The 57,195-nt window shown below is 56.1% G+C and carries 58 protein-coding genes (1 of these 58 only partly in view); 27 read left to right on the top strand and 31 right to left on the bottom strand.

Annotation, left to right across the window (positions count from 1 at the left end):
• Positions 1-389 carry the 5' end (the start) of an efflux RND transporter periplasmic adaptor subunit gene (locus J2X72_RS23905; RefSeq protein ID WP_310076079.1) on the bottom strand. It extends 784 nt beyond the left edge of the window, so only the first 389 of its 1,173 coding nucleotides appear in the window; its start codon is at positions 387-389; its stop codon lies off the left edge, out of view.
• Between the two features lie 556 nt (positions 390-945).
• On the opposite strand from J2X72_RS23905, the gene J2X72_RS23900 reads away from it, so the two are divergent.
• The 3 genes from J2X72_RS23900 to J2X72_RS23890 all read left to right on the top strand — a co-directional run bounded on the left by J2X72_RS23900 (position 946) and on the right by J2X72_RS23890 (position 6,562).
• Entirely contained in the window at positions 946-4,119 is a 3,174-nt protein-coding gene (locus tag J2X72_RS23900) for an efflux RND transporter permease subunit (protein ID WP_310076162.1), read from the top strand.
• The gene (locus J2X72_RS23895) at positions 4,116-5,363 is read left to right on the top strand and encodes an efflux RND transporter periplasmic adaptor subunit (RefSeq protein WP_210005219.1); all 1,248 of its coding nucleotides are present in this window, start codon (positions 4,116-4,118) and stop codon (positions 5,361-5,363) included. Before J2X72_RS23900 ends, J2X72_RS23895 begins: the two co-directional genes overlap by 4 nt.
• Positions 5,364-6,295: 932 nt before the next feature.
• Positions 6,296-6,562, top strand: coding sequence for a hypothetical protein (locus tag J2X72_RS23890; protein WP_210005218.1), 267 nt, complete (start codon positions 6,296-6,298; stop codon positions 6,560-6,562).
• Positions 6,563-7,117: 555 nt separating this feature from the next.
• On the opposite strand, the gene J2X72_RS23885 is transcribed toward J2X72_RS23890, so the two are convergent.
• Positions 7,118-7,348 (bottom strand): hypothetical protein, encoded by a 231-nt coding sequence (locus J2X72_RS23885; RefSeq protein ID WP_210005217.1) that lies wholly within the window; start codon positions 7,346-7,348, stop codon positions 7,118-7,120.
• Positions 7,349-7,846: 498 nt separating this feature from the next.
• Here J2X72_RS23885 and J2X72_RS23880 point away from each other — a divergent pair, with 498 nt between their 5' ends.
• Positions 7,847-8,620 (top strand): alpha/beta fold hydrolase, encoded by a 774-nt coding sequence (locus tag J2X72_RS23880; protein ID WP_210005210.1) that lies wholly within the window; start codon positions 7,847-7,849, stop codon positions 8,618-8,620.
• Between the two features lie 236 nt (positions 8,621-8,856).
• Here the strand turns inward: J2X72_RS23880 and J2X72_RS23875 are convergent, their stop codons facing one another.
• The gene (locus J2X72_RS23875) at positions 8,857-9,183 is read right to left on the bottom strand and encodes a hypothetical protein (RefSeq protein ID WP_210005208.1); all 327 of its coding nucleotides are present in this window, start codon (positions 9,181-9,183) and stop codon (positions 8,857-8,859) included.
• A gap of 851 nt (positions 9,184-10,034) precedes the next feature.
• Complete coding sequence (locus tag J2X72_RS23870) at positions 10,035-10,433, bottom strand: hypothetical protein (protein ID WP_210005206.1); 399 nt, start codon at positions 10,431-10,433, stop codon at positions 10,035-10,037.
• Here J2X72_RS23870 and J2X72_RS23865 point away from each other — a divergent pair.
• The 3 genes from J2X72_RS23865 (at position 10,432) to J2X72_RS23855 (ending at position 12,805) form a co-directional block, all read left to right on the top strand.
• Positions 10,432-10,965 carry a hypothetical protein gene (locus J2X72_RS23865; protein ID WP_210005204.1) on the top strand — a complete coding sequence of 178 codons (534 nt, stop codon included), beginning with the start codon at positions 10,432-10,434 and terminating at the stop codon, positions 10,963-10,965. The two genes, J2X72_RS23870 and J2X72_RS23865, sit on opposite strands and share 2 nt — an antisense overlap.
• A gap of 500 nt (positions 10,966-11,465) precedes the next feature.
• Positions 11,466-11,984 carry a hypothetical protein gene (locus tag J2X72_RS23860; RefSeq protein ID WP_210005202.1) on the top strand — a complete coding sequence of 173 codons (519 nt, stop codon included), beginning with the start codon at positions 11,466-11,468 and terminating at the stop codon, positions 11,982-11,984.
• Positions 11,985-12,043: 59 nt separating this feature from the next.
• Complete coding sequence (locus J2X72_RS23855) at positions 12,044-12,805, top strand: DUF6065 family protein (RefSeq protein WP_310076069.1); 762 nt, start codon at positions 12,044-12,046, stop codon at positions 12,803-12,805.
• An 18-nt stretch (positions 12,806-12,823) separates the two neighbouring features.
• On the opposite strand, the gene J2X72_RS23850 is transcribed toward J2X72_RS23855, so the two are convergent.
• From J2X72_RS23850 to tauA, 8 genes are all read right to left on the bottom strand, one after another.
• Positions 12,824-13,501 (bottom strand): TauD/TfdA family dioxygenase, encoded by a 678-nt coding sequence (locus tag J2X72_RS23850; protein WP_310076066.1) that lies wholly within the window; start codon positions 13,499-13,501, stop codon positions 12,824-12,826.
• A 65-nt stretch (positions 13,502-13,566) separates the two neighbouring features.
• The gene (locus J2X72_RS23845; RefSeq protein WP_310076063.1) at positions 13,567-14,484 is read right to left on the bottom strand and encodes a hypothetical protein; all 918 of its coding nucleotides are present in this window, start codon (positions 14,482-14,484) and stop codon (positions 13,567-13,569) included.
• Between the two features lie 30 nt (positions 14,485-14,514).
• Positions 14,515-15,024: a hypothetical protein gene (locus tag J2X72_RS23840; RefSeq protein ID WP_210005195.1), complete on the bottom strand. Its 510-nt coding sequence runs from the start codon at positions 15,022-15,024 to the stop codon at positions 14,515-14,517.
• 700 nt (positions 15,025-15,724) lie between these two features.
• The gene (locus tag J2X72_RS23835) at positions 15,725-16,180 is read right to left on the bottom strand and encodes a PRC-barrel domain-containing protein (protein WP_310076062.1); all 456 of its coding nucleotides are present in this window, start codon (positions 16,178-16,180) and stop codon (positions 15,725-15,727) included.
• A gap of 103 nt (positions 16,181-16,283) precedes the next feature.
• Positions 16,284-16,820, bottom strand: coding sequence for a DsbA family protein (locus J2X72_RS23830; protein WP_210005192.1), 537 nt, complete (start codon positions 16,818-16,820; stop codon positions 16,284-16,286).
• Positions 16,786-17,331: an HdeD family acid-resistance protein gene (locus tag J2X72_RS23825; RefSeq protein ID WP_210005190.1), complete on the bottom strand. Its 546-nt coding sequence runs from the start codon at positions 17,329-17,331 to the stop codon at positions 16,786-16,788. Before J2X72_RS23825 ends, J2X72_RS23830 begins: the two co-directional genes overlap by 35 nt.
• Before the next feature lie 125 nt (positions 17,332-17,456).
• Positions 17,457-17,663: a hypothetical protein gene (locus J2X72_RS23820; RefSeq protein WP_210005189.1), complete on the bottom strand. Its 207-nt coding sequence runs from the start codon at positions 17,661-17,663 to the stop codon at positions 17,457-17,459.
• A gap of 35 nt (positions 17,664-17,698) precedes the next feature.
• Positions 17,699-18,841 carry a taurine ABC transporter substrate-binding protein gene (tauA, locus tag J2X72_RS23815; RefSeq protein WP_310076057.1) on the bottom strand — a complete coding sequence of 381 codons (1,143 nt, stop codon included), beginning with the start codon at positions 18,839-18,841 and terminating at the stop codon, positions 17,699-17,701.
• 267 nt (positions 18,842-19,108) lie between these two features.
• On the opposite strand from tauA, the gene J2X72_RS23810 reads away from it, so the two are divergent.
• A complete protein-coding gene (locus J2X72_RS23810; protein WP_310076054.1) occupies positions 19,109-19,684 on the top strand; it encodes a hypothetical protein in 576 nt (191 codons plus the stop codon).
• Between the two features lie 193 nt (positions 19,685-19,877).
• Positions 19,878-20,948: an LLM class flavin-dependent oxidoreductase gene (locus tag J2X72_RS23805; protein ID WP_310076051.1), complete on the top strand. Its 1,071-nt coding sequence runs from the start codon at positions 19,878-19,880 to the stop codon at positions 20,946-20,948.
• Between the two features lie 156 nt (positions 20,949-21,104).
• Here J2X72_RS23805 and J2X72_RS23800 read toward each other — a convergent pair whose 3' ends face one another.
• The 6 genes from J2X72_RS23800 to J2X72_RS23775 are packed head-to-tail and all read right to left on the bottom strand — an operon-like array spanning position 21,105 to position 26,994.
• Positions 21,105-21,974 carry an NADPH-dependent oxidoreductase gene (locus J2X72_RS23800; RefSeq protein ID WP_210005188.1) on the bottom strand — a complete coding sequence of 290 codons (870 nt, stop codon included), beginning with the start codon at positions 21,972-21,974 and terminating at the stop codon, positions 21,105-21,107.
• A 35-nt stretch (positions 21,975-22,009) separates the two neighbouring features.
• Positions 22,010-22,798: an ABC transporter permease gene (locus J2X72_RS23795; protein ID WP_310076047.1), complete on the bottom strand. Its 789-nt coding sequence runs from the start codon at positions 22,796-22,798 to the stop codon at positions 22,010-22,012.
• Positions 22,798-23,613 (bottom strand): ABC transporter permease, encoded by an 816-nt coding sequence (locus J2X72_RS23790; protein ID WP_210005186.1) that lies wholly within the window; start codon positions 23,611-23,613, stop codon positions 22,798-22,800. Before J2X72_RS23790 ends, J2X72_RS23795 begins: the two co-directional genes overlap by 1 nt.
• 33 nt (positions 23,614-23,646) lie before the next feature.
• Positions 23,647-24,690, bottom strand: a complete 1,044-nt coding sequence (locus J2X72_RS23785; RefSeq protein ID WP_310076160.1) for an ABC transporter substrate-binding protein — start codon at positions 24,688-24,690, stop codon at positions 23,647-23,649.
• A gap of 34 nt (positions 24,691-24,724) precedes the next feature.
• Complete coding sequence (locus J2X72_RS23780) at positions 24,725-25,615, bottom strand: ABC transporter ATP-binding protein (protein ID WP_210005184.1); 891 nt, start codon at positions 25,613-25,615, stop codon at positions 24,725-24,727.
• Positions 25,616-25,638: 23 nt separating this feature from the next.
• The gene (locus tag J2X72_RS23775) at positions 25,639-26,994 is read right to left on the bottom strand and encodes an LLM class flavin-dependent oxidoreductase (protein WP_210005183.1); all 1,356 of its coding nucleotides are present in this window, start codon (positions 26,992-26,994) and stop codon (positions 25,639-25,641) included.
• A 427-nt stretch (positions 26,995-27,421) separates the two neighbouring features.
• Between J2X72_RS23775 and J2X72_RS23770 the strand changes: the two genes are divergently transcribed.
• The 10 genes from J2X72_RS23770 (at position 27,422) to xylB (ending at position 38,287) form a co-directional block, all read left to right on the top strand.
• On the top strand, positions 27,422-28,462 hold the full coding sequence (locus J2X72_RS23770) for an alcohol dehydrogenase catalytic domain-containing protein (RefSeq protein ID WP_210005180.1): 1,041 nt from the start codon (positions 27,422-27,424) through the stop codon (positions 28,460-28,462).
• A gap of 1 nt (position 28,463) precedes the next feature.
• Positions 28,464-29,813 (top strand): sugar ABC transporter substrate-binding protein, encoded by a 1,350-nt coding sequence (locus J2X72_RS23765; protein ID WP_210005178.1) that lies wholly within the window; start codon positions 28,464-28,466, stop codon positions 29,811-29,813.
• Between the two features lie 78 nt (positions 29,814-29,891).
• Positions 29,892-30,443 carry an SIS domain-containing protein gene (locus J2X72_RS23760; protein WP_210005176.1) on the top strand — a complete coding sequence of 184 codons (552 nt, stop codon included), beginning with the start codon at positions 29,892-29,894 and terminating at the stop codon, positions 30,441-30,443.
• 41 nt (positions 30,444-30,484) lie between these two features.
• Positions 30,485-31,387, top strand: a complete 903-nt coding sequence (locus J2X72_RS23755) for a carbohydrate ABC transporter permease (protein WP_210005175.1) — start codon at positions 30,485-30,487, stop codon at positions 31,385-31,387.
• On the top strand, positions 31,384-32,205 hold the full coding sequence (locus J2X72_RS23750) for a carbohydrate ABC transporter permease (RefSeq protein WP_310076039.1): 822 nt from the start codon (positions 31,384-31,386) through the stop codon (positions 32,203-32,205). The genes J2X72_RS23755 and J2X72_RS23750 overlap by 4 nt, the downstream gene beginning before the upstream one ends.
• A complete protein-coding gene (locus J2X72_RS23745; protein ID WP_310076036.1) occupies positions 32,202-33,113 on the top strand; it encodes a TIM barrel protein in 912 nt (303 codons plus the stop codon). The genes J2X72_RS23750 and J2X72_RS23745 overlap by 4 nt, the downstream gene beginning before the upstream one ends.
• 8 nt (positions 33,114-33,121) lie before the next feature.
• The gene (locus J2X72_RS23740; RefSeq protein WP_210005172.1) at positions 33,122-34,096 is read left to right on the top strand and encodes a sugar-binding transcriptional regulator; all 975 of its coding nucleotides are present in this window, start codon (positions 33,122-33,124) and stop codon (positions 34,094-34,096) included.
• Positions 34,097-34,121: 25 nt separating this feature from the next.
• Positions 34,122-35,729 carry an FGGY-family carbohydrate kinase gene (locus J2X72_RS23735; protein WP_310076033.1) on the top strand — a complete coding sequence of 536 codons (1,608 nt, stop codon included), beginning with the start codon at positions 34,122-34,124 and terminating at the stop codon, positions 35,727-35,729.
• Positions 35,730-36,815 (top strand): ABC transporter ATP-binding protein, encoded by a 1,086-nt coding sequence (locus J2X72_RS23730; RefSeq protein WP_210005167.1) that lies wholly within the window; start codon positions 35,730-35,732, stop codon positions 36,813-36,815.
• On the top strand, positions 36,815-38,287 hold the full coding sequence (xylB, locus tag J2X72_RS23725; protein ID WP_210005165.1) for a xylulokinase: 1,473 nt from the start codon (positions 36,815-36,817) through the stop codon (positions 38,285-38,287). The genes J2X72_RS23730 and xylB overlap by 1 nt, the downstream gene beginning before the upstream one ends.
• 288 nt (positions 38,288-38,575) lie before the next feature.
• Here the strand turns inward: xylB and J2X72_RS23720 are convergent, their stop codons facing one another.
• Positions 38,576-39,235: an RraA family protein gene (locus tag J2X72_RS23720; RefSeq protein ID WP_210005163.1), complete on the bottom strand. Its 660-nt coding sequence runs from the start codon at positions 39,233-39,235 to the stop codon at positions 38,576-38,578.
• A 2-nt stretch (positions 39,236-39,237) separates the two neighbouring features.
• Complete coding sequence (locus tag J2X72_RS23715; RefSeq protein ID WP_210005160.1) at positions 39,238-39,990, bottom strand: FadR/GntR family transcriptional regulator; 753 nt, start codon at positions 39,988-39,990, stop codon at positions 39,238-39,240.
• A 256-nt stretch (positions 39,991-40,246) separates the two neighbouring features.
• Between J2X72_RS23715 and J2X72_RS23710 the strand changes: the two genes are divergently transcribed.
• The 8 genes from J2X72_RS23710 to J2X72_RS23675 all read left to right on the top strand — a co-directional run bounded on the left by J2X72_RS23710 (position 40,247) and on the right by J2X72_RS23675 (position 46,379).
• Positions 40,247-41,059 (top strand): transporter substrate-binding domain-containing protein, encoded by an 813-nt coding sequence (locus tag J2X72_RS23710; RefSeq protein WP_210005158.1) that lies wholly within the window; start codon positions 40,247-40,249, stop codon positions 41,057-41,059.
• 77 nt (positions 41,060-41,136) lie between these two features.
• Positions 41,137-41,856, top strand: a complete 720-nt coding sequence (locus J2X72_RS23705; protein ID WP_210005157.1) for an amino acid ABC transporter permease — start codon at positions 41,137-41,139, stop codon at positions 41,854-41,856.
• Positions 41,850-42,509 carry an amino acid ABC transporter permease gene (locus J2X72_RS23700; protein ID WP_310076158.1) on the top strand — a complete coding sequence of 220 codons (660 nt, stop codon included), beginning with the start codon at positions 41,850-41,852 and terminating at the stop codon, positions 42,507-42,509. The genes J2X72_RS23705 and J2X72_RS23700 overlap by 7 nt, the downstream gene beginning before the upstream one ends.
• Positions 42,490-43,221 (top strand): amino acid ABC transporter ATP-binding protein, encoded by a 732-nt coding sequence (locus J2X72_RS23695; protein WP_210005155.1) that lies wholly within the window; start codon positions 42,490-42,492, stop codon positions 43,219-43,221. Before J2X72_RS23700 ends, J2X72_RS23695 begins: the two co-directional genes overlap by 20 nt.
• A 37-nt stretch (positions 43,222-43,258) precedes the next feature.
• Positions 43,259-44,068, top strand: coding sequence for an aldolase/citrate lyase family protein (locus tag J2X72_RS23690; RefSeq protein ID WP_210005153.1), 810 nt, complete (start codon positions 43,259-43,261; stop codon positions 44,066-44,068).
• 33 nt (positions 44,069-44,101) lie between these two features.
• A complete protein-coding gene (locus J2X72_RS23685; RefSeq protein WP_210005151.1) occupies positions 44,102-44,920 on the top strand; it encodes an SDR family oxidoreductase in 819 nt (272 codons plus the stop codon).
• A 29-nt stretch (positions 44,921-44,949) separates the two neighbouring features.
• The gene (locus J2X72_RS23680) at positions 44,950-45,240 is read left to right on the top strand and encodes a hypothetical protein (protein ID WP_210005149.1); all 291 of its coding nucleotides are present in this window, start codon (positions 44,950-44,952) and stop codon (positions 45,238-45,240) included.
• Positions 45,241-45,533: 293 nt separating this feature from the next.
• Positions 45,534-46,379: a MipA/OmpV family protein gene (locus tag J2X72_RS23675; RefSeq protein WP_310076020.1), complete on the top strand. Its 846-nt coding sequence runs from the start codon at positions 45,534-45,536 to the stop codon at positions 46,377-46,379.
• A gap of 7 nt (positions 46,380-46,386) precedes the next feature.
• On the opposite strand, the gene J2X72_RS23670 is transcribed toward J2X72_RS23675, so the two are convergent.
• The 11 genes from J2X72_RS23670 to J2X72_RS23620 form a co-directional block, all read right to left on the bottom strand.
• Positions 46,387-47,685 (bottom strand): cyclopropane-fatty-acyl-phospholipid synthase family protein, encoded by a 1,299-nt coding sequence (locus tag J2X72_RS23670; RefSeq protein ID WP_310076017.1) that lies wholly within the window; start codon positions 47,683-47,685, stop codon positions 46,387-46,389.
• Positions 47,682-48,107 carry an EamA family transporter gene (locus J2X72_RS23665; RefSeq protein WP_310076014.1) on the bottom strand — a complete coding sequence of 142 codons (426 nt, stop codon included), beginning with the start codon at positions 48,105-48,107 and terminating at the stop codon, positions 47,682-47,684. Before J2X72_RS23665 ends, J2X72_RS23670 begins: the two co-directional genes overlap by 4 nt.
• Entirely contained in the window at positions 48,104-49,282 is a 1,179-nt protein-coding gene (locus J2X72_RS23660; protein WP_310076012.1) for a peptidogalycan biosysnthesis protein, read from the bottom strand. The genes J2X72_RS23665 and J2X72_RS23660 overlap by 4 nt, the downstream gene beginning before the upstream one ends.
• The gene (locus J2X72_RS23655) at positions 49,263-50,081 is read right to left on the bottom strand and encodes an alpha/beta fold hydrolase (RefSeq protein ID WP_310076010.1); all 819 of its coding nucleotides are present in this window, start codon (positions 50,079-50,081) and stop codon (positions 49,263-49,265) included. The genes J2X72_RS23660 and J2X72_RS23655 overlap by 20 nt, the downstream gene beginning before the upstream one ends.
• Complete coding sequence (locus J2X72_RS23650) at positions 50,068-50,943, bottom strand: fatty acid desaturase (RefSeq protein WP_210005139.1); 876 nt, start codon at positions 50,941-50,943, stop codon at positions 50,068-50,070. The genes J2X72_RS23655 and J2X72_RS23650 overlap by 14 nt, the downstream gene beginning before the upstream one ends.
• Positions 50,940-51,293, bottom strand: coding sequence for an EamA family transporter (locus tag J2X72_RS23645; RefSeq protein WP_112532670.1), 354 nt, complete (start codon positions 51,291-51,293; stop codon positions 50,940-50,942). The genes J2X72_RS23650 and J2X72_RS23645 overlap by 4 nt, the downstream gene beginning before the upstream one ends.
• On the bottom strand, positions 51,290-52,240 hold the full coding sequence (locus J2X72_RS23640; RefSeq protein ID WP_310076004.1) for an arginase family protein: 951 nt from the start codon (positions 52,238-52,240) through the stop codon (positions 51,290-51,292). Before J2X72_RS23640 ends, J2X72_RS23645 begins: the two co-directional genes overlap by 4 nt.
• 4 nt (positions 52,241-52,244) lie before the next feature.
• Entirely contained in the window at positions 52,245-53,666 is a 1,422-nt protein-coding gene (locus J2X72_RS23635) for an aminotransferase class III-fold pyridoxal phosphate-dependent enzyme (protein WP_310076001.1), read from the bottom strand.
• A gap of 19 nt (positions 53,667-53,685) precedes the next feature.
• Entirely contained in the window at positions 53,686-54,366 is a 681-nt protein-coding gene (locus tag J2X72_RS23630) for an MtnX-like HAD-IB family phosphatase (RefSeq protein ID WP_310075998.1), read from the bottom strand.
• 101 nt (positions 54,367-54,467) lie between these two features.
• On the bottom strand, positions 54,468-55,844 hold the full coding sequence (locus tag J2X72_RS23625; RefSeq protein ID WP_210005131.1) for an ATP-binding protein: 1,377 nt from the start codon (positions 55,842-55,844) through the stop codon (positions 54,468-54,470).
• Complete coding sequence (locus J2X72_RS23620) at positions 55,841-56,497, bottom strand: response regulator (protein WP_210005130.1); 657 nt, start codon at positions 56,495-56,497, stop codon at positions 55,841-55,843. Before J2X72_RS23620 ends, J2X72_RS23625 begins: the two co-directional genes overlap by 4 nt.
• Positions 56,498-57,195 lie beyond the last annotated feature (698 nt).

The following is a 57,195-nucleotide window of genomic DNA, read 5'->3' as shown; positions in this document are numbered from 1 at the left end:
ATAATCTCGTCATTGTTGAGATTGGTCTGGTCCTGCACCATTTTTGCCGAAGCTTGATCAAGGGCGGCCTGAAACGGGCGGGGGTCTATCACGGCCAAAAGATCGCCTTTCTTGACCTTCTGCCCCTCCGTGAAGAGAACCTGCTGCAACTCGCCGTCAACCTTGGCCTTCATGGTGACGGTGTTGAAAGCCTGAACTGTGCCCAGACCACTCAGATAGACGGGTACATCACTTTGCATCGCTGCTGATGCTTCAACCGGTACAGGGGCTGGGGCGGCCTGACCTTTGGCGACCGTTTTCTCGTTACCGGCGAGCCAGAAGACTCCGGCAGCGCCCAGCACGATTGCGCCAAAGACTATGCTGACGTTATATCGAAGTGAACTTTGCATTCTGTGCTCCAAGTCGACGTGCATGGTATTGACGCGCTAATTGTTCGAGGAAATATGGCAATAGGCTTCGGTGGCCGTCCTCATCATCCTGGGCCCTTCGGTAGGTGGGGTACGTGCCAGGCTCTGCACGAGTTTTTTGATCGATCTTTGACAAGTATTGCCACGCTTAGGGCGGGTTGCCGGCACCAATTTTGCCGAAAAACAGCCCAAAGCTTACGCCTTTCCGTTCCGTCGATAATAACAGTCAATCTGGATTGCGGACACCCAAACCAAAGTATGAGTCTATCAGACAAGCGCATTATTCCCGCCCACACCTGTATGATGGAGCATCTTTCCTTGCCTCGCTAACCTAAAACATAGTGCCAATGCGCCAAAGAGTCTTAGCGATGTCTACCGGAGCTTTATTCGTCGACAGACTCAGCATTCTTGTTGCATTTGCCAGTTGCCGTCTTGACTACGTCTCTTGCGGACAGAACCGCTCGGGCCGGACAAATTGCCGATGGGCGGAACTCTTCCGCCCTCATTCTTCCTGCACAACAGTGGTTTCGTACAAGATATGGGTATAGTTCGGTTCGCGCTGCGGTTTCCGCATACATTGTACGTTTTAGCCGCCTTGATACTTTTTCTGGGCGGCGTCGCAAGTTACGAGATGCGAACGGATATCTTTCCGGAAATCAACATTCCGGTTGTATCGGTAATCTGGAGCTATGGTGGTCTCAGCACACCTGAGATGGAGCAGCGTGTTACCACCTATAGTCAGTATGCAATCAGCTCCAACGTCAATGGCATCAAGAATATCGAAGCGCAGACGCTAGGCGGGCTGTCGATACAGAAGATATACTTTCAGCAGGACGTGAATCTCGATCTCGCAATTGCACAGATTGTGTCGGCGACAAACGCCATCCGCGCGCTTTTGCCAGCAGGAATCCAGGCGCCGCTCGTGGTGCAGTTCAATGCCTCCAGCGTGCCGGTCCTGCAGATCAGCCTGAGTTCCGATACACTTAATGAGCAGCAGCTGTACGACTATGGCATCTATCGCATTCGCCAGCAGTTGGCGCCAATCCCCGGCATCACATTGCCAACCCCCGCTGGCGGGAAATACCGGCAAATCATGGTCGACCTGGACCCGTCAAAGCTGCTTGCCAAGGGTCTCACCCCACTCGACGTCGTCAACGCAGTCAACACGCAGAATTTGACCCTACCTTCAGGCACTGCCAAGATCGGCGATACCCAATATGTCGTGCGCACGAACGCGACGCCGGCGACGATCGATGAACTCAACGACATTCCGGTCAAAGTGGTCAATGGGGCTACGGTTTTCGTAAAAGATGTTGGTCAGGTTCATGATGGCTGGCTCGTTCAGCAAAACGTCGTTCGTCAGGACGGGCGTCGTTCGGTCCTTCTCAGTGTCATCAAGAATGGCAATGCTTCAACTTTGGAAGTGGTCAATGCTGTGCGGCGAGCATTGGTTACGGCACGCGCGTCCGCGCCTCCCGGTATGGAAATCAAAGAGATTTTCGATCAGTCGGTATTCGTCAAGCAATCCATCGCGGGCGTGCTTCGCGAAGGCGCCATCGCGGCAGCCCTCACTGCGCTGATGATCCTGCTGTTTCTGGGATCGTGGCGATCGACGTTGGTCGTCATGATAACCATACCGCTTGCGATCCTGTCATCCGTCGTTGCGCTGTATTTCCTTGGAGAGACGCTCAACACCATGACGCTTGGCGGCCTCGCACTGGCCGTGGGCATCCTTGTCGACGATTCTACGGTGACGATAGAGAATACACACCGGTTGCTCACTGAAGAAGGACAATCGCTGGCGCAGGCGACGCTGCACGGAGCGGCAGGCATTGCTGTGCCGACGCTGGTGTCGACCTTGGCCATCAGCTGTGTGTTCACGTCCGTGGTTTTCCTTGAGGGACCGGCCAAATATTTGTTCACGCCGCTTGGCATGGCAGTCGTGTTCGCCATGCTGGCCTCCTATGCCCTTTCGAGGACCCTCACCCCGATCACAATTGGCCTGTTGCTCAAGGGCGAGCGGCATGGCACGTCGAAAAATTGGTTCTCCCGCTTTCATACCAGGTTCGAGCACGGGTTCGAGGCGATGCGTTTCCGCTATGTCGGGCTGTTGACGTTGCTGCTTACACGTCGGTTGATCATGCCCGTCGTCGCCGTCCTGGTTCTTGCCCTTGGAACCACATTGCTCATCTTCGTCGGTCGGGACTTCTATCCTGCGATCGATGGAGGCCAAATCCAACTTCATGTCCGTGCGCCCGCCGGAACACGGATTGAGACGACAGAGCGCATATTCCAGCAAGTCGAGGACAAGATTCGCGAGATCGTTCCCGACAGCGACCGCCAGCTTGTCGTCGACAATATCGGGCTCCCCGCCCGAGCATATAACCTGGCATTCACCGACGGCTCGACGATCGGCGTCAACGATGGCGTTATCCTTGTTGCCCTCAAGCCGGGCCACGCACCTACGGCTGACTACGTGCGTAAATTGCGATCAGCCTTGCCGGAAGCGTTTCCCGATGTTCTGTTTTATTTTCAGTCGGCCGACATCGTCACACAGATTCTCAATTTTGGTCTCCCCGCACAAATCGATGTGCGCACCGTCGGATACGATCGTCCCACAAACCTGAGGGTGGCAACGGAGATCCAGCGGCGTATCGCAGCCATTCCGGGCGTCGTGGACGCCCACCTCCAACAGGAAGTTAACGCGCCTGCGTTCGACACTACGATCGATCGCACGCGCGCAGCGCAACTCGGCCTCAATGCAGACACCATCGCCACGAACATCAATGTTAGCCTGAGTTCCTCGGAACAGGTCTCGCCCAATTTCTGGACTGACCCAACCACCGGTATTCCGTACTATCTGGCTGTTCAGACACCTGAACCAAAAATCAGTTCACTTAACGACCTCGGCAATACTCCTGTGTCCTCAACCATATCCACGGCCGGCGCTCAGATACCAGGACTGCTGAGCAATGTCGCAACATTCAAGCGGAGCAGCATCGCAACCAACAGTAACCAGGCGAATATCCAGCCTCTCTATGAAGTCTTCGCAAGCGTTCAGGGCCGAGATCTCGGGAACGTTTCCAACCAGATCAACGCGATAGTGACGGATATGCAAAAGCAGCTTTCTCCCGGCAACTCCATTCAAGTCGCCGGCCAGATCGAGAGTATGAACGAGGCTTTCTGGGATCTTGGTATCGGTCTCCTGTTCGCGGCGGTGTTCGTTTACATGTTGATGGTCGTAAACTACCAGAATTTCGGTGATCCGTTCGTCGTCATCCTGGCGTTGCCAGCAACCTTGTGCGGCATCCTCGTCATGCTCTTTGTCACGGGAACAACCCTTAACGTGCCCTCTCTTATGGGAGCGATCATGGCCGTAGGCGTCGCGTCCGCTAATTCGATCTTGCTGGTCACGTTCGCCAGAGAGCAGCAATTAACGGGCAAGCCAGCGTTCCAGGCAGCGATCGACGCCGGTCATACGCGCATCAGGCCCGTACTAATGACTGCAGCAGCGATGATTGTCGGCATGATCCCAATGGCCATAGGGGGCGCCGGCGAGGAACAGAATGCCGCTTTGGCTCGCGCTGTCATCGGCGGCCTGCTGTTCGCGACTCCTACGACACTCCTCTTCGTCCCGTACCTGTTTGCGATGCTTCGCGGAGGACAGGACGGCAAGGCGGCCCACGGCGTATTCAACGAGGAACCAGCATGAAACCCTTAGAACCGTCAGATCGGCGCATCGAGCATATCTATAATCCACAACCGCAAGTGTCGCGCAGGTGGGGAGGCTGGCTTATTGGGCTTGGCACGCTGCTCGGGCTTGTCGCGTTACTCTGTTTTGGTGCGTGGGGATATCATTCACGGGCCGAGGAGGTTATGGCCACCGCCGTTCAGCTCCGCGATTTCGTGCCATCTGTGCACGTCGCCGAGATAAAGCCGAGTACAGACACTGTAACCGTTAGTCTCCCGGCAACCACCGCAGCCTTCGACGACGTCGAAATCTTTGCACGAGCCAGTGGCTATGTCGAACAACGTGAAGTTGATATCGGAGATCATGTAAAGAAAGGCCAATTGCTCGCCAAGATTGCCGTGCCGGAACTCGATGACCAAATCCTGGAAGCCCAAGCTACCTTGGGGCAACTCCAGGCCGCTTTGAAACAGGCGCAGGCTAATTTTGACCTCGCACAGGTCACGTGGGATCGCGATAAACCGCTGGTCGCCAAAGGCTGGATTACGCAGCAGCAGGGTACCATTGATGTGCAGACTTTAAAAGCGCAACAGGCGACGGTGGGTGTCGCTCAGGCAAATGTGAAGGCTCAGCAAGATCAACTTGAGGTGCTGAGTCAGCAACAACTCTATCAGCAGGTTGTCGCGCCCTTTGATGGCATCATTACCCAGCGTAACATTGACAAGGGTAGCCTTGTGCAGGCCGACACGACCAGCGGCACCTTCATGTTCGCCATCATGCAGGGAGACGTGATCCGTACGCAAGTCTTCGTGCCACAGGACGAAGCATTCGGGGTTGGCCCCGGTGACAAGGCCAGTATCGAGGTTCCCGAGACCCCGGGCCGTATTTTTTCCGGGACGGTAACGCGGATAGCCGATTCATTGCAGCCGGGGACCCGCACTTTGCTGGCTGAAATCGACGTGCCCAATCCAGACGGTCTCCTCACGCCAGGAATCTACTGCACCGTCCAGCTCCAGATTCCGCGCAAGACGCCAAGCCTGTCGGTGCCCGCTGACGCCCTCATCTTCAACGCAAACGGATTGCAGGTGGCCGTCGTTGAGGATGGCATTGTTCACATAAGAAAAGTATCTGTGGCAAGAGATCTGGGAACGACCATCGAAGTTACGGATGGCCTCAGGCAAGGTGACCAGGTCATTCGTAACCCGCCAGTGCAACTGGTGGAAGGTAGTAAAGTCCGCGTAAACACCGAAACCGTCGCACCAGCTTGATCGGGAGTCCGCCCGCTCGACGATAATTGCGACAAAGAATGAAGATGCTCAAGGAAAGCGGTTTGGCCCGACCTCAGCTCAAATCTGACGCTGCCTCGTCCAGTGCTTCCACACACTCTGATCATTTGTAATCATGACGGCTGCCGTCTTGCTTTTCACTCCGCCGCTCCTGCAGCTGAAGTTTCGGCAGGCTTTGACACAGATCGATTGACGGTTGTTGCGAGTGTTCATGACAAAGGGGTGCAAGTGTATGAGTGCGAAGAAGATCGAGCAGGAAACACATTGGCAGTTTCGCGAGCCACTGCGACGCTCATTCACGATGGGTCACCGTTGGCCGGCATTTTAGTCAGTCGATCATGGGAATACCGATGAAGCAGTGTCATCGGCAAAGTCGAAGCCGGGTCGCCGGGCGCGACGACGGTGGTATCTCCTGGGCTTACGTGTCAAGTCATGCAACGAGGTGGCGACAGCTTTTCTGGCGACACGAACGGGGCCGATATTCGCGTCGTTGTGGAACTGAGGGAGCATTTCATGTCGAACCCTGCTCTGCAAACTATGTTTGTCTCACGGGTCAATGTTGAGCCGACGATCTCTCTCACAGTACGATCACAGTAATTTTACGATGAAATGCGCCATACATAAGTTGGCGATGAATTTTCTTTTTAACGTTACGTGTATTTATATCGCAATACTTTAATCACGATAACTGGTTACATTTGTCAAAAAAGTTTTTTGATAGACTCATTGTGGCAAAATATGTATCATTAATATTATTTTTTGTTAATTTGATTATTTGATTATACTCTATATTATGGACTTGGAAACCGAGAACCGCCGGCGGTGGGGTTATATATCCAGCGTGACGCGACGGAACTGGACGGTCCGATAAAAGGAGGGCGCCAAGTTGCCCTCAATACTTAGGAGACGCCAAAATGCGCTCTTTTATCTTCAGAACTGCAATCGCCGCCCTCTTGATCTCCACGCCGTTCGCTGGCGCTTATGCCTCTTCGGGCGGTTCGCACGGCTCCCACGACTCGGGCGGATCGCGGGCCTCCCATGAGGGGAGATCCGTTGGCAATGCTCGCGAGAATGTCAACCGTATAGGGCTCCATGACGAGTCGTATGAGGGCGACACCACCAGCCCGTCCTACCTCTTCGGAAGCCGCATGGATACGCATTCTATGTTTCACCTGAATTAAGTGAAGTATCGCACCAGATAGGTGCGAAATCGCCCCCGGTATGCCCGGGGGCGATTTCAATTCCATCGCAATGCCCCGCTGCCGGGTTCCCCGCCATGTCGGTTAGCAACGAGCCGCCTTCCCTGCGCCCGGATCATGCTGGCTGGAAAAAAATTTCGGGATATGGGAGGCGGCCCAACAAGAAAGGGGCAGCAGGCCGGTTTCAGCGTTGCTGCCCACGGGTCTCAAGGCTGCTATCGACAGGCTCAAAGGAGGTGGCGTGCGGGGAGTCGATCATGCTAAGAGGCTTGATGTGGCTCTCCCCGACAAGGTGCCAAAAACGTTAAAGTTGATCAACGCAAATAATACAGCTCTGGCAATGTCGATGTCGCCAATATCGACGCCCTTGAAGCCGTTCTGCCCGAACTTTTTATAGCGGACGTGGATAAGGCCTGGGAACTCCTTTGCGGCAATCTGGTCCGGCAAGCCCCGCTATGAAGCCGAAACGGTGGTCAAGAATGTGGAAGTTGGCCGCTCAGTGGCAGGTTGACGAGGTGGCGGACGCGCGGGCTCGTATTAACCAAGCCCGTTCCAGACCTGATCCTCCCAAATATTGTTCTCCCACTGCGGGAAGACCTTACGATTATCGGTTCGATAGTACTTGCTGCCGTGTCCAGACGCCTTGTCCATGTGCCGTGTTCGATCAGAGGTGAACGAGCCAGAGATCCCATGACCGGGCACGAAACCTGCGGAAAGCGCCGCGGAGATGACGACGGCAGCTATTGTGTGGGTAAAAAGGTTTTTCATAGTTGCTATGTTACATCGGCCTTTCGAGAATGAAATTATTCTTCGGATGCACATGATTATACATTGGTATAATCATGCTCTGACTGGTATCGGACGCCTCCAATGATGTGGGAAGTTGGGCGGTAAAGCTGTGGGCTATGAGACAAAAGACCGTCCGGGAGGGGCTCGGACGGTCTTTTGCGGGCGCTTGATGGCCGCACTTCAACGGGCGGAAAACGTTGAAGTATGGTAGCCGGGGAACTACCAGCCCCGTCAGGGTTTGTGACAGGTGCAGTTTGAAGACTAACTTCAGCCTGCCCGAGACGTAAGTATACGTTGGCATATTTTGCTTAAACGAAAGATCGATGAAACCTCCAGTGGCGGAAAAGGGTAGCGGGTTTCGCTATGGAGCTGCTCCCCGCCAACAATGTATCGACTATACCCATGTATAATCGATAATGATCTTCTCACACGATAATTACCGAGACGTTCAGATTGACAACCCTGGAGTGCCATTACATGACTATGAACAGGCGGGTATTTTCGGCGGCCCTCGCCGCTGGCGCGGCATCATTGATCTCCTCCCGTAGCCCGGCCGCGGAGACATCACCGGTGTTAGCTCGCAACGTCGTCCTCGTCCATGGTTTGTTTGCAGATGGATCATGTTGGACGGAGGTGATTGCTCGCCTTCAGGCCGCCGGGCTCAACGCCACGGCCGTTCAGAATCCCTTGACGACGTTACCTGAAGCCGTGGCAGCGGCCGAGCGGGTGCTGGCACTCCAGGATGGCCCGACGGTCCTGGTGGGACACTCGTTTGCCGGAATGATCGTCACAGAGGCAGGTGCGCATCCTAACGTTTCAGCACTCGTCTATGTTGCCGCGAGGGCACCGGACGCTGGCGAGGATTATCCTGCGCTCGCAAAGAACTTCCCGACACCCCCAGCTACAGCCGGCATCGTTTTCAATGGTGATGAAGGGCGCTTGACCGAGGCTGCGTTCCTGCACGATTTTGCCGGCGACCTGCCTGAAGCAAGATCCCGCGTGCTTTATGCAGTGCAGCAGCCATTCCAGAAAGCTCTCCTGACTGGCCGGACTACTCAAGCGGCGTGGCGGTCCAAGCCGAGCTTCTACGCTGTCTCAACGGAAGATCGCACGATAAATCCGGACTTGGAGCGTTTCATGGCTAAACGCATGGGAGCCAAGACGATTGAAGTGAAGGCGAGCCATTTGTCGTTGATCTCAAAACCCGACGAGATTGCGAAACTGATCCTTGAAGCAACTGGACGCAGCTGACACCAAAGCGTGAGTGGATAGGGACGATGATCACGTTGGTGCTCAATGCAGTCCTCGTCCACTCTCGTGCCGACGGCGGTGTCGCACGAGCCAAAGATTGGATCGTGCTTTGAATGAACTGGCAAGCAAGCTTGCTTATGGCCCAACCTGGACCGGTAAGAAAACGTTGACGCCCGGTGCAATTCGCTCCACGTCTCACATTCATTGGATGTTCGAGATTGCAGCGACGGCCATCGTCACTGCTCTTGGTGGCTAATTTCGCGCCGCACGTCGAGTAGTGCTATATCGCAAAGTTTTGCATCACCAGCCCTGTCAGCCGCGCGCGCACGTGCGAGTGCAGCCAAAGCTCGTTCGCCGTTCGCTCCTTCACCGGCTTGATCCTCCGCACGTGCGATTGACTCGGGTGTGGGCTCGTGATGTAGACCGGCAGATTGGCTCTCAGGGAGCGTAGGGCCAGCGCCGGCCGTCGCTTCCAGTACAGCGTCGACCTGCATCTGAACGGCTTCGATCTTTTCGGTGCAGGGACCTGCGTGTGCGGCGGCAGCAAGCCCCAACGCGAACATTGCCTGGACACCACAAAAGATTGCAAAGACGCCTGTCCATCCTCGGGATATGGGTTTCGCCCCGTATGAAGCGTGTTGGGCTTCAGGGGCACATGCCTCAACAGCATTCTGTACTTTTATGAGACCGATCAAAATCTTGATCCTCCGACTAGTTGAATAGAGAAAAGCGCTGACGGAATCGGACATGGTGCAAAGTAGCGCGACCGGGCTGGATGCTCCATCATACCAACGTACGGCTGAATAATGCGGTCGTTTGATTGAGTTATACGTTCGACTAACATTGATTTGTTGGTCGTGCCGGAAGTAAAATACTTGCTTAGCAATAGCGGTCAACGATCAAGATGGAAAGCTGATCCCTTCTCGCGGAAATAACGACTGATCGGAACAATCGAAAAAAGCCAAATACAATTTTTTGCGATGAATATGAGCCACAGCCGGGGGGTAAAGTGAGCGACGTACCAGCAATTATAGAGAATGAAGCCCGATATCCTTCACTGCGTCCTAGGCGGACCGTTCGGTCATCTTAGGAATTCTTGCAGCTCGCTGGAGCCGTGGGCCGGCCGAGGCCCAGACATTGCTTGGGTCGCCGACCGGGGTTCTCGCCGGCGTGGGCCCAAAAAAGCAGGCGGGGGGAATAAAGGATGACATCGAATGGCGGAATAGAACACAACTATGGATAAAGTTGGGCATCTTTATTGCCGGCGTCGGCGCAGGCGTGGCTGCAGCGCTAATCATTGCGCAAGTGGGGTCCGGCCTGTGAGCGAAACCTGCCTCGCGTTTGGCGCTTCTTTGTAGATGGATTTCCTGCGTGGTTTCGCGCCTTGTTCGGAATTTCCGCGTCCGAAACTTTGCTAAATCTCCCCCAAACGGGCGATGGGTAATCCCATGAGCAAAGGCGAAGGGACGAAGGATGTGGAGAAGAAGACGGCCAGTGCGACATTCTCAATCGGCACGAATTCACTACTTGCCCGACCGCTGGCGTCCCTTAGCTGAAAGCTGTGCCGGTTGATGCGAAGCTGAACCTTCGGGAAATGCTTGTTGATGTCGCCCAGGATGTTTTGCCCCATGAACCGTGCATTGGCCAATACTCGACCACTTAGTCGTCTTTGCAGAGCAAGCTCATTCCAAATTCGTTCAGGGCTGGAAAATGCAATTTGATATGAACGTGCTTGTTGGCATATACCCGGGCAGGTTGAGGCCGAGTTGTAACTAATCGATGTAACACCAACACCAACACCAAGAACGCGCATGAGCCGAATATCGCAAATCAGCTATGATGATGCGTCCCCTGAAATACGGGCAGAGCACGACGAAGAGCTTAGACTTCGTGGACGAATGACCAACATGAAGCGGGTCTTGCTTCATTCGCCCGTTGCGCATCGCGTTTATGCCGAGTGGTTCACCCTTCGCGATCTATTGCGTCCGACCCTGTCTGACAGAACAATCTGGCTGTTCTCGCTGGCTATATCGGAGGCAAGTGACGCCCTTATACCAACGACATTTTTTCGACGCGCGTTGATCCAGTCTGGAATTGAGCCGGACAAATTTGAACCGGACGCGGAAGAGCGCGTTCTCATGGAGTTCGGCAGGGCCATTGTTGCCAATTCGAATGCAGTTCCTGATGAAATCTGGGGGAGGCTCACGGCCCGTTACGATGAAGCGACGCTCGTAAACCTGGTAGCCTTTGCCGGCATTATGGTGGCCACCGGAGTTTTCACAAATGTCGTCGAAGTCGACCTTGACCCGGAACTGGATACCTACAGGAAAATTGACGGAATCTAGGCTATTTTATGTCAGGTCGCGGATCTAATCTGGATCCCGGTTGGATGGCGTTGGGTGGCGCTTGGGGCCCTTGGCACGCGAGGCCTCGATCAACTGGGCGGCGGCGAGGAAGCTTTCGAGCTCACACCGGTAGCCGTGCGCCATACCTTGGTGCTAGACGATAGCCTGCAAAAAGTTGCTCCGACGAACGAGCGCACTCAATCGATTGCAGGTCCTCAAATTGATTTGCGGATCGCAAGAGAATATGGTGGTGGCGTTGGTTGGACCAGGAAGCTTTGATAAGTTTTCCGTGTTCGGACTCAGGTGGGCTTGAGCCGATCTCCCATAAGATCCTTCGCTGACCTCTTTGACCATAACCGTCGCGACTAAAGGAAAGTCGATCTCTGAGTTCCCGGTGTCCCTCAACCACCTGCATCGGTGTCTGTAGCAGGTCAAGGGACCGATTAGGCCATCATAACCTGAATAGTTGCTGTAAATCGAACGACGAGAGGAGAACCGCCATGCGTGGAGAAAAAAGGCCCATGGGCCTGCTTCCCGATCACCAGAAAACCTTGCCGGATGAAACATTGAGAAAGCTGGAGGAATTGGCCTCGGCAGATTTTAGCGTCGAGCGCGCGTCTTTCCTGTCGCGAAACCCTCATGAGAAAGAACATATCGAACTGCTTGAGAGGGAATTAAAGCGCTTCTTGTCGCTACCGTTGTTGGTGCCTAAGTCTAAATTTCCCTTTGCGCCCGTCATCCGCGTCGATGAATTTTGGCACGAAGTAATTCTCAATACTCCCCGCTACCGCCGGTTATGCGACAATATTTATGGCGCCTATCTGGACCACACGCCCAACCAGGAAGAACTAAATCAGACGGAGGTTTCGAACAGAGCGACGGAAAGGGCCGAACTGACCAATGCAACGCTGTTCAAATATTATGGCCCGTTGGATCAAGCCGTTTGGGGAAGTGAACTCATGAGACCGTGCTACCCTCCACCACCCGCAATTCCTCAAGACCTTGAGCCAAATCGCTGACGCAAAGCTAAACAATATCATTATCGTTCGGGGCTGTTGTATCCGGAGTTTGGGCTTTGATGAAAACCGATCAGGTAGACCACGACACGGAATTGACTGCCTATCAGGTGGTGGCCAATGCGCCTACGATCCGGCCGGCAACCACCCGCCGGTCCTGGATGACCGGGACCTATGAGCACTTTGCGTACCTTTGCTTACCAGTCGTGGCAGCCAATGTTTCTGGATGGGAACTATTGTGCCCCGTGGAGTTTTCGGCTTCGTGGGACGGTGGAACAGGTCGCGACTCTTTGCGTATCGATATGCAATCGCCCAATCCATGGGCTCCCCTTAGCCACTTTGGACACGGTATTCTCACATTTGATACCGGCTATGTCTTTCGAACTTCGCCAGGTCACAATCTGTGGGTAAAGGGGCCGATCAACGAAGCGAAGGACGGCCTTTCCCCGCTCGAAGGGCTTATAGAGACAGATTGGCTCCCTTACACGTTTACGATGAACTATCGATTTACGCGTCCAGGTCACATGGTGCGCTTTGAGAAGGACGAGCCATTCTGTCTGATCCATCCTATGCCCAGCAACTATCTCAACCGCGTGGAGCCGGCACTTCGTCTGCTCAATCAGAACGAGGAACTCGACGTCCAACATCACGATTGGGCCAGAGCGCGGAAGAGTTGGAACGTCGAGCGTCTCGTACCGGGAACACCGGCCGCCTCAGCAAGATGGAGAAGAGATTATTTGCGAGGGCAAACGGCCACCGGAGAAAAAGCGCCTCGGCACGAGGGCGCATTGCCGCTTAGACCGTTTGAAGACAAAAGGCCTTGATCAACGAGAGCAGCTCAATCAGGCAGGAACGATCCTGTCTTGGTCGTTTCGCCCCGCACGTAACCAGACACGCTTTAAATGTCGCTGGCTGTCAGCTTTCAGGATGCCTCTAGCGTGAAGTACCCTCCAATTGTCGATGAAAATAGATTGGTTCGGTTCCAGCCGGATTCTTGATGGGACTAGTTTCGCCAGAGCAGCGTCAAAGACCGCAATTGCCTCTTTCTGGGCGTCAGTCATGTCCGGTAGCAGCCAGGGAGCATAGTTGATGCGCCAATTCCGCTCTCCGTCGCCTCTCAGCACGGCACAGTACCCACTTGGCCTGCCTGGCGTCGAATGGTCAAAATAAGGAATGTTCACCGAGCCAAGTTGACCTCGAACTTCTGGACCAAGGGACCGCAGTGCAGGGATCGCATCCATTAGAAGAGATTCGCCGTCATCCTCGTCTTGCCGAATGCAGAACCATGCCACAACATCTGCTGCCGGACCATCGGTATGGAAGGGAATGGAGTACGGACTGCTGACATGCCGACGGCTTCCGTCGACCAACGCAACATCATCGATCGACAAGATTTGACCTACTTCCCTACAAGCGCGGAGAAAGTCTTCCAGAGATTCAAACGAAGCCTGTACCATGCCGATCCTATCCAGATCCGCAACCGCGACATTCGCAACGCCGTCCGGCATTGTAACGTTCATAGAAACGACCTCTATTATTGGGCGACGCGCGGATTGGAGATTTTGGCCCTCCCCGGATATTATGGTCAGGGTCTCGAAATTCTGACGATCGGGCCTACCGCATGATACTGGTTTGGTCCCTCGGATGCGTGGTGGGAAAGGTGACCTGCGTACCAAATCACATTATCCTGCGAGACTACGTTCTCCCCGTTGTTGAACCTTAATTCACCGCTTGCACCAAACGGCCATGGTCCAACCTCACTACCGTGATAGCGGCGTATTGCGGCGTTGATATTGGAGAAGGCATCACGTGGGCCATCATCGCTGCTTGGTTGGATAAACGCTCCGAGGTGCGTTTGCTCGTCCCACACAAACCAAGATGGGTGTACATCCGGGTTTCTTCGACTATCGAATTCATTTGAGTAACGAAACCACCCTGGTCCGTAGCCCAAATCGGGAAAGCTCGACAAATGCAGGAAGGCTTGATCGATAGGCGATCCATCCATGTCGAAATCAAGCTGCCAGTAGGCGTGATGAACATGATTGACCTGGCACTGCAGACCCCGACTAAAAAGGCGCGGCTGCATCTCGCCATCACGCGTGAGATACCATGCCTGCACGATATCATAGGAGCCGATAAAAGCTCGGCCTGACACCTCAAGCCACTCACGGCCTCCCCAATTGAACGTGCGCTGGCAAATCTTTTGACCGTTGTGGCATGCGTTGTCGGTGACAAGATTTGACCATGTAATCCGGTCCGCATATGGCCCGCACTTATCACCATCGTATTTGACTCGGATAACCGGCATATTCGCGCGATAAAGGATAGTTCTACCGTCGAAGCGGACATCCCTCAGACCGACGCCAGCATTGTCAGCGACTTCCCAACGAAATTGCCAAGGACCCCAGTTTACCTGGCCGGATTGCGCGACCGCAGATGCAGTTAAAAGCCCAAACCAAATGACTGTGACGAGTGCACGAACCGCTCTACCCCAGTCTGACATGCTCCCCTCCCCACTGACTCTTATTTGAAACTAACCGCCGGCGACGCGCCCCGCTTCCAAAACGCGATTGTCCGTTAGGTCGACCAAGGCAAACATTTCTGCCAAACCCGTGCCGGGAGCCATGAAGCTGACGTAAAGCACCCGATGGCCCGCGCCTGGCTGGCCTTCGTCCGGTTCGGTCAACAATGCACGTCCCTCGAGTTTACTTGCCGCTTCGCGCAACTGTGGTTCTCCGCGGGCTAATGCAACTGCCCGCTCGATCTCGTCTGGGCTTTCCGGAGGCTGATATCCTTCGACGTCGGAGACCTCGATGACCTCTCCCTCGCGCAACAATGCGCGTACAGCCACATTGCGCGAATAGCTGTAGAAAGTCGCGTTCGCGAGCCGTCTTTCGGCAGGGCGATCATCGGTTCTCTTATCTTCTTCGACAAGACTAGCCTCAATAAATGCAAACCGATCACCCAGAGCGCGGCGCACCGCCGGAGCGCTGGCCGCCAGCTCGCCAAGCCGCATCGTGGCGGCTGGGGTAAGTAAGGTCACAACTTCGTCAGTCGGAAGAATTTCTATATTGGTTGCACCGCTCACAGTGGGCGGCCAACCTTGTTCAGGACCAGTGAATTCCAAAAGACGCGTTCCCGTTGGCGGCTTTGGTAACTCCTGCGAGTGAGCAACATCAACCGCTCCGGCCAACGCCCCAATCAGTATTGTCCAAATCAACGTCTGTCGGTTCATGTCTGACCCACCGAGTTGCATGAATACTGCGCTTGTCAGGATCAAGTTTGAGGAGACCCTGTCAAATCCCCAATGCCAAAAAAATGCATGCAATCTTAAGTAAGTACTACGATTTAATACTTCATTATCAGCCTGTGGCGATTATTAGTCAAGGTCTTTGCCTTGCCCATTCGGTGTAATCACGCACCATACCGTCCAGTTATTTTTGATCTTCTCCATCTTTTTGAGACGTGGCGACCTATCGATAATGGGAGCAAGCGCGCGGTCCAGTAAATCCGTCGGGCAAAGTCAGGACGGCTGCATCAAGCCGATTCATGAGTGGCCGGACGTGTTCTGCACCGACGCCCGATAGCCATCCTAAATAGATCAGTCAAGGGCGGGTTTCACGTTCTGCGACCCCGCTTTCAATGGACGCGCTGTTCTACGCGATTCATCAATCGACAGCGCCATCGGTCGAAATGTTTCGAGGTTGATGGGGCTGTTGACCGATGGCGGTGCGTCAGCAATGCTATTTGTTGAATTTAAACTCGGGCAGCTTTTGCAGTGCCTCTTTGGAGGCTCCCGCAAGAGTGATCTTGCGCCCGTCTTCACTGACGTTCAGGCTCTCATAGGGGATAGCGACCAAATAGCCGCCGAGCCCCAGGAAGCCACCAACCTGCAGAATTGCAAAGAGGCTCCGATCCTTTGTGATGACGAGATCGTCGAGGGTACCAATTTTCTCGTCCTTATCGTTCTGGATTGCTGTTCCGACCAGTTCCGAAGTTTGAAAACCCTGGGCCACCTCTTTAACATTGACTTCGATAAGCGCAACCGCGGCCTGCGCCAAGGTCTGGGGTGCTGCGGACGCAAACAGCACGGCGATTGACAGCATGGCAATTGACAGACCGCGGCGGCTTACGGGATGTGGGGACGGCCGCGGTAGTACTGGGCAGTTTGGATACGGGGCAATGTCGAGGAACAGCATGGCAAATCTCCTTGTGGCAAAGCACCGGTTTGCGATGCGTATTGACATATTGGTCTCGGTCCCGCCCCCTCGCCTTGACGATCGTCACTTCCCGGGACGTCGATCAAGCGGCCGCAGCAAGGAATGCCTGATCGATCGCCGACGACAGCGTTGCCACGCCATAGGGGCTGTCGTGGCGTATGCCATTCACGAAGAACGTCGGCGTTCCGTTAACACCGCTTCTCACACCGCCAATGAAATCTCCTCGGATCTTCGCCGCAAACCTATCCGATGCGAGCGCGTCACGCAGCTCTATCGGCGAAAGCTTGAGGCTCGCGGCAAGCGAAATGAGAAGCGGTATGCTCAATCGGTGTTGATTGGCAAAGATGGCTTGGTGCATTTGCCAGAAGACTCCGTGGGTGCCGGCGAATTCCGCCGCCTCCGCCGCCGCGCCAGCATGCGGATGGACCTCGACCATGGGGAAATGCCGGTAGACAAGGCAAAGCTGGCTCCCAAAGTGCACCAGGATCTGCGCGAGGATTGGCTGCGCCGCAGCACAATGCGGACACTCGTAATCGCCATATTCGACGATCGTAACTATTGCCTTGTCGTCACCCAGCATGTGGTCAAGCGACGTTACGGGTACTCTTAGCTTTGCCATGTTTCTTCTCCAACGAAGGAAGCGCTTCAAGCGCATCAAGGATACCGTCTGCGCCTGGATTGATCGCGATCGGCGAACACATTGCGCCGAAGATGAGCAGCCAGCGTCCGTGGCTGGTTCTGAGACCAAGGGCGGCGCCGAGCATCAAACCGCCGGAGATGAGCGCCCAAGCCGCAACCATGAGGACGAAGGCCAATACCGTAATGCCTGGAAGGAGCGCCGCTGCGACGCCAATCGCGATCCCGAACAGGCCATTGAGCAGTAGCAAGCCCCAGCGTTCGCCCCTGCGGGCGCCTCGCACTGACAGCACGATACTGAAGATACCATCGACGAAGCTATACGCGGCAAAGACGATTACAAACGCGAGCATTGTCGCAACGGGTACAACGAAGGCGGCGATGCCAAATAGGATCGCCAATACACCCCGCAGCGCAACGATCCACCAATTGTCTGCAAGCATCGCATTTCGTGCGCACTCGAGGTCTGGATTGTAGGACTGGAACCAGGTCATGGGCCACCTCGTCGGTCTGTACGCTTTTTGCTAACTGCACTGCCCACTGTAGTGGCGAGTGGAAGCTATAGCCTTGACGATTGTCAACGACGGCAAGATCGCGGCGTTTCAAGCACAGCACGTCATCAGATGCCGACCCGTTCCTGAAGTTCTGGATTGAGCTCGGCACGAAGGGTTGTAATGATGCGCCCTTCCTCTTCCTGGGTGAGACCACACAGCAGAAGCGATTGGTCAGCAAGCGCAAGACCGGCCGCAAGATTTTCGGGGAAGACGACTTTCGCGCCGGCCTTAACAAGAGCCGCGATATCCCGTTCATCGGCCGAACTGGCCACGCAGGGAATTGCCGTCTGCTGCTCGCTCGCAAAATTCAGGATTCTTTCGACGGCGGAGTGCCATCAAACGTGATGATGACCAGCCTGGCCTTTGCAAGCCCTGCGGCGGACAAGATCCGACGATGGGCGGCATCGCCGTGGACGATGGTATGGCCTTGGCGTTGGGCTTCTTTGAAACGCCCGAGATCGGCCTCTATGGCGATGTGCGGTACATATTTGCTGTAGTCTGTCAGTACCCCGTCGATCTTTCCCTGTTCCTTCAAAAATTCCGACGTTGCTGCGATCGCCTTAACCGTATCGCCGCCAAGAAATTTGCTCGAAGCCTGTTCGTTCAGCGTCGGAAAGACATAGCCCTTCAACAGTGCCGGGACCTCTTCCACTTTCGCGCCGGTCAACCGACTTATCGTTTCCGCCTGCACTGAGGATGCGGACCAAGCATCCGGCTCGTCCAGATAGTCGGCATAGGCCTTTCCCGTCACCTTTACAAAGTCACGGACCGCATCGGGATGGGCCTCGGCAAACTGCGTCCGCACGATCCAGGCATCGAATGTTGGGGGCCCCCATGCGGCTACCCTGGCGGAATCGGCGATGATCTTGCCGCTCGTCCGAATTTGCCCAAGAGCCGGATCCCAGACGTAAGCGGCGTCAATGTCGCCACGTTCCCAGGCCGCAGCGATTTCTGGCGGCCGCAGGTTCAGGATCTCAACGGTTTTCGGATCAACCTTTTCATGTTTCAAAGCCGCAAGCAGACTGTAGTGGGTTGTCGAGACAAACGGCACAGCAACCTTCTTGCCGGCAAGGTCAGCAATGGTGGTTACATTTGCACCGTTGCGCGCAACAAGGGCCTCAGACTCTCCAATCAATCCCACGACGAAAATGGTTTGTATCGGCAGTTCACGGCTGGCTGCAGCCGCCAAGGGGCTCGAGCCAACGTAGCCGATATCAACCGAGCCCGAAGCAACCGCGGCAATAACATCGGCGCCGGAGTCAAATTTGCGCCAGTCGATCTTTGAACCGGTTGCCGTTTCATAGGTCCCGTCAGCTTGTGGAATTTTGGAAGGTTCGACGACCGTTTGATAGCCAATGGTGATCTTGAGATCGTCCGCCCGCGCCAGACCGAAGCTCCCGAAGGCCACAGCAACAGTCGATGCAAGGAGGAGATGGCGCCGATTTAACATTGTTTTGCCCCTTGTTGAATTACAGTATCAACACTTTCGCTATCTCGACCGGAGTGAGTTACAAACGCCCAAATTTGCAGTTCAGATCAAAAAAAAATTCTTCAGCGGAGATCGGTTCGATGGTTCGTTTCTGCCTGGTTCGGAGACCTTGGTTCTGAAATACGTTTCCCTTTACACTATCGATCCAGTAGACTTAAATTGAGGGCAAGGGTTCTCAGTAAGCTCGGCACGAAAATCAGTCGGTTTCTAAACCACGGAGGACGTGACATGACAGGTGATCACTTAATTTCAGCGCTTTCGACACGCCCACAGGCTGGCTCGCGAACAAGTGCAGTTGTTCAAGATCTCATTCAATCCGTCGATGAGTTGTTCGGTTTCAATTCCGGTTTCTTCGAACTCGCCGATCTAAGTGCCAGTCTCCGCGCCGCATCGTTCCGAGTGGAACTTGCAGGCTCCGCGAAATCCGCGATCGACAGTATCGAACAGTCAAAACTTCTGATTATTGGCGTGTCGGTGAAGGTGCCAACCGGCTACCCGGCGCTTTTGCGGTATCTGTTTGAGATGGCCGATCCGACGGCTCTTCGCGGAAAGTCGACCCTGCTGGTTGAAACCCACTGCAATGCATACACGGCACAAAGCACTGAACTCGACATAGACATGCTCATGCGGTCGTTTGGGCTGAATGTGTTGTCGACTATGCGGATATCTTCGAGAGACTTGTTGCAGGGCGTAGTGCCGGGCGATGGCAAGTTCCAAGCAGTGGTCGATGCCATATATGACGCCGGATTCAACTGTGATGGTATCGTAGGAAGCCAAGTTGAGCGCGGTGTGCATTTCAGTTGATAGACTTCGCTGTTTTTGCAGTCTGTGGCTCGTTTACACTTGCAATGATATTGCCAACTTCATCGTCGGCGTTGCTAGACTACCCCACCCTCGCTTTCCAACCGGAGTATCCGGCTGCAGAAATGTGCGACGGCGTGGCCAAGGAAGACGTATTCATAAACCTTGATTAGATATTGAGAGGCAGGCCCGTTGCATGAACAGCAATTCGGACTTTCTGTGGTACATTCCAAACGACGTGAAAGCTGGTCACCGTGGAGATTTAGCCGTTGATGACCACAACAGCCTAACGACATTGACCATCCAGGCGAAGGCGCTCGAGGACTCCGGCTGGAAGGGTGCGCTTATCGGAACCGGTTGGGGGCGACCTGATACGTTTACGGTGGCTGCGGCGCTCGCAGCACGGACCACTACGTTTGAGCCGCTCATCGCCATCCGGCCCGGCTATTGGCGGCCGGCGAACTTTGCTTCCGCAGCGGCCACTTTAGACCAGTTGACAGGTGGACGTGTCAGGGTCAACATCGTGTCGGGCTTGGACAATCTCCCGGCATATGGTGACAGCGAAGGTTCTCAGGTAGACCGCTATGCCCGCACCAAGGAGTTTATGCGGCTGGTAAGAAGACTCTGGACCGAGGAAAATGTTTCGTACAAAGGCGAACATTTCGAGGTAACGGAATCCACGGCGGCACCCCGCATTGAGGTACGGGGCAATAGGCAGCACCCCAAATTTTACTTCGGCGGCGCTTCCCCGGCGGCGGAACGGGTCGCCGCTACCGAAGCTGACGTTCAGCTCTTCTGGGGTGAGCCGCTTGACGGCGTCCGAGAGCGGATCGATCGGCTCAGGGTTTTGAGTCAGGAATTGGACCGTGACCTGCCACCGCTGCAATTTGGGTTGCGGATAACCACCCTGATCCGTGACACCGAGGACGAAGCCTGGAATGACGCCGAAGCAAAAGTTGCAGAGATGGCCAAGACCAAAGGTGCCGGTTGGAACGATCATCGGCAAGCAATCGCCGTTGGCCAAAAACGTCTGCTCGATTTAAGCGCACGGGGCGATGTACTCGATGACAATCTCTATACTGCTCCTGGAAAATATGGCGGTGGCGGTGCAGGGACGACATGGCTGGTCGGTTCCGCCGTAACCGTAGCTCGATCTCTACGCAAATATGAGGAACTGGGCATCTCGCACTTCGTGCTCTCCGATACACCGTACTTATCTGAGATCAAGAGGCAGGGTGAACAATTGTTACCTCTGCTGCGCGACTAAATCGGCAATCACAGCTCCCGGCCGAAAACACCCTTTAGAGTAGTCGGCCGCTCGAGCACGTCCAGCTTGGGTCGCCCAGGTTAAAATCCCGTCCCGCGGCGCTCTTGCTTCGACGCATTTTGTCAATTATCCGAACACCTCAAACGTCAGACAGTCCTATTTAATCTGAAAACCAAGGAATTTGACTGCACTGGATATTAGATCGCGGTTTTTCAGCGCTTCTTTCGTGCCGATGCGTCGGCTCATCTGTTCAGTCCAATCAATTGCCGGCAAAAGCTGTATTTTCTGAAAGGCTCGCAGTATCTGGTTATAGCCGCTGAAATCCTCATTGTCTGAATTGGCTACGTATTGTTCACGGTGAAAGACCGTTGATCGTGGCAAACGAGGTTTGACATCCGTTTTGATCCCCGGGTCCGGATACCCGACAGTCAAGCCGAATACCGGAAAGACCTCCTTCGGAAGTGCCAACTCTTTTGCAATCGCCTCCGGGTTGTTTCGCAGAGCGCCAATATAGCAGGTTCCAAGTCCTAGCGACTCGAACGCTGTGACAGCGTTTTGCGCGGCAAGCGCGGCATCGATGACGCCAAGAAGGAAACTCTCCAAATAATCCAATCCCTCGCCCGGCGACCCCTGCGCATTGCTTATGCCTCTTAAGCGGGATAGATCAGCCAACCAGACCAGCAGCAAAGGAGCCTGATCGATTTGCTTTTGATTTCCCGCGACGGCGTTGATCCGCGCCTTTCGGTCCTTGGCTTCAACCGCCAACACGCTCCAAGCCTGAAGATTAGACGAAGTCGGCGCAGATTGCGCCGCGGATATCGCAAGCTCCACTGCCGTGGCCGGAACCGATTGCGGGAGGTAAAACCGTACGCTCCGATGTGCAAGGAGTGTTTCAATGGCTGTTGTCACCGGGAGCGGTTCGGACAAATCATGTTGCGTCCCGTATCGGTGCTGCAGCAGCGTGCTGATCCGATCAATGCCTGGTTGTCGTGACGTGTCGAGGCGGTCGCTTGCGCGTGTGGACATCGATCTAGTTTCCTGTTTGCGGCCAAGCCGGACGTTCAATGCGGACTGACCCGCCAGCGAAGAAAATGGGCTTCCGCAGCTGCAGCAAGCCTGTTTAGCGTGAAGCCGACCAGACCGAGAATGATTACTCCTACCATGACCAGCGCCATGTCGAAACGTTCGCGGCCTGCGATAATCAATCCACCCACGCCTCTGCCCACAGCTAGAAAATATTCCGCTCCGACAGTCGCAAGCCAGGAATAGATCAGTCCGAGATGAACCCCAGTCGCAATCGAAGGTAAGGCCGCGGGAAGAAAAATGCGGGTGATGCGTTGCAGGGGCGTGAATTTCAACGCCTGCCCGACTTCAATGAGGTCACGCGGCGTATTGCGCATGCCCTCATAGGTGTTGAGCACAACCGGGATGAAAGCAGCAATGGCAACGAAAACGATTTTTGCCTGCTCGCCGAAACCGAACCAAATCGATATCAGCGGAATCCAGGCCAATAATGATATCTGTTTCAGGCTATTGAAAGTCGGCGTGATCAGTGCATCTGCTGGACGCGACAATGCCAGCAGCGTCGCGAAGACAATACCGATTGTTGAGCCAATGATAAAGCCCGCCACGTTGCGAAACAGGCTGACGCCAAGCTCGCCGATGAGATCATTGTCGATCAACTCACGCTTGGCGGTCAAAAATACGTCTTCCAGGGACGGCAAAAAACGCGCGTCTACCAGACCGGTACGGCTCGACACTTCCCAGACAACCAGCAGTAGCACGGGAATGGTCAGACCGCGCCGAATCTTGACCGCTCGCCTTGTTTGGAGGCTTACGATGAATGACATCAACTCCCCTCCTCCTGCTTCCAGCGCTGCAGTGACGTTTCCGAGATATCGAGAGCTTTATCCATTGTGAACCCGATAATACCGATGGCAATCATCGCCACCATGACGACGTCGAGCCAGAACATCTGTCTGCCCCAGACGAGCAGGTAGCCAAGACCCTCCGAGGAGGCGAGCAACTCAACCCCGACAAGAGCGGTCCAGGAATGAGTGAGGCCATAGCGGATCCCGGTAAAAATCGACGGTGCCGCACCGGGCAGCACGATTATACGCAAGGTCTGCCAACGGCTGAACTGCAGCGCATGGCCGACTTCAACGAAATTAGCGGGAACTGAACGGATGCCGGCCGCCGTGTTCATCGCCATTGGTACAAGTGCTCCCTTGGCGATGACAATAATCTTCAACGTTTCGCCAATGCCAAAGATCAACATGAGCAAGGGAATCCAGCCAAGCGTTGGGATCTGCGCAAAGGCAAGAAAGAGCGGTCTTACATAGTCGTCGACCCGTTGTGATAGGCCCATTCCCATGCCGAGCGCCAAACCCGCAACTGCACCGAACAGGAAGCCGATCACCACGCGACGCAGACTGACGCCCGCATGATAGAAGATTTCGCCGGAGGTGGTCATCTCCACAGCGGTGGAGTAGACATAGGCAGGGGACGGCAATATCTGCTCCGGCAACCAACCCCGGTCCGATGCGATCCCCCAGGCTAGAAGCAGGCCAATGGGCAGGATCAAGGCGATGGCGACACGGCGCAGTCCGCTGCGGCGTTTCGCAGGCGCATGTTCACTGGAGACAATGCTGGATACGATGCTCATGCGATGGGACGCCAGACTCGCGCAGTGCCCGGACTACGAGCCAAACGGCTTGCCGTTTGCCCCATAGGCTTGCCAGAAATTCTGGAGCCCCAGCTTCTGCAGCGAAGCATTGAGATATTTCGGCTCGAACCAGCCATCGGTGCTGATCTCGCGACGGATCAGACCGAACTCCTTGGCTTTGACGCCCTGCTCCTGATACTGCGAGACGAGCAGATCATCAATGAGAGGCGAATTGCGGTAGGCCAATTTGTCGTTCTTGAAGTATTCTTCAAGAATTGGGATCGATGTGCCGGATTTGTGCCACAGATCGAATAGTGCTGCCCGATTCTGCTCGTCGGACGACCACTGTGCTGCCTTCACGAATGCATCCACAACCCGCTGGGTAATCTCCGGATGTTTTTCGATGAAGTCCTCACGGGCCACGATACCGGCATTGCGGCCAAAGCGCGGGTCGTCTCCCTTCGTGGTATAGATCACCTTGGCATTGCCCTTATCGGCAAGATTGATCAGCGCCGTATCGCCAAATGCCGCATCGATATCCTGGCTCGTGAGAGCGGCGACCGTCCCTGCGCTATCGAGATTGATGACTTGAAGATCTTTCTCAGTCAGGCCATTGGCCTCCAGGATCTTGATTGCCGCCAGATGTCCATTGGTGCCGCGTTGATAGGCAACTTTCTTTCCCTTCAGATCCGCGACCGACTTGATCCCGGAATCCTTGGCGACCGCCAGATACAGAGGTTTGCGTGCACCGCTTGCCAGAAGGTATTTGGTCTTCAAGCCATTTGCGCGGCCAATCAGAGATGGCAAATCACCCTGATAGGCGAAGTCGAGCTGGTCATTGGCAAAGGCCTCGTTGACGGCTGGACCTGCACCCTTGAAGAAAAACCATTCGATCTTGATATTCGGATCGCCAGCAAATTCTTTCTCAAGATATTCACCCGCTCTCGCTGTTGCCGCGGAAGTGCCTTCAGAATAAGGACGGCTGTCGAGGCCGATGGCGGCATAGCCCACGTTGATCGTCAGCGGTTCCTCGGCAATAGCCGGAAGCGTAAACGCGGAAAAGGCGAATGCGGCCATGACGGCGCGCCGGGTGAAATTGGATGGGTTCATGTCAAATCTCCGTCGATGAGTAGAGGGGTCGGCCAGCGGATTTAGCGCGCAAGGCGGCATGGACCGGGTTTGCCTTGAAAGCGGGACGTTCCTTTGCGCTTAGCCGTTCAATCGAGTTTTTCGGCTGATCGTCGCCAGTCGTGCTGTTAAGAATATCGAGTACGTGATTGCGAATATTGGCTAGTTGCGCGGAAGTTCGCTCGCGCGGATGCGGCAGATCCACAGCGACGATTTCCCGGATTCGGCCAGGACGCGGCGACATGATCACGACTCGGTCACCAAGATACACAGCTTCATCCACGTCGTGCGTGACGAGCACCATGGTAATCTGCTCCCTTGCCCAGATGTCCTGTAGTTCCCCTTGAAGGCGAGCTTTGGTGATGGCGTCCAAAGCGCCGAAGGGTTCGTCGAGAAAGAGCACATCCGGCCGGTTGACCAGACCCCGTGCGATCCCGGCGCGTTGCGCCATGCCACCGGACAACTGGTGCGGATAGGCATTTTCAAAGCCGGTCAAGCCAACCAGCGCGATCTGTTTTGCAACGAGCTCGCGTTTTTCCGCCCTCGAACAGCGTGCGTTTTCGAGACCGAGCGCGACGTTGCGCTCGACTGTCAACCATGGAAACAAGCGGGGCTCCTGAAACACGATACCGCGATCAAGACTGGGACCAGTGACTCGTGCTCCATCGTGTTCAATAGAGCCGTCGTGGTGCAAGTCGAGACCGGCACCGAGGCGCAGCAATGTCGACTTGCCACAACCACTGGCCCCGACAATGGTGACAAACTCCCCCGCTGCAATATCGAGGCTCACATTATCGAGCGCCGTGATCGTATTTCCATTGACCTGGAAACGCCGGCTGACATTGTTGATTTTCACATGCGCAACGCTCGGCATGACTGCTCCTTCTTGGATTAAGTTTATTCGGCAGCGACAGCTGGTTGAGCAGGATGACGCGGCTCATGCAAACCCAGATGGCTGCGCAGTGTACGCCCCTCATATTCGGTGCGGAAAAGGCCGCGACGTTGAAGTTCCGGCACGATGTGTTTAACGAAATCGGTAAGGCCGAGTGGCAAATGCGGCGGCATCACGTTGAAGCCGTCGGCAGCACCCGTGGTGAACCAATCTTGCATCTGATCGACGATTTGGGTCGGAGTGCCCACGATTTGCCAGTGCCCCCGCGCGCCGGCGACACGCAAATAAAGCTGGCGGATTGTCAGGCTTTCGCGACGCGCTAGATCGACCAACAGTTTTTGGCGGCTTTTACTGCCATTGGTTTCGGTGACATCAGGCAAAGGTCCGTCCAGCGGGTATTCCGACAGATCGACATCGCCGCCTATGCCATTTAGCAAGGACAGTCCGACGATGGGATGGATGAGTTCCTGTATCTGCTCAAATTTTTCCTGAGCTTCCGATTCGGTCTCGCCCACAACCGGGAAAATACCAGGCATGATTTTAAGGTCATCCGGTGAACGACCAAAACGCGCCAGTCGCCCCTTGACATCGCTGTAGAACGCTCGTGCATCCTCCACAGTCTGATGCGCCGTAAAGACGACTTCTGCGGTGCGCGCCGCCAGATCCTTGCCCGGCTCCGACGAGCCAGCTTGGACGACAACAGGATAGCCCTGTGGAGACCGCGCGACGTTTAGTGGTCCACGCACCTTAAAGTGCTTGCCGCGATGATTGAGAAGATGCTGTTTGGCCGGATCATAGTAGATACCACTTTCCTTATCGCGCAAAAATGCATCTTCCTCCCATGTATTCCAAAGCCCCCGAACAACATCGGCAAATTCTTCGGCGCGTTCGTAACGCTCCGCGTGCGCGACGTGGTGATCGCGGTTGAAGTTGTGCGCCTCGTCTTCACTGGCCGACGTTACGAGATTCCAGCCGGCGCGCCCTCCGCTTATGTGATCGAGCGACGCAAACTTGCGGGCTATGTGATAAGGCTCATTGTAGGTCGTCGATGCCGTAGCAACAAAGCCCACGCGCTCGGTCAGGGCAGAAAGAGACGAAAGAAGGGTCAGCGGTTCGAACTGCGCCACGTAACGGATCGCGGTGCGGCTCAGCGCATCAGTATCGGTTCCGCGGGTGCCGACGCCATCAGCCATAAAAATCAAATCGAATTTCGCCGCTTCGACAATGCGCGCGAGTTCGGCATAGTGGGCGAAATTCGATCCGGCGTCGGCTTGTGCTTGCGGGTGTCGCCAAGCGGCGATGTGATGTCCCGTCGGATAAAGGAATGCCCCCAGTTTCAACTGACCCGCTTGCTTGCTCATAGTCGGTTTCCCAATGAACTTTCATTTTGAAAAACCTAAGCGTCATTTTTTAATCTCGACAGAAATGGTATTCTTTAAATTCTATCGATTTAGGTTTTCTTGTTTAAGCCGAGCCGAGCCTACTTAGGAACTTGAACCGTGGTTGCAATTTGAAATCGGCAGGCAACGAGACGACCGCTCAGATGGCTCGACCCCTCAGCGCGAGCAAACCCGATATTTTCCACAATTTGCCACTCCGGATTCAAACCAACCTGCAATCTGCTTGCCGTCGACAGGTGGCAGAAGTGGGGTCGAGCTCCGGCGGAGCCCATCGTCATGATGGAATAGCTGAACCCAATGCCGACTTCCATCGATGTATACACTTGAAAATTCTATTTTACATTTGTATGGTATTCGAGACCCCTTATCGATTCCGACGGAAAACTTCATGAGCCGTGCCCTTTTCATCCGTGGAGCCCATGACGCCTATGTAGCGCCATTCAATCTGCGCGAAGGACGTCCGGGGGAAGTGCTCATTGACGTCGCCTCGGTCGGCCTCTGCGGTTCGGATCTGCATTATTACAAGGATGGCGGCATTGGTTCTGCGGTCGTCAAGGAGCCGTTCGTGCCGGGTCATGAGTTCGGCGGTTATCTGTGCGAAGACTTGGACGAACTTGCGCTTGCGCGCGGGGCGCTCGTTGCCGTGGATCCAAACAAAGCCTGCGGGCGCTGCGAGTACTGCGAACGGGGTCATCCCAATCTTTGCCCGAATGTTGAATTCATTGGTGCGCCACCATTCGACGGGGCGATGACCGAGCGTATCTGGGTTCCGGTATCGCAGATCGTGGCGCTGCCGGAGGATTTCACGCCGCTTCAGGCGGTGATGCTGGAACCGTTGGGCGTCGCCATTCACGCGGTTGATCTTGCCAAACCGCGGCTGCTCGAGCAGGTGGCGCTTATCGGCAGCGGTCCCATCGGATTATTGATCCTCCAGGTCCTGAAGGCCGCCGGGGCAGGTGAGATTCTGGTCATCGACCCGCTTGAGCACCGCCGAGAAATGGCTGCCAGGCTTGGTGCAGCGCGCACGGGGACATCGGTGGATGATATCCGTGAGTGGACCGGTCGCGTAGGTGCGCCACTGGTCATCGAGGCCACCAATTCTCCGTTTGGTTTCCGCGATGCCGTTCTCGCCGCGAAGATCGGCGGTCGCATTGTCTTGGTCGGCATCCCGGACGGCGATATCTACACGCTGCCGGCCGCTGAAGCGCGTCGCCGTGGTCTTAAAATCAAATTCGCGCGCCGGATGGGGGAGGTCTATCCGCGTGCAATCGAACTCGTCGCTGGAGGAAAGGTCGATGTCGCGTCACTTGTGACGCATGAGGTCGGCCTGGACGAGGCGCCCGACACATTCCGCAACCACGCGGATAATGCGCCGGGTTACATCAAGAGCTTGATCTATCCGAATGGAGTAACAAAACTGGGAGGATGACGTGAGGAAACTTTTATATGCATCGCTAAGCGCTGTGGCGCTTCTGGCTGGCGCAGTATCGCTGCCGTCGGCGGCTCTCGCCGATTGGCTGGAAACGGCCGCGCAGCCCTTCAAGGGCAAAGAGATTAATGTGATTTTCCTGGATCGTCCGGGCTATCGCGCGATAATCAAGCTGCTGCCGGAGTTCGAGAAGAAAACCGGTATCAAGGTCAATTACGAGATCGTGCCCTACGAGAACACCCGCGAGAAGCAGGTGCTCAATTTCACCTCGAATGGCGACCTGACGATCGCGCTGGTCGATCTCGTCTGGATCGGCGAGTTCGCCGAAAACGGCTGGATTACGCCGATTGACGAATTCACGGCCGATAAATCCATCACCGATCCCAATTTGAAACTCGAGGGCTTCTTCCCGCTCCTGATCGATGCGTTCGGCTCGTGGGGCGGCAAGACCTACGGTCTACCGTTCGACAATTACTCGGGGCTTCTGTTCTATAACTCCTGCCAGTTGAAGGAAGCGGGCTTCGAGAAGCCACCGGCAACGTGGGACGAGCTCATGAAGGATTACGCACCCAAGCTGACGGACGCGTCAAAGAATCATTACGCCTTCGCCCTGCAGTCTCTGCGTGGAGAGACACAATCGGCTGACAGTTTCATGCGCGTGCTCTGGCCCTTCGGCGGCTCGCTGCTGAACAAGGAATTCAAGTCAAACCTGCTTAGTCCCGAGAGCCAGAAGGGTCTGACATTCCGCCAGGATCTGATGAAATACATGCCCCCGGGGATCGTCAGTTTCGACCACGCCGAGGCGGTCAATGCTCTGGCGCAAGGCCAGGTCTCGATGATCACCGAGTGGTCAGCATTCTACGGCACCTTGACCGATCCGGCGACTTCGAAGTTGGGTGATTGTCTGGCAGTTGCTCCGGAGCCGGCTGGTCCGGCCGGACGCCTGCCGGCTCTTGGCGGCTTTTCACTGGCTGTTGCCGAGCAGGCCCCGGACGATCTCAAGAAGGCTTCCTGGCTCTTCATCCAGTGGGCAACGTCCGAAGAGATCGCCCGTCCCTATGTCGAAGCCGGGGGTGTTTCCGGCCGTACGTCCATCTACGAGCAGCCCGACATCAAGGCGAAGTACAAGTTCGTCGAACCGATGGTTGCCTCCTGGCAAAAGGGCGTGCCTGAATTCCGTCCGCGGTTCCCAGCCTGGCCAGCGATTTCTGAAGTTGTAGCCGAATGGGGATCCAAGATGATGCTGGGCGAGGTCACAACTGAAGCCGGCGCCAAGGAAATTGGAACGCGTATGGAGGATATCCTGGCCAAAGAAGGTTATTATGATGGCAAGAAGGAATTGCTGCAGTAAGCAAGCCTTCAAAAGTGGCGGCGGGTGGATTCACCTGCCGTTCTTTTCACATAGCATATCTTGTACCGGGAGAGTGCCGTGCCCAAACTCTACAACCATGCGCTGCAGGAACTGGCTGGTGTTTTCGACCGCATCGATGAGCAGGCGGTCGATGCTGCAGTTGCCGTGATCGCTGATGCAGGAAGAATCGCGCTCTATGGTGTTGGGCGTGAAGGGCTGCAGATCAAAGGCTTTGCCATGCGGCTCCATCATCTGGGGTTGCAGGTAGCAGTTGTCGGGGATATGACGACGCCACCCTTGGGTGACGGCGATCTGCTGATCGTCTCCGCTGGACCAGGGAGCTTCTCAACCGTTCTTGGTCTGATGGGCGTGGCCGCCGCCGCGAGTGCCAAGACGCTCGTCGTCACCGCGCAGCCTGATGGCGACGCGGCCAGACGCGCGGATCATGTCCTTACCATACCCGCACAGACCATGGCCGACGATCGGGGCCCGCTCGTTTCTGTGCTGCCGATGGGATCGCTGTTTGAGGGCGCGCAATATATTCTCTTCGAGGTGATGGTCCTGAAACTCCGGGAGCGACTCGGAATTTCCACTGAAGCCATGCGGGCCAACCACACCAATCTCGAGTAATTGCGCATCGAGCGAACGTTCGAGCAGGGGAGGTAGATTTCGTGGCCCAGACACAGGCAAAACTCAATCCGGGATATGGCCGCTGGACGCCGTTCTGGTTTCTGGCGCCGGCGGTATTTGCCCTGCTCGTCATCGGCATTTACCCGACGATTTCGGCCCTCATAACATCGTTCAGGCGCTTTAACATCACCCGCCCGCGCGACGGATTTCCCTTCGTCGGGCTGGATAATTACGTCAACGTGCTTTCCGACCAGACATTCTGGCAGTCGCTCGGTCTGACGGCGCGTTTCTTCCTGACCGTTCTACCATTCGAGCTCTTCTTCGGCCTCTGCATCGCGCTGCTTTTGCATCGGCCGGGCCTTGGCATGTTGCGAGCTCTCGCACGCGTGTCGCTGGTGGTGCCGCTGGCCACAACCTATGCTGTCGTCGGCTTGATCGGACGGTTGGTCTTCAACCGCGATTTCGGCATTGCAAATCAGTTTCTCAACGCAATCGGCGTTGGCGGGCTCGACTGGTTAGGTTCGACAACCGGAGCATTCATTGCGATTGCCGTCATGGACATCTGGCAGTGGACCCCTTTCTGCGCGCTGATCTTCCTCGCCGGCCTGTCCATGGTGCCGGTGGAGATAGAGGAAGCGGCTCGGCTCGAAACCAGTTCCAAGACCGCGATGCTGCGCCATGTACAGCTGCCATATCTGCTGCCGGGCCTGACCGCGATGCTGATCCTGCGGTCGGCCGATATCCTCAAATTGTTCGACATGGTCTTTGTGATGACCCGGGGCGGGCCGGGCTCGGCGACGGATCTTGTGTCCATCTACATTCAGCGCGTGGGATTCCGCATCTTCGACATGGGCACAGCTTCGGCGCAAGCCATCCTCCTTCTGATAGTGACGATCGTGCTCAGCCGGCTTTATATCAAGCTCATCTACAAGGAGATCGAATGATGTCCATGACGCTTCGCCGCATCCTGCACGGTCTGGGCCTGCTCGTCGTCCTGTGTTTCACGCTGTTTCCGTTTTACTGGATGGTTTCATCCAGCTTCAAGGACCAGACCGACCTGCTGGCGTCACCGCCGGTATGGTTTTTCACGCCGACACTGTCCAACTACACTGATATTTTTGCCGACGAGAAAGTGTTCGGCGCAATCATCAATTCATTGATCGTCGCAACGCTGACGACCGCGCTGTCGGTCGTTCTTGGCGCACCGGCAGCCTATGCGCTGGCGCGTTTCAACTTTCGCGGCAAATCCGATCTCTGGTTCTGGTTCATCTCAAACCGGATGATCAGTCCTATCGTTCTGGCTCTGCCCGTCTATGTACTTGCGCTGCAATTGAAGCTGCTTGACACACACATCGTATTGGTCCTGATCTACCTGACGTTCAATCTGCCGATTGTCGTCTGGATATGTACCGATCAATTTCGTTCAATACCCATCGAACTGGAACAGGCAGCGCGTCTCGATGGAGCGGATCAATTCACGATCTTCCGGAAGATATACGTTCCACTCGGGCTTCCGGGGATAGCCGTCTCCGCGATTTTCAGCTTCATCTTTTCTTGGAACGAGCTTCTCTACGCGCTGGTGCTCACACGCAGAAACGTGCAGACGGCTCCGGTGATAGCGACGAGCTTCATGTCCGGTTATGAGTTGCCCTGGGGCAAGATCATGGCGACGGGGACTGTGATCGTGCTGCCCGTGACGATCTTCGCGCTCCTCGTTTCCAAGCACATGGTCCGCGGGCTCACGATGGGTGCAACGAAATGACGAAAGCCAAATCCATACCCCTCGGGATCAATCTCTCGTTTTGCGTGAAACGTTGGGTGACGCCGGATCTTTGGGCGCCGATCGTGCGCGAACAGCTTGGCCTGGATCTGGTGCAATTTTCGTTCGATCTCGTAGATCCGGCGTGGCCAGAAGATATTCTCAGAGACTGCGCCAGAGATATCCGGCGAGCAGCCGGCGACCACGGGATCAGCATCCACAGCGCCTTTATCGGGCTCGCACATTACACGTTCAACCAGCTGCTCCACCCCGATACGCGTGTTCGCGATGTGGCGGAAGAATGGATGAAGAAGGCTTATCGCTTTGCCGCCAGTGCAGGGATCGAAAGAGTTGGCGGGCCTCTGGGTGCTGCTGCCTCGAAGGTTGACGGCGCTGAAGCGAACAGCATTCCGGAGCGCGATTATCGTGATCTGATCCTGCGAATGCGACGCCTTTCTGAGGCGGCGAAGGAATACGGCATCGTGGAGCTCTACGTGGAGCCGACGCCCATGCGCCGAGAATGGCCGTGGACCGTGGAGCAAGCCGGGCGCATGGCGGCAGACGTTGCAGATACGGCAGTTCCGTGGAAATACTGTATCGACTGGGGGCATGCCACATTTCAGCCGCTGTACGGCAAGGATCATGCAACAATGGGCGAATGGTTTCGGCCGCTAGCGCCCCATATAGGCATGATCCATCTGCAGCAGACGGATTTCCAATTCGATCGGCATTGGGATTTCACAGAGACGGGAGCGGTCATTCCAAAGGAGGCGGCGCGCCAGCAACGGGAGTTCGGCCTTGGCGACAGGCCGATTTTCCTTGAAGTATTCTACCCGTTCGAACGGGATGACGCCTCGATCCTTCAGGCGCTCAGCCATACGACTACGATCCTCAAACCGGCCTTTGCCTGAGAACACCATTGAACGAATTCAGTCCAGACGAAGTACTCTCAAACCCCGCCGCCGATACCGAGCAAATTCGCGCACGGGTTGCCTGGTACTACTATGTCGGTGGTCTGACCCAGCAGGAGATCGCCGACAAGCTGTCGATCACACGGCTTCGCGTCAACAAGATCGTCGTTCAGGCGCGAAATGACGGACTGGTCAGTGTCGATATCAAGATGCCGCTTACCCATTGCGTGGCGTTGGAAGAGAAGCTGAAGGGACGCTTTGGCTTAATCGACTGCTCGGTTGTGCCCTCGGTATCTCAAGTAGAAGACCTGCACCGCGTTTTGGGCCACGCTACCGCTGCCATGCTCGATCCGCTCCTTGTCGATGGCGAGGGTTTTGGCATCGGCTGGGGGCAAACGCTTTCGGCCGCGCGCAGACATCTGACGCCGCGCCGTCTGACCAATGCCTGGGTTGCTGCGCTGATGGGTGGCCTGACACGTGGGTCCGGCACGAACACTTTTGAGGTATCAACGGAATTTGCCCGAATTCTTGGGGCCGAATGTTATTACGTCGCAGCACCCATCTACTGTCCCTCGAGCGAGAGCCGCACCACATTGCTGACCCACTACGGCTTGGCAGAAGCGATGCAACGTGGCCGCAATACCGCTGTGGCGCTCATCGCCTGTGGTGACCTCTCCGACCATTCGCTTCTGGTAAGGACACAGATCGTGACCGAGAATCTGCCGACGCTCAGAGAGGCCGGTGCCGTCGGCGACATCCTCGGTGTATTCCTCGATCAAAACGGAGAACCTGTCGATCATCCCTTGAACCAGCGTGTGATGGCGATGCGTCCCTCGGACCTCAAGCTCATTCCGTCATCGATCCTTGCGTCCGGCGGCATGCACAAGGCGCTTATCATCAACGCGGTGTTGCGAGCGGGCTATGTCAATCGCCTCGTCACGGACGAAGACGTGGCGGAAGCGATCTTGAGGAACGCCGCATGAAAATGGCGACAATGGTGAGTGAACAATGAAGCATCTGCTTGCAATCGACGTAGGGACGCTGTCCGCGCGGGCTGGCCTTTTCGATGGCGAGGGCCAACTCATGGCTGTTGCATCCGCTTCATTCAAACTGTTGACGCCGGCAGAACATCATGCGGTGTACCGTATGGACGATATTTGGAACGCCGTTTGTCTTGCGGCGATGGAATGCCTGTCGCAGCGGCCTGAACTTACATCCTCAGTCGCCGGTCTGGCTTTCGACGCCACCTCGTCCGTCTATATCGAAGCGGAAGGCGAGCCGCCTCTCGATGGAGGCGGCGATGTGATCTGCTGGATGGATCACCGGGGCGAAGTTGAAGCGGCGGAAGTCGATGCAACTGGCCATCGCTTTCTCGATCATGTCGGCGGCTCGCTTTCGCCGGAAACCAATCTGCCAAAGCTGCTTTGGTTGAAGCGGCATAGACCGGCGGCGTGGGCGCGGATAAAAGGCGCGCGCGACCTCTGTGACGAGCTCGCGCGCCGCGCGACAGGAGAGGACCGTCATTCCGTATGCGGGCTCGCTTGCAAATGGCCCTATCTGCCAGACGAAGCTGATCCATGGTGTCAGGATCTGCTCGACGGATTGGGTATCGGTGGTCTGACAAAGCTCGGGAAACTCGGCGTCACACCAGGCAAGGTCGGAGAAGTGCACGGCAATGTATCAGCCTCAGCTGCCGCGGCCATGGGCGTGCCACAAGGCATACCGGTGGCTGTGGGTCTTATAGACGCAGAGGCCGGGGCGCTGGGTGTTCTTGGTCGAGATTACTTGAAGCGCATGAACAATCTGCTGCCGATGGTTGCCGGTACATCGACCTGCTACATGCCATTTGCGCCAGACCCGCGCCATGTTCCAGGTGTGTGGGGCCCGTTCAAGGACGCGGTATTTCCCGGTTACTGGATGCACGAAGCGGGCCAAAGTCTTTCCGGCACGGCGCTCGACGCGGTGCTTGAGCATCATCCCGCAAGTCCCGGACAGCCGAGCAGCACGCTTCACCTCGAAACTGCCAACCGGATCCTGCAAATCCTTGAACAGGAAGGAGCCGCCTTTGCGGCGGCGCGCCACATTGTTCCGGACTGGCTCGGCAACCGCGCTCCGCTGGGTGACGGACGCGTCCGGGCGCTGGTGACAGGCATCGGGCCCGAAACGGGGGAGCGCTCCTTTCTGGAAGCCTATTACGCCACGGCACGTGCGCTTGCTTTGCAGACGCGGCACATCATCGAACACTTAAACAGCCATGGCCAATATGCGATCGACAGTTTGGCTTTGGCGGGCGGTCAGCTGAACAATCCACTGCTTGTCCGGCTCTATCGGGATGCGACCGGAGCGAAACTTGTCATTAGCGACATCAGGGAACCGGTGCTACTTGGAACCGCCATGGTAGCTGCTGTCGCTGCGGGGCTTCATCCAGATTTGTTCGCCAGTCTCGAAGCCATGGCACCCCGGCAAAAAACGCTCGACACCGATCCTCGGTGGTGGCGGGCACATGACGCTGCCTATCGCATCTATCTGAAGCTTTTCGCCATAAGAAACGAGGTTGAAACCGCGGGTCGCGCGCTTGCGACCCTTGTGCCTGTCAAAGAATCCGGAGTTTGCTGAATGTCTTTTCTTCGTCTCGACAATGTGGTCAAGCGCTATGGTGAACATTCGGCCGTCCAGGGTGTGAGTTTCTCGGCAGAGAAGGGCGAATTCGTTGTCTTTGTCGGGCCTTCCGGGTGCGGAAAATCAACGCTCCTGCGAATGATTGCCGGTCTAGAGGAGATCAGCGATGGCGATGTCCTCATCGACGAAAAGATTGTTACCCATGTGGAGCCGGCACGCCGCGAAGTGGCGATGGTGTTTCAGTCATATGCACTTTATCCGCATATGAGCGTGTTCGAAAATCTTGCCTTCGGGCTCCGAATGGTCAAGACGACGGAGGACAAGATCAAGCAGCGCGTTGCTGAAGCGGCGCGGATATTGCAAATCGAAATGCTGCTTGAGCGCAAGCCTCGCCAGCTTTCAGGTGGTCAGCGCCAGCGCGTGGCAATCGGCCGGGCAATCGTGCGCAATCCGAAGCTTTTTCTGTTCGACGAACCGCTTTCCAACCTCGATGCAGAGCTGCGCACCCAGATGCGTGTCGAGATTGCCAAGCTTCACCGCGCTCTCGGCGTTACCATGGTTTATGTCACGCATGACCAGATCGAGGCGATGACGCTTGCGGACCGGATCGTGGTCCTGCGGGCGGGGCTCGTCGAGCAGGTCGGAACACCGACTGAACTTTATGACAATCCGGCAAATATTTTTGTCGCGGGATTTATCGGCTCCCCAAAAATGAACTTTATCCCGGCCGTCGTTACGGAAGTGGCGGAGCGCCAGCTGACTGTCTCCTGCCCCGCCTTTGCCGGCGGTACGCTGACTGTCGCCACGAAGCGCCAGCATCAGGTGAAGACTGGCGACACAGTGACGGTGGGCATGAGGCCCGAGCATCTTGAGCTGCAATCGGCCAGACCGGTGCTGACTTTGAAAGCGGATTTCGCCGAGTACCTTGGCGGTGCGAGCCAGATATACGCTCAGCCCGAGGGTGCGCCGATGATAACGATCGTCGTTCCAGGCCGTCCCGCAATCGCAAGGAACGACACTTTGCCGATTGGAATTGCGCAAGAGCATATTTACCTGTTCGACAGTCAGGGCCTCGGAATCTGATGGCAACTTTTCTCGGCATTGACGTCGGCACCTCCTCCGTCAAGGCGATTCTGGTCGATGAGGATCAAAGGCTGATCGCCGAGGGATCAGCGCCCCTAGAGGTCTTGCGGCGTCGGCCAATGTGGTCGGAGCAGAACCCTGAAGACTGGTGGAATGCTGCCCATACGGCCGTGGGCCATATCCGAGAAACAGCCCTGTCCGATTTCCTGGAGCTGCAATCTATCGGTCTGTCCGGGCAGCAGCACAGCTCGACGTTACTGGACCGCCACGGCTCAGTTCTGCGCCCCGCGATTCTTTGGAACGATGGGCGCTGCGGGCGTGAATGCGCTGAACTCCTCGAGCGGATCCCCGATTTCTTCGCCCGTGCCTCGAACACGACCATGCCGGGCTTCACGGCACCCAAGCTGCTCTGGGTTGCGCGGCACGAGCCTGAACTTTTTGCAAAGGTCGCAAAGGTTCTGTTGCCCAAAGACTACCTCCGATACCGTCTCTCGGGGGAGTACGTATCGGACAAGTCCGACTCGGCGGGTACTCTTTGGCTCGATATTGGACGGCGCGTATGGGATGACGTTCTGCTGCAGGGCGGTGGCATGCGGCGATCGCAGATGCCCGACCTTGTCGAAGGGTCCGAACTCTCGACCCACCTTTCCGCCGAGGTGGCAGCTTTGTGGGGCCTCACCGGACGCAAGATTCCGATTGCCGGTGGCGGCGGAGACAATGCATCGTCAGCGGTGGGTATCGGTGCCGTCAGCTCGAGTGACGGGTTTTTATCGCTCGGCACCTCGGGCGTGCTGTTCGTATCGACCGACCGGCCGGTTGCCCTGCCGGAGCGCACACTGCATGGGTTTTGCCATGCGCTGCCGGAGCGTTGGCATGGGATGGTCGTGACACTCTCGGCTGCGTCGGCATTGTCCTGGCTGGGCGCCTTAACGGGTCATGGTCGCGATGTCGCCGGTCTGATCGAAAAGGCAAAAATCTTTGCCTCGGATCCTGCACGTCGCGAGGCCGCACCCGTCTTTCTGCCCTATCTCGCGGGAGAGAGGACGCCTCACAACGACCCGAACGCAACGGCGAAATTCGACGGTTTGCGAACGGAGCACGAGGTCGGTGCACTGGCCTATGCCGTTCTGGAGGGGGTTGGCTTCGCGATGGCGGATGGACTCGAGGTATTGAAGGCGGCAAACGCCGCGCCGCGATCCTGCATGCTGGTTGGCGGCGGGTCTCGTAGCAGCTACTGGAACAGCCTACTTGCAGATGTCCTCGGTCTGCCGCTCGATTTGCCTGAGGGCGCCGAGATTGGAGCGGCGTTGGGCGCAGCACGCCTGGCAATGCTGGCGGTTGGTGCCGGGACGATGGAGGTGGTCTGCCGGAAACCCGCTGTTCGCGTCCGGTTCGAACCCGATCAGCACGAGGCGGCTGTCCTCCAGGTTCGTCGACAACGTTACCTCCACATGTATTCACCTGCGGCATAGAGATCCAACAAAGCGGATGCCCGGTTCTAAGTCCGATCGTGAAATGGACAACGATGGACAGATCAACCTTGGTTAGCGTGTCGGCGACGCCATTTTTTATGTGCCTCGTGCCCAATCCCTCGAGCGCAGGTGGACCATTCCGAACACCGCTTTGACGCCTCACGTCTCATGGTACCCTTCTGCGCTATCGTGCTGCTCTAGGAAAAACCCTGTGTTTCGCGTACCGGTGTCCGTTGAAGAATTGCGAAGCCCGGACAGCACATCAGACTAGTCCGGGCGTAAACAAGATCAAGCTGGCCATACTGATTGCAGCTTTTCCCCCGCAAGAATCCGGTCGCGGGCGGCCGCTTCGTTTTTTCCAAGTTCATCGGCGGAATCGGCAACGTCGCGGAGCCGTTCCTTGGGTATTGCAACAACACCATCGATATCGCCAAAAATGATATCGCCGGGGCGCACCGTCACTTTGCCAATCTTAATCGGTACCTGGGATTTCTTCGGTTCCTTCTTTCCTGTCACACCGACAGGACTTGCCGAGGTTCCAAACAGCGGATAGCCCAGCGCGCGAACCTGAGCCAGGTCGCGAACCGTGCCGTTTACGATCGTAGCAGCGGCGCCACGTGTCTTCGCCCCCGTACTCATCAGTTCGCCAGAGCACGACCCATCGGCGCAGGAGGCGTCACACACCAGAATTCCGCCCTCGGGCGTGTTGTCTATCGCATTGTGGTAAACATCCTGGGGTTCACCCTTGCGATCGGAAGGTTCGAACAAAACCGTGACGGCCGGACCGCACACCACATCGCCGGGATCAAGCGCACCGAGAAGGGAGACCCCCTCCAGGTAGCCCCATAGGCCAAGATGCTCCATGCTATCGTGGACATCGCCGGAGTACCATTTCTTAAGGCGCTCTATCGAGCGCCAATCCGTGTCCGAATAGTTGAAATCAGGCATTCTCATTTTTCCTTACGGTTGGCATTTTCGATCGCGACCCGCAGATAGGCTGCGCTGTTGTCAATCTGAGCGCGCATCAGTGATTTTGCGCCGGCCTCATCACGGTTGCGGATCATTTCGAAGATGTCCGCGTGCTCTGCATAGGCGGCCGCGAGTGATTTGCTCGGTACGCGGCTGGTGACGCGGATGACCTCGGTGATGAGCCCGTACAGATTGTCGTAAAAGACTGAGAGGATCGCATTGCCGGTCGAGTGAACAAGCGCCAAGTGGAATGCCGCGTCAGCCTGCGTGAAGCCCGCGAAATCTTCGTTGTCGCGCGCAAGACGCATGGCTTCGAGCGCCGCCTCGACCTCGGAATTCACCGGCTGTTCCTTGGCGGTGAGCAGGCCCACGACCTCTGTTTCTATCATGCGGCGTACGACCATCAGCTGGATGAGATATTCTGAATCACTGGCGAAGAGCTGACGGACCGTGACCGCGAGCGTCCCGAGAAATTCGCCCACATCGTCGCGGACGACGATCGTCCGCTCGCCATGGCGACGCCGCACGAGCCCCTTCGTCTCAAGGATTTGCATCGCTTCCCGCACAGATCGAGTGGATACGCCGAAGTCCCGAGCGATCTCACTCTCTGATTGCAGCCGCGCGCCTATGGGCAAGGCGCCCGAAATGATCTGGTCCTCGAGCGCGCTCGCGACGGAAGAGTGAAGCCTGCTCCGCGCCCGCATTTCAGGCGGTGCCTGTTCGTTCGATTTCATTTTCGCCTCCGCATTCGATCCGATGGGCATCGCGTCCGCGCCTGAGTTTGATCTCGAGATGACAACCATGCAGCAAAATAATCCGCTAACCTGCTTGACTCATACTTATGTCATAAGTCATATGTCAAGAGTTGATTGAAAAGGCATCCTACGTGCTTTCGTTCGGCCAGACCGTCTGGGAGGTTCGGTTAATTTGCAAAGCATCGAGCGGAACAAGCCGCCGGAAGCGCGATTCGAAAACTAGGGAGGGAAGAGAATGCTCAGAAGTTTGTTACATGTGGCAGGCGGCGTTATTGCCCTGGCGACCGTTCTAGTTACGCCAGTGACAGGTGCAAGTGCTCAGACCACGGCGGATATCGTCAAGAAAGGCAGCGTCACCATCGGCGTTCTGACTGGCATTCCGCCCTATGATACCGTCGATGCCAATGGCAACACTGATGGCTTCATCGTTGACCTTGCCAAGGAGGCTGCTTCCGCCCTCGGCGTGAAATTTGAAATCGTGCCGGTGAACAATGCTTCCCGTGCCGCAGCGCTTGAATCGGGCCGCGTAGATTTCCTCATTGCGCAGATGACCGCCACGCCGGAGCGTGCAAAGACGTTCCTCATGACCAACCCCTACGGCGCATATGAGATGCGCTTTGTAGCGGCCAAGGATATGAAGCTCACTTCGCTTGACGACCTTAAAGGCAAGCGGGTTTCAGTGCCAAAGGGTAGTACGCAGGACGTCGCCGTCAGCGGCTATGGGATCGAGGGGCTGGAAGTCGTGCGTTTCGACGATGACGCGCTCGCCATGCAAGCGTTGATATCAGGACAAGTCGATGCGACGGCTGCCGTCGCAGCGGTTGCCAATGACATCATCACCAAGCGCAATCTCAGCAATCTCGAGGTGAAGAAAGACGTTCCGCTCTTCACCCTCTATTGGTCAATGGCCACACGCAAGGATGCGACTGAACTCCACCAGTGGCTGAACAACTTCATCTACTACATCGAAGTGACCGGTAAACTCGACCAACTGCACCGGAAGTGGATCGGCATTCCTGTACCTGGTGGCAAACTTCCGACGTTCTAACCAAACCTCGAGTTGTGGATGCCCTGTCCCGAGCCATTTCGTCATGATCCCCGGCTCGGGCACAGCAGGAGACCATCATGGCATACGAGATGAATTTCGCGCCCGTTCTGGCGCGAACGCCAGAATTGATCAATGGCACCATCGACACTGTAATATTGTCGAGCCAGTCTATCGGCATCGGGCTGACGATCGGACTTGCAGCCGCGTTGCTACGCGTGGATGGACCGAAGTGGGGCGCCGTTGCCAGCGCGACCTATGTTGAAGCCTTCCGCAATACGCCGTTGCTCGTGCAGTTGTTCCTTCTGTTCTTCGGTTTGCCCTATATGGGAATTCGACTGACCGCGAACGAGGCGGCAATCTTCGCAATTTCCCTTAACCTTGGAGCCTATTCCGCCGAAATCTTTCGTGCCGGCCTGCTTGCCATTCCGAAGACGCAGGTCGAGGCCGGGTTGGCCCTTGGTCTTTCGCGGCTGCAGGTCATGCGCTACGTCGTGATTATCCCGGCCTTGCGCATCATTTACCCTTCGCTTACGGGGCAGCTGACCCTGACCTTGCTCGGCACCTCCATCGCCTCGGCGATCTCTGCGACGGAACTGACGCTCGCCGGCGCCAAGATCGAATCCCAGACCTTTCGCAGCCTCGAAACCTTCCTGGTCCTGGCTGCGATCTACATCACCATGACCTTTGCCTTCCGACTTCTCTACTGGCTGATCGGGCTGTGGCTGTTCCGGCGACGCATCCCCAAAACCGGAACCGCCGCCGCAACCCTCACCCTGCCCCGCGAGGTTAAATCATGATCCAGTCCTTCGGTTGGCAAAGCGTCCAGTTCCTTTTCCATGGTCTTGTGTGGACTGTGGGGCTCTCCCTATGCACCTTCGTTGGCGGCGGCATATTCGGGCTTGTCTTCGCCGTGTCCCGTGCGCTCGGCCCGAAATGGCTGCGGACGCTGGTGGCCGCTTACATCCAGCTTGTCCAGGCAACGCCCCTGCTGATCGTCGTCTTCCTCGCTTATTACGGCTTGAGCTTCCTTGGCTTCTATTTCCCGCCTTTGGCGGCAGCGGCGATCTCCCTTACGATCTACGCCACCGCGTTCCTGGCCGATATTTGGCGCGGTTGTATTGAGGCCATCCCGCGCACGCAGTGGGAAGCAGCCGATGCGCTCGCGCTCGGACGGGTCCAGCGCCTGCGCTACGTAATTCTGCCGCAAGCGTTTCAGATCGCGCTCGGACCCACGGTCGGCTTCATGGTGCAGATTGTGAAGAACACCTCCGTGACTGCCCTCATAGGTTTCGTCGAACTGACCCGGGCTGGCCAGCTCCTCAACAACATGACGTTCCAGCCCTTCCACGTCTTCCTGACGGTCGCCGCGATGTACTTCGTCGTTTGCTATCCCCTGTCGTGGTGGAGCGAGAAACTCAAGGAAAGAAAACATGCCGGCACTGCGCATTGAGAACCTCAAGAAATCCTACGGCACCGTTCCCGTCCTGAAAGGCATAAACCTCGCCGTGGAGAACGGCGATGTCGTCGCGGTCATTGGCCGCTCCGGCTCCGGCAAGAGCACGATGCTACGGTGCATCAACGGACTCGAGCCATTCCAGGAAGGAACCATCGAAGTCGTGGGGCACAAGGTCGACCAGTCACGCGCCAATCTGCGCGAACTGCGCAAGGAGGTCGGCATGGTGTTCCAGAGCTATAACCTCTTCCCGCATCTTTCTGTCGCCGAAAATATCACGCTTGCGCCACGTGTCGTCAAAGGTCTTCCGCTTGAGGAAGGTTCAGCGCTGGTGCGCGAGGTCCTGACCCGTGTTGGATTGGCCGAGAAGGCGCACGCCTATCCAGACGAGCTATCCGGCGGCCAGCAACAGCGCGTTGCCATTGCTCGGTCCTTGGCAATGAAGCCCAAGGTCATGCTGTTCGACGAGGTTACGTCGGCGCTCGATCCCGAACTGACAGGCGAAGTTTTGAAAACGATCGCTCAGCTCGCTGAGGCCGGCATGACCATGGTTCTGGTGACCCATGAGATGGGGTTCGCCCGCCGCGTCGCCACACGCACCGTCTTTATGCACCAGGGCACGGTTTGGGAAGAAGGCAAGTCGGAAGAAATCTTCACCAATCCAAAAACACCTGAGCTGAAAAACTTCATCGCGCCCGATCTCAAATGATCGGCCAACCACCCTTACCACCAAGGAGATTGAGAAATTGCCGGGACCAGAGAATACCAGACTAGCTAACAAGTTGAAGAACGGTGAACCGACATTCGGCGCCACCTTCTACACCGGATCGACGGCGGCCATCGAGGCCGCCGGGAATTGGGGGCTCGACTTCGCTTTCATTGACGCCGAGCACACGCCGGTCAACGTCGATGCCCACATGGAAAAGCTGGTGCTTGTCGCGCTGCTTGCCGGAATCGCGCCGCTCGTGCGCGTGCGCGGAACCAATGAATGGGATATTCGCAAGTCGCTCGAATTCGGAGCGACCGGCGTGATCGTTCCGCAAGTCGGAACCGCCGAGCAGGCCCGCGCGATCGTGCGGGCGGCTAAGTTCCCGCCTTATGGCCGCCGCGGTGGTGACGCCAGTTGCCGCGCCGCAGGCTTCGCCGGACCAGGCTTCCAGTGGTCAGCCTACATGGAGCATGAGAACGCAACTCGCCTCGTTATTCCCATGGCCGAGAGCTACGAATTCTTCGACAATATCGATGATATCCTGGATGTCGAAGGTATCGACGTCATCAACTTCGGACCGGCGGACTATTCCATCTCGCGGCGCATCTCGATCGACTATTCGATGTCGCATCCGGAAATCGAGGAGAAACTCGCCGAGCTCATCGAGAAATGCCATGCACGCGGCATCAAGGTAATGGCGCCCTGCATTCCGCCTGTTGCCGAGAACGTCGCCGCGCTCAAGAAAAAGGGCGTCGACATGATCATAATGGGCAACGACGTCTTGTTCCTCAATGAGGGGCTTCGCCGAGCGCGCGAAGCAATCGATACCTCCGCGAAGCAGGCTTGATTCCCGAACCTTTTGAGACAACAGGAAAACACAATGAGTGATGCATTCGATATCAGTGGCCGCGTGGCGGTCGTCACCGGCGGCCTCGGTCAGCTTGGCACCCAATTCTCCAAGTCGCTTGCAGAATCCGGCGCAAAGGTCGCGATTTTCAGCAGACGGCCGTTCAACGCGCAAAAGCTTGCCGAAAAGTTCCCGGGCCTCACGGACCGCATTCGCGTCTACGAAGCCAGCGTAACCGACAAGGCAGCCCTTGAGAAAGCGACAGAACAGCTGATCGACGATTGGGGTGTGCCGCACATCCTCGTCAACAATGCCGGGATCGACTCCAAGCCCGATGGCTCGGCAGAACAGAACGCTCCGTTCGAGGTCTATCCGCAGAAGTACTGGGATGAGATCATCGACACCAACCTTACAGGCGTCATGCTGACGAGCCAGGTCGTCGGCAGCAAGATGGCCGAGGCGGGGCGCGGTTCGATCATCAATGTCGGCTCGATCTACGGAATCGTCTCGCCGAACCAGGCACTCTACGCATACCGCCAGGAGCGTGACGGCATCCCGTTTGTCAAGGCCATCTCCTACGCCGCATCGAAGTCGGGACTGGTGAATCTGACACGTTATCTCGGCACCTACTGGGGGACCAAGAAAGTCCGCGTCAACCTCATCTCGTTCGGCGGCGTGAAGACCGCGAGCTTCGATAAGGAATTCGTCGAAGCTTTTCTCGAACGCGTGCCCATGCGCCGGCAGGCCGAAATCAACGAGTACAATGGAGTAATCCGCTTCCTCGCCTCCGATGCTTCCTCCTACATGACCGGCTCAAATGTTGTAGTTGATGGCGGTTTTACTGCCTGGTAGTCGCCGCAGGAACGACACGGGAAAATCGCATGGAAGCATTTATAGGGATTGACGTCGGGACGGGCAGCGCCCGTGCCGGCGTCTTCGATACCCTATGGGTGCTGCTTGGAACAGGCGTTACGGCGAAACGCTTCGCCCGCGTCCGGACGACGCCCCACAGCTCGATCGGGTCTGGCACAGAGTGTATCGCGGTGCAGAAGGCAACACAAATGGCCGGTATCGACCCGCAGCATCATCGGCATCGGCTTCGATCCACCTGCTCGCTCGTCGTTGCCGGTAAGCACGGGAAGCATCTGCCCCGGCGCGACACCGGAAAGTGACGTGATTCTGGCGAGCCGATGACTCAACGCCATTATCGGCGGCGTTCTTAGCTATCATGATTGCGAGTGTAGGCCCCTGCCCTGGCCGCAATGATTCTATCTTTTTCCATATATCTGGATGCACAGAGCAATATACGTTGCCAAGCTGATCCTAGCTGTGGAGGATCGGAGACGCTTTTGCCGGGCATGTTCATTAATTCAAGGGTGCTTCTTGACGCGTTCGTCTGTGGGTGTCACTAAAGGCTCGTCGGATGCAAATTCGTGGGGCGCAGCATGTCGGATGGGAAGGTACAATGACGCTACCTGTCGATCGAGCGCACGCCAGGCGGCTGGCAAGGACGCTGCCGTTTGCTCTGTTAGCAATACTCTCGTCAGCAACCGCCTCCGTAGCTGCGGATAGGCCGGAGGCCACAACTGTCGAGGAGAACCCGGGCTGGATTGTAACCTTGGGTGCCGGGACCGAGTACGGGCCGACGTTTGAGGGGGCGGGAGATAATGACTTTAGCTTTGTACCGAATTTCGATCTCCGCCGCGCCAACGAACCTGCTGGTTTGAGCGCTCCAGATGACAGCATCGATTTCTCCTTGATAGAGCTTGGCGGGGTTGAGCTCGGACCTGCCGCCAGTATCAGAGGCCACCGGTCAAACTCCGACGTGCCTGGTGTGCACGAAATCGACTGGAGCGTCGACGTAGGTGCCTTTGGACAATATTGGCTTATCGACAACCGGCTGCGCGTACGAGCCGAAGCCCGGCAGGGCGTTCAGAGCGACGATGGCTTTGTCGCGGATTTTGCGGTCGATTGGTTCCAGCCGTTCGGCGACAAGTTTCTGCTCTCGGCAGGCCCCCGCGCCTCGTTCGCCGATGCGACGTACATGGAAAACAGTTTCGGCGTAAGTAGTGCCGAAGCGCTGGATAACGGTAGCCTGAGCGCATTCTCGCCGGACGCAGGGTTCAAATCCGTTGGCTTTGTTGTTGGTGCGACCTATCAGATCAATCCCAAAACGAGCCTGCTGGTCTACGATAAATTCGACAGGCTGGTTGGCGATGCTGCCGACAGCCCGATTGTTACCGACATTGGATCGCCTAACCAGAATACGATCGGCATTGTTCTGAGCCGTTCCTTCCATATCGGATTTTGATTCCGTGTCACGGGGCCGGGAAAAGCGCTTGAAGATTCCTCGCTGCATTTAGCTCGTCGTCACCAATGTAGTTCCTCGTCATGGGAACAGCTGTGTTGCGCTTGGCTATCTGAATCTGGAATACGACAAGATCCTCGTACCGGAATGCCGTCTCGGCCGCAGCCAGATAAAACTCCCACATCCGGCAGAACCGTTCGTCATAAAGCGCTTTCGCCGCCTCGCGCTTCGCCATGAAACGCTCGCGCCAGATTTTGAGCGTGGAGGCATAGTGGAGCCTCAGTACCTCCACGTCGGTGACGATCAATCCGGCCTTTTCGATGTGCGGAACAATTTCGGAGAGCGTGGGAATATACCCGCCCGGGAAAATATACTTGTTCAGCCAGGGTGTCGTGAAGCCTGGCGTGGACGAACAGCCGATCGTGTGGAGAGCCATGACGCCATGGTCATCAAGCAGTCTTGCGCATGTTTTGAAGAATGTCGCGTATGACGCCGCGCCGACGTGTTCGAACATGCCGACCGAAACAATTCTGTCGAACCGGCCCTTCAGGTCGCGATAATCCTGCAGCTCGAATGAAACACGACCGTCCATCTGGTCTAGCGATGATCGAGCATATGCAAGCTGTTCTTCGGACAGGGTCACTCCCACTACTTCACCGTTCGTCACGCTTGCAGCGATATGCCGCGCAAGACCGCCCCAACCGCAGCCGATATCCAGAACCCGCTGATGCGGTTCGAGCAGGAGCTTGGCCGCCAGATGCCGCTTCTTCGCCAATTGTGCTTCCTCAAGCGACTGATCGGGATGTTCAAAATAGGCGCAGGAATATTGACGGTCCTCGTCAAGAAACAGCTCGTAAAGCCGCCCGTCGAGGTCGTAATGATGCGCGACATTGCGCTTCGATCGGCCGGGCAAGTTAGGCTGCTTCAGCTTGCGGAACCTGGCACGCACAGCGTCTATGAAACGCGCAGGCCAGGGATGAGTGGTGTTCTGGGCTTCCCGCAACAACAGTGCGATGAAGTCATAGATGGAGCCCTCGTCGACGACAAGACGACCATCCATGAAAAGCTCGCCAAGCTTCATATCTGCGTCGGCCAAAAAGGCCCACTGTGCCCGGCTGTCGGTAAACCTGACCGATACCGCGGGTCCGCTCCCATCTCCGAATAACAATCTTTTGTTCCTGGCAGTCATGACAGTCAGTCGCCCTGTGTTGACGATACGAAGAAGCGCGGCGTGCAGGGCACGATCTGCGAGTGCCCGTGACGTTGCGTGTCTGCCGGAAGTGGAGTTTTGAAACTGTACCTGGGTCATCGTCTAGCTCGCATTGTCGTAACTGGCGGGAACTTGATTTCATGGGTGTTTTGCCGAGGGCTTGTGCATCCGGAGGCTGTCCCGATCAGCCACACTCCGCCAAGTATGAGCGCGCTTCCAATTAACTGAAGCGCGGTGATCTGTTCCCGGAAATAAAGCCAACTCGACAGGAGGACCAGCACGTAACTTAAAGCAGAAAGCGGAAACGCCTTGCTCAGATCGAGCTCGGACAAGACCTGCATCCAGATCAGGAAAGAGGCGATTTCGACTGCAATGGCCGCAAGCAACCAGGGCGATGCGAGCGATGCGGAAAACCAGCCGCTGGCATGACCACTCACTGCATCGGCAGCAAGCTTGATGAAAATCTGAAACAACGTGTTCAGCACCGGAATGGCGAACCAGGAAAGACGCTTGCCGTTCATGAAGCTGTTCCCGGAGGCTCATCCACGCCAAACATCGGAGATACAATTTTCAGCAACCATTGGACGCCCCTGTTCCGATGCTTGAAATACATTGTGTTTGCAGTGAGCTTGCTGCCGAGCCGCAGTTTGTTTTCGTAGTAGGCCTGACCACTCTGATAGCGGGCAACGCGGTGCTCGATGCAATAACGCAGATTGGCGAACCAGCTTAGATAATAAAGGTCGTAGGCACGCCCTTCCTCTCCGTCCATGCAGAAGAACTTGTCGATCAGCGTGCTTTCGTTACGAACGAGAATGTTGGCCGCCAGCAGCTTGTCTTCTGCAAAATACAAGGTGCAGAATGACTTCCCGGACATTCGGTCGAGAATGCCGGCAAAATATCCGGCGGTGAGAGCTTCGAACTGCCATTCACTCCGGCTTCGTGTCGCATTATAAAGATCCAGGACGCGCGGCATGACGTCCGCAATGTCGGTTCGTGTCTCGATCCGGATGCGATCAAACGATTTCAGTTTCCGGCGCATGTCCTTGCGGGTTCCAGAGGACAAGCGGCTCAGATAGCTTTCGATGGAGTGAAAATCGACATCGAGACAAGCTGTCGGAAGCCCAGGAATGGAAGCGAAACCTGACTGCGCGAATACCGGCGCAAATACCGACGCACACGGTTCAGGAATATCCTTCACGCCTCGCAGGGAACAACCTTCATCGTCCGCGTGCTGCTCGAACCCGGCAATAAGTCGTGCCAGCAATTCAGGCTGGCGTTCCGGAGGAACGTTGGCACAAAAACCTGGCTTGCCGGTTTCCGTACAGGGCGAGCCAAGACACGCGAGCTTCAACGTGAGGATACTGGGAAGGAAGCCCCGCATCCGACGAATGAAGCGGCGCAAAGGTCCTGCTTCCAACGTCGTCTCAAGCTGGTAGCTGGTAATGAACGCCGGCATGGCGGCGACCACGGTTCCGTTCTCAATTACCGTTACATAGCGCCAGGCGAAACCTTCGATCCCGGCCTCTTCGATTGCGAGAAGGCAATCGAAATCTTCAACCACATCTTCGAAACAGGCGTTCCACGCTTGCTTGCCGACTTCCCGGATGGAATGCACAGTGCGCGTTTGTATGAGCGGATTGTCCTTCTCCGGCAACCTTGTTCCGCGGAGCGTCGATTCAGAGACCGTCTGAAGCATGGCTCACTCCAAAATAATCGGCCGTAAGATCCGCGACCTGCCTGTGCTGCCGATCGAGATGGATCATGTGATAGCTGTCATCGATCCAGCGAAGCTCGTTCGGGGCCCCGATATGGTCACTGATATAGCGGGCATGCGCAGGGCTGCTGAGATCATCCTCCCTTGAATGGAGGATGAGCGTTGGCGTCAACATATGCGGCAGCTCGTGCTTGAGCGCTCTTCCGAGGCGATACATCTCCACCAGGCCCTTGCCGGGGAATTTCTCGATTACGCCCTCTTTGGACATGTTTTCCATCATCCGGCGCATACGCTGGTCTTTGACGCCGAGCGCCGAAGTCTCGTTGAAATTCAGGCGATCCAAGAATGGGACATGTGCCAACCAGGTGATGTTGCGCGACAGCAGCGGGTAATAGAACGGCACATTCCAGCCGTCATAGAGGAAGCACGGAGAATAAATCGCCACGGCCTTGAGGATTCCTGGCTGCTCGTGGGCAGCCAGAAGCGCCAGCTTGCCACCCACGCAAATGCCGGCAGCAAATATCTCGTCCGTATAGGCGCTCAACTGCTCCACAGCCTGCTCGACGCTCCCCAGCCAATCCTGCCAACGTGTGCCACGCAACCTACGGACATCGCCACCATGACCGGCGAGAAGCGGTGCATAGACGGTATAGCCCCGACGATTCAGTTGTCGCGCCACAAGCCGCATTTCCGTAGGTGCACCAGTCAGACCATGCACAAGAAGGACGCCTTTACCGTTGGTGCCCCCCATGAAATATCCAAAAGGGTCAGCGATCTGCATTCGATATTTCCAGCTCGCGGTTTTCCTTGGCCATGAATCCCAGCGCGTGGCACGTGCTGATGACGTGGACACCAGCTTCTTCTTGCTGGTCCGCGATCTGTTCGTGGAAGGAGCGGAGTTTTGTCCAATGTGTGCGCGGACGATAATGATGCTCGGCGTGGTAACCGTTGCCGAACCACAGCCAGTTGTAGAAACGATTGTGACTGCTGACGCCCCACGCTATCGGTTCTTCCGGATCGCCGTGAAGATGCTCGTAGTAGCCGTTGAGCGACGACAGGCAATTGCCAAAATAGTAGAATGGCACGAAGAACAGGACAGCCCGCCAGTCATAGATCAATGCCAGACCGACCACGCCAAAGAACGCGTAGAGCTCGAAGCGGCCCCATTTCGCGTCGAACGGCCGAGTGCGAGCAACGCCTCTGTGAATGTCGCCGATATCGTCGCGAAAAAAGCTGAGGAACGTGTAGCTCCAAACGTTCTCCGGTTCGCCGTTTTTGCCGTGTCTGTAAATCGACAACCAATCGATTGTCTCACCCTTTTCATTCGGCTTGTCGCTGTTGCCGGAATGATGGCGCATATGGATCCAGTGATAGTAGGTCTGCGAGAAACCGATCGTGATGGATTCCAGCAGACTGAAGGCAAAGTTCAGCGGGCGTGCGGCAAAATACGGCGTGTGAATGAAATTATGGGAGATGCTGTTGATATTCCACGAGATCGAGACGGCGTAGAGGCACCCCAGAATAACGGACAACCACAACGGGCGGCTGTGAAATCCGGCGATGAGGTAGATATTGAAGAATAGGTGAGCGACTGCCGCGATAACGGGAGCGGCATCCCATTTGGTGTGTTTGAAGAGTTTCATAGTCCTGTTGCTCCAACACACGTCACACCGGCCGTGATGAGGAGAACTCCGGCAGCGTGACGCAGATTGACGTGTTCCTTGAAAAAGCAGGCTCCAGCGACAACGATGACGACATAGCTCAGCGCCATCATTGGAAAGGCGATGGACAGCGGCACGTGTTCGAGCACCATCATCCATGCGAACAACTCCACTGCCCAAAAGACAATTCCCACCCAGGTGGCGGGTTTCACCAGTGCCTGACGAAGCGTCGAAGCGTGCGCGGCCTGTTTGAAACAGACCTCACGCGCCATTTCCGCAACAATGCAAAAACTGATCAGCGCCACCATTGGCAGGGTCAGGGTGCCGCTCATGGCATGGCCTGCGAAAGAATTTCGAGAAGGGCATGATTGCCTGCGGAGTTGATGTTGGTCGCAAGACGCGCATCCGAGGGCCGTCGGGGCTGATCTAGCAGAATCTCGCCGTGCTTCATCAGCATCGTCCATAACCCGCCGCCATAAACGGGAAATGAGTAGTCGCCGGTGACGTCTGCACCGACAATGCGGTGGCGGTAGCCGATCTCCCTTATCAATGTCAGAAGATATGGCAGCCTCATGCTGCCTTGATCCCAGTTCGTGACCGCATCAGCGCGAGCCAGCACATCCTTGTCGATCGTCAGATAGACGGCTTCGGTCTCGATCCGTGACAAGAGGCGATCAACGAAATTTTGCTCGCCAATAGCGGCAATGGTGTTCCAGCTGAGCGAGCCGGAATCCTGCTGGTAGCTCGACCCCGATCCATATTCCTTTTTGACCCTGCTCGGTGGGTGATCATAGGGATAGAGCTCGAGCTTGCCTTTTTTGAGCAGCGAAAGATTTGCTCCCTTCCGTTCAGGCTTCTTCAGGTCATCGCTGCACACGCCGACAGTGATGACCTTGCGAACCTGGGAATGTTCCAATGCCCTGTTGACCCATGAGCCGCAATGGATGCCATCCTTGAAACGGACCCAATCGGGATGGTTGTCGAAATGGATTACCGTGGCCGGCTTTCCATCCTTTTCGAGGGCAACATCGAGCAGCAACGCCGTGACGTGGTGAAAATCACCCGACCCCATGAAACACAGGTGCGCATCTTTTCTCCGCAGCATCCTGCGCGCGAGCTTGGTCCGAACGGCATGCAGATCGGGGTTTTTGCCCCAGAGCCTAATCGCCCGCCCTTCATTCTCAGCCTGTAACTCGTACGCGCCAGCGTTCAGGCAGGCGCGGATGAAGTCGGGCTGCAACTCAAGCGCATCATCGAGATGGAGGAGCAGAAGTTGCATCGGCCTATCGTTTCGAAGCCCTGATAAAAAGCTGATCCAGCAGCGTCAGGGCAAGATCTATCTCTTCGCAGCTGATCAGGAGGTTGGGGGCAAGGGTGATGACATTCTTGTGGTAACCGCCAACATCCAGCACGAGACCGTACATGTTCGTGCCGACACTGAGATCACCCTTCATCCCCTCGTCGCAAAGCCAGTCCATCGTCGACTTGTCCGGGGTGAACCCATCCTCAGTGCATATTTCGACACGCAAGGCCAGGCCCAGGCCATCCACATCGCCGATGATCCGGTGGCGTTTCTGCAGCTCCTTCAGTCCGTCGAGAAAGTAAGCGCCTTTCTCCATGATGACCGCACCGAAATCCTCTTCCTTGAGCATTTTCATCGTTTCCAGTGCTACGGCGGTTCCCATCGGGTTGCTGGCGAAGGTAGAATGCGTTGAACCTGGAGGGAAAATGCCTGGGTTGATTATTTCTTCCCTCGCCCAGACGCCCGAAAGCGGATTGAGACCATTCGTGATTGCCTTGCCGAAGACGAGGACGTCCGGGCTGACACCGAAATGTTCGATCGACCACATCTTGCCCGTCCGGTAGACGCCCATCTGGATTTCATCGACCACAAGCAGGATCCCATGCTGATCGAGCACCTCCTTCAGTTCCTTGAAGAAGTTCATAGGAGGAATGACATAGCCGCCAGTGCCTTGGATGGATTCGACATAGAAGGCGGCAAACTCGGCCTTGCCCGCCTTGGGATCCCAGACGCCGTTATATTCGCTCTCGAACAGGCGGGCGAACTTCTGCACGCATTGGTGGCCGTATTCTTCTTTGCTCATGCCTTTCGGCCCACGAAAATGATAGGGAAATTCAATAAACTGCGCGCGCTCGCCGAAGTGCCCGTAACGACGGCGATAGCGATAACTCGACGTGATCGCCGAGGCGCCGAGCGTGCGCCCATGATATCCACCCTCGAAGGCAAACATCAGGCTCTTTCCGCCTGAATAGTTGCGCACGAGTTTCAGTGAATCCTCGATAGCCTGCGAGCCGCCGACATTGAAATGAACCCGTCCTTTCGTGCCGAATTTCCGCTCTGCGTCTTGGGCAATCATGGCCGCCAGTTCGACCTTTTCCCTGTGCAGATATTGCGATGCCACTTGCGGCAGCGTGTCCAACTGCCGATGTGCAGCGGTATTCAGGCGCGGGTTGCGGTAGCCAAAATTAACCGCCGAATACCACATCTGCAGATCGAGGAACGGAGTACCCTTGCTGTCGTAAAGGTACGAGCCTTCGCACGATTCGAAAAAGCGCGGCTCCTGGGCGTAATGGACCGTATCGCCGTGAGAACAATAGGTCTCCTCAAGCAGGCGCAGTTCGAGTTCCGAGTTCGGCAGCGGAGATACGAGCTCGGGCTGCTTCAGTATAAAATTTGTGTTCATTCAGGTTCTCGCTTGTTGGTTATGCGGCGTGGCGTGGAGTGCTGAGAGCATTGGCCGATAGGCTTGGAACAGCGCTCTTGAGGCTGTGGGTGAGATCGGTAAAGGTCTCGTACGCTATGAAGGGGATATCCTCGGCAAAACAGTAGTCAGCCAGTTTCCCTTTTGCGAAGACCAACGCCGGTTGATGTGAAACGCAGAAATCCGAGCGGCCGTCACCGACGTAGACCCGCAAGTCAAGCGGCGTCAGGGATCTGCACTTGCAAACACCCGCGGCTGACGAACAATCCGGATCGGCGTGGGGGGAAGCCAGATGGTAGGATGGCTTTCCCCCCGGATTGACGATCGTCAGCTTGTTGGCGATTACCGGAATATGGCTGAGGTTGGTGCGCACGAGAATTTGTTTGATGAAATAATCGACGCCGTCGCTCACGATCGTAAGCGGCATAGCGTGACGGCTGCAGAAATCTGCGAAGGCCGGAAACGTCGGGTCAATAACGACATCTTCAAGCACATCATCGAGTTCATGTTGCTTGGCGCGAATCAGGGCGACCTGGCGGCGCATGCATTCGGCAGAACCGATCTTACCGTCCAGCCATTCTTGTTCAATGGCTTCCCACGCGGGATCAGCCAGGTTTGAGAGCACAAAATCGGTCGCATCCTCGACCGAAATCGTTCCATCGAAATCGCAATACACGTGCATTCAAAAACTCCTTGCACAATCGTGCGGAGGTTCTATCAGCCGTGCCTGAGTGCAGAATTATGCCAAAATGAAATGAAACTGAAATCGCCTGAAGACGCGCGTTATGCTCTCGGCATCAGCACGTCTACGCTCAAACCTCTGCCTGATCCTGCAGTGTTCAATGCGATAGTGGCGGAGAAACGGTCAATTATATCGGCAACGATCGCCAATCCCAATCCCGATCCCTCGGTATGTGGCGTATCGATCCGGTAGAAGCGCCGAAACACGGCTTCGCGATGTTGCGCCGCTATTCCGGGCCCGCTGTCGCTGATGGATAGCAGCCAGGACTCGTTCTGGGGTGTGATCGATGCCTCGATAGTTCCGCCGACCGGAGAGTATTTGATTGCATTGTCTACGAGGTTGGCAATCATAAGGCGAAGGAGAGGCTCATCCGCATTGACCTGCGCATCTTCATCGCCATGCAGCGACACTTCAAGTTTCTTGAGATGAATGATGTTGCCGAACTCGCCTATGACCGAAGCCGTAGTGTTATACAATGAAACGCTTTTCAATAGCATCGGCTGATGGCTGACACGGGCGGCGCGAAGCAGTTGCTCGATCAGGTGCATCGCCTTTTCATTGCTCGCCACGAGGTCGCCGATGATGGCCTTGCGTTCCTGCTCGCTCTCGGCATTCGCCAGCATTTGAAGCAATAACTTGAGAGATGTCTGAGGAGTTCGCAGTTGATGGGCAGCGTGATCGGCGAAACGCCTCTCCGCCGTCAATGAGCGGTCAAGCTTGTCTAGAAGCTGATTAATCGATCTGCCGAGGGGAGAAAGGTCCCTTGGCAACGTATCAACAGCAATGACAGAAAGGTCATCCGGGGAACGACTGCGAATTTGCCGCACCAATCCGTGCATCGCGCTGAGCCCGCTCCTGATCCCGAACCAGATCAAGACGGCGATGAGCGGGAAGAGGACCAGCAATGGAAAAGACAGGTTCAGGAGAATATTTGACACAAGCGATTTGCGAAGGGCAAGCTTTTCTCCAACTTCCACGGTAATTGTCGTTTGCGGAATTGGCAGGGCGTACACACGCCAGTCTTCGCCGCCGTAGGTCACGTTCGTAAATCCCGCGCGCTGCTCGGGAACCGTCTTCGGGAATGCGGTGCTAGAGAAAACCTCAATCTCCCCGTCCTTCCATGCACGGAACATATGGGCGTCGGCATAGTCATCCGCATCCTCGTTCATTGCCAGCTGGTTGCCCATCGCCAGATCAATATCGTTGACCCGCTTGGATGTATGAATGCCAGGCTTTTCAACTTGGCGTTCCAGCAGCGTCCAAAGAACATTCGCGTCGTTGATCAATTGTGCGTCATAGATATTGTTGATTTCGCGCGTGGCGCTGCGGAAGGCGAACGCCCCGATCAGGGCGATGGTAATCAAAATAGTTGGCGCAATCCTGAAAAACAGTTTGCGCGTCAACGTCGATCTGATCATTGCTCGACCATGTATCCCACGCCGCGGATCGACTTGATGAAGTCGCTGCCAAGCTTCTTCCGCAAATTGTAGATCACGACTTCCGTCGTATTGCTCTCCACAGCGCTTTCAGCACTGTAGAGCGCATATTCGATATCGCTTTTTGTAACGTACTTGCCAGCGCGTTCCATGAGAAGCTTGAGCATCTGAAACTCCTTGGCCGTCATCGCGACTTGCCCCGATGTGCTGCGCACCACCATGGCGGCAGGATCGACTTCAACATCTCCGCACTTCAGGACCACATCCGAACGTCCGTCCCGCCGCCTTATCAACGCTCTAAGCCGTGCCAGCAGCTCATCGAGATCAAAGGGCTTGACCAGATAATCGTCAGCGCCGCTATCAAGGCCCTCTACCTTCTGCAGTGGAGTATCCCGCGCGGTCAGCAGCAGGATCGGGACCATGTTCTTTTTTTGCCGCGCCGCTCTCAGCACATCGATTCCGTCGAGCTTCGGCAAATTGACATCGAGTACGACGACGCTGAAAATCAGGTCTTCGAGCGCGGCGAGCCCGGATTCCCCGTCCTGCATCCAATCCACGCCGTAGGCATGTTTCTCCAGCGCTTTCTTCAACGACGATCCAAGGATCATGTCATCTTCGATCAGTAACAGGCGCATCGGTGTCGACACCTTTCGAGGATATCAGGTCGGGCTCAGCATCGCTTGCTGGCTCGAACCCCGAAAGATGCGAATTAGAGATAACATCTCGGCTTTTTGCAGGCAGCACCTTGGCCGACGGAAAAAAGCCGATCCGAGGCAAGCGCGATTTTCGATGCGATACTGCGTCGCGGTGGGACTTCTATACCATAAACTCAGCCTCTCCGATTTACGTCACAATCGCTTGGGCGAAACAATGTTGTGGAGCTCGTGCGTCGAATTTCCATGACGTCGTACACAGCTGAAGTGGAAGTTGCCGTCGAAAGGCTCCTACACCTCATCACGATTTTTTTGAGCTATGGCAAGATATTGTCACAAGAGCGTCTCCACGCGCGAGGATCCATCAAGGTTCCTCTGACGGAGGAAGAGCGATACGTCAAATTCAAGAATTGCCTCGAATGGGGGCGGTCGACAATTCCACCTGGCGCGCTTTAGCGCCTATCAAATATTGAGGAAAGTACTTCGGTCAGCGCAACTCTTTCACAAATCATGAGTATCTGAGGTTTCGTCCGTCACGTTGAAAGGAATCGAACCGTAGAATACTAGGGCGCGGTTCCGGATGAGCCATGTTTCAGACATTTTGGTTACAGCTGAAACGTGGGCACATTCCTTCTGGCGGCTATATCGGAATACAGCGCGTAACAACCAACTCGATTGAC

Origin of the sequence: Phyllobacterium sp. 1468 (genome assembly GCF_031455525.1) — a bacterium.
Classification (GTDB): Bacteria; Pseudomonadota; Alphaproteobacteria; order Rhizobiales; family Rhizobiaceae; genus Phyllobacterium.
Note: the sequence above shows the minus strand (reverse complement) of the source record. Positions and strands in the feature narration are given on the sequence as shown.

Coding starts and splice junctions, on each gene's coding strand:
- J2X72_RS23900 (WP_310076162.1), top strand. CDS start 946: ATGGGTATAGTTCGGTTCGCGCTGCGGTTTCCGCATACATTGTACGTT.
- J2X72_RS23895 (WP_210005219.1), top strand. CDS start 4,116: ATGAAACCCTTAGAACCGTCAGATCGGCGCATCGAGCATATCTATAAT.
- J2X72_RS23890 (WP_210005218.1), top strand. CDS start 6,296: ATGCGCTCTTTTATCTTCAGAACTGCAATCGCCGCCCTCTTGATCTCC.
- J2X72_RS23885 (WP_210005217.1), bottom strand. CDS start 7,348: ATGAAAAACCTTTTTACCCACACAATAGCTGCCGTCGTCATCTCCGCG.
- J2X72_RS23880 (WP_210005210.1), top strand. CDS start 7,847: ATGACTATGAACAGGCGGGTATTTTCGGCGGCCCTCGCCGCTGGCGCG.
- J2X72_RS23875 (WP_210005208.1), bottom strand. CDS start 9,183: ATGTTCGCGTTGGGGCTTGCTGCCGCCGCACACGCAGGTCCCTGCACC.
- J2X72_RS23865 (WP_210005204.1), top strand. CDS start 10,432: ATGAGCCGAATATCGCAAATCAGCTATGATGATGCGTCCCCTGAAATA.
- J2X72_RS23870 (WP_210005206.1), bottom strand. CDS start 10,433: ATGCGCGTTCTTGGTGTTGGTGTTGGTGTTACATCGATTAGTTACAAC.
- J2X72_RS23860 (WP_210005202.1), top strand. CDS start 11,466: ATGCGTGGAGAAAAAAGGCCCATGGGCCTGCTTCCCGATCACCAGAAA.
- J2X72_RS23855 (WP_310076069.1), top strand. CDS start 12,044: ATGAAAACCGATCAGGTAGACCACGACACGGAATTGACTGCCTATCAG.
- J2X72_RS23850 (WP_310076066.1), bottom strand. CDS start 13,501: ATGAACGTTACAATGCCGGACGGCGTTGCGAATGTCGCGGTTGCGGAT.
- J2X72_RS23845 (WP_310076063.1), bottom strand. CDS start 14,484: ATGTCAGACTGGGGTAGAGCGGTTCGTGCACTCGTCACAGTCATTTGG.
- J2X72_RS23835 (WP_310076062.1), bottom strand. CDS start 16,180: ATGCTGTTCCTCGACATTGCCCCGTATCCAAACTGCCCAGTACTACCG.
- J2X72_RS23830 (WP_210005192.1), bottom strand. CDS start 16,820: ATGGCAAAGCTAAGAGTACCCGTAACGTCGCTTGACCACATGCTGGGT.
- J2X72_RS23825 (WP_210005190.1), bottom strand. CDS start 17,331: ATGACCTGGTTCCAGTCCTACAATCCAGACCTCGAGTGCGCACGAAAT.
- tauA (WP_310076057.1), bottom strand. CDS start 18,841: ATGTTAAATCGGCGCCATCTCCTCCTTGCATCGACTGTTGCTGTGGCC.
- J2X72_RS23810 (WP_310076054.1), top strand. CDS start 19,109: ATGACAGGTGATCACTTAATTTCAGCGCTTTCGACACGCCCACAGGCT.
- J2X72_RS23805 (WP_310076051.1), top strand. CDS start 19,878: ATGAACAGCAATTCGGACTTTCTGTGGTACATTCCAAACGACGTGAAA.
- J2X72_RS23800 (WP_210005188.1), bottom strand. CDS start 21,974: ATGTCCACACGCGCAAGCGACCGCCTCGACACGTCACGACAACCAGGC.
- J2X72_RS23795 (WP_310076047.1), bottom strand. CDS start 22,798: ATGTCATTCATCGTAAGCCTCCAAACAAGGCGAGCGGTCAAGATTCGG.
- J2X72_RS23790 (WP_210005186.1), bottom strand. CDS start 23,613: ATGAGCATCGTATCCAGCATTGTCTCCAGTGAACATGCGCCTGCGAAA.
- J2X72_RS23785 (WP_310076160.1), bottom strand. CDS start 24,690: ATGGCCGCATTCGCCTTTTCCGCGTTTACGCTTCCGGCTATTGCCGAG.
- J2X72_RS23780 (WP_210005184.1), bottom strand. CDS start 25,615: ATGCCGAGCGTTGCGCATGTGAAAATCAACAATGTCAGCCGGCGTTTC.
- J2X72_RS23775 (WP_210005183.1), bottom strand. CDS start 26,994: ATGAGCAAGCAAGCGGGTCAGTTGAAACTGGGGGCATTCCTTTATCCG.
- J2X72_RS23770 (WP_210005180.1), top strand. CDS start 27,422: ATGAGCCGTGCCCTTTTCATCCGTGGAGCCCATGACGCCTATGTAGCG.
- J2X72_RS23750 (WP_310076039.1), top strand. CDS start 31,384: ATGATGTCCATGACGCTTCGCCGCATCCTGCACGGTCTGGGCCTGCTC.
- J2X72_RS23745 (WP_310076036.1), top strand. CDS start 32,202: ATGACGAAAGCCAAATCCATACCCCTCGGGATCAATCTCTCGTTTTGC.
- J2X72_RS23735 (WP_310076033.1), top strand. CDS start 34,122: ATGAAGCATCTGCTTGCAATCGACGTAGGGACGCTGTCCGCGCGGGCT.
- J2X72_RS23730 (WP_210005167.1), top strand. CDS start 35,730: ATGTCTTTTCTTCGTCTCGACAATGTGGTCAAGCGCTATGGTGAACAT.
- xylB (WP_210005165.1), top strand. CDS start 36,815: ATGGCAACTTTTCTCGGCATTGACGTCGGCACCTCCTCCGTCAAGGCG.
- J2X72_RS23720 (WP_210005163.1), bottom strand. CDS start 39,235: ATGCCTGATTTCAACTATTCGGACACGGATTGGCGCTCGATAGAGCGC.
- J2X72_RS23715 (WP_210005160.1), bottom strand. CDS start 39,990: ATGAAATCGAACGAACAGGCACCGCCTGAAATGCGGGCGCGGAGCAGG.
- J2X72_RS23710 (WP_210005158.1), top strand. CDS start 40,247: ATGCTCAGAAGTTTGTTACATGTGGCAGGCGGCGTTATTGCCCTGGCG.
- J2X72_RS23705 (WP_210005157.1), top strand. CDS start 41,137: ATGGCATACGAGATGAATTTCGCGCCCGTTCTGGCGCGAACGCCAGAA.
- J2X72_RS23695 (WP_210005155.1), top strand. CDS start 42,490: ATGCCGGCACTGCGCATTGAGAACCTCAAGAAATCCTACGGCACCGTT.
- J2X72_RS23685 (WP_210005151.1), top strand. CDS start 44,102: ATGAGTGATGCATTCGATATCAGTGGCCGCGTGGCGGTCGTCACCGGC.
- J2X72_RS23680 (WP_210005149.1), top strand. CDS start 44,950: ATGGAAGCATTTATAGGGATTGACGTCGGGACGGGCAGCGCCCGTGCC.
- J2X72_RS23675 (WP_310076020.1), top strand. CDS start 45,534: ATGACGCTACCTGTCGATCGAGCGCACGCCAGGCGGCTGGCAAGGACG.
- J2X72_RS23670 (WP_310076017.1), bottom strand. CDS start 47,685: ATGACCCAGGTACAGTTTCAAAACTCCACTTCCGGCAGACACGCAACG.
- J2X72_RS23665 (WP_310076014.1), bottom strand. CDS start 48,107: ATGAACGGCAAGCGTCTTTCCTGGTTCGCCATTCCGGTGCTGAACACG.
- J2X72_RS23660 (WP_310076012.1), bottom strand. CDS start 49,282: ATGCTTCAGACGGTCTCTGAATCGACGCTCCGCGGAACAAGGTTGCCG.
- J2X72_RS23655 (WP_310076010.1), bottom strand. CDS start 50,081: ATGCAGATCGCTGACCCTTTTGGATATTTCATGGGGGGCACCAACGGT.
- J2X72_RS23650 (WP_210005139.1), bottom strand. CDS start 50,943: ATGAAACTCTTCAAACACACCAAATGGGATGCCGCTCCCGTTATCGCG.
- J2X72_RS23645 (WP_112532670.1), bottom strand. CDS start 51,293: ATGAGCGGCACCCTGACCCTGCCAATGGTGGCGCTGATCAGTTTTTGC.
- J2X72_RS23640 (WP_310076004.1), bottom strand. CDS start 52,240: ATGCAACTTCTGCTCCTCCATCTCGATGATGCGCTTGAGTTGCAGCCC.
- J2X72_RS23635 (WP_310076001.1), bottom strand. CDS start 53,666: ATGAACACAAATTTTATACTGAAGCAGCCCGAGCTCGTATCTCCGCTG.
- J2X72_RS23630 (WP_310075998.1), bottom strand. CDS start 54,366: ATGCACGTGTATTGCGATTTCGATGGAACGATTTCGGTCGAGGATGCG.
- J2X72_RS23625 (WP_210005131.1), bottom strand. CDS start 55,844: ATGATCAGATCGACGTTGACGCGCAAACTGTTTTTCAGGATTGCGCCA.
- J2X72_RS23620 (WP_210005130.1), bottom strand. CDS start 56,497: ATGCGCCTGTTACTGATCGAAGATGACATGATCCTTGGATCGTCGTTG.